Genomic DNA, 56759 nt, shown 5'->3' with positions numbered 1-56759 from the left:
GCCCCAGATGCGGTCGTAGATGGTGGAGTGGTCCAGCACGATCCCGGCGTTGCGGACCAGGAGTTCGAGCAGGTCGAACTCGGTCTTGGACAGCTCGACCTCGCGGTCGCCGCGCCAGACCCGGCGTGAGGGCGGGTCCAGGGAGAGCTCGCCGACGCGCAGCGGGCCCTGCTCGGCGGTCTCCTCGGGAAAGGGCGCGGCCCGGCGCAGCAGGGCGCGCAGCCGGGCGAGGAGCTCCTCCAGCTCGAAGGGCTTGGCGAGGTAGTCGTCGGCCCCCGCGTCGAGCCCCGCCACCCGGTCCGGCGTCTCCACGCGCGCGGTGAGCATGAGGATGGGCGTGCGGTCGCGCTCGGCGCGCAGCACGCGGGCCACCCCGAGCCCGTCCACCCCCGGCATCATCACGTCGAGGACGAGCAGGTCGACCGGGTCGGAGTGCACGGCGGCGAGGGCCTGGACCCCGTCCGGTACCGTCCTGACCCTGTAGCCCTCCAGTTGGAGCGCGCGTTCCAGTGAGTCCCTGATCGCGCGGTCGTCGTCGGCGACCAGGACCGTGGCGGTGGCTTCCATGGCGTCCATGGTTCCGTATGAGGGTGAGAGCGCGGTAAGAGCGGGGTGGGGCGCGTGTCAGACTCCGCACCGGTCAGGCCCGTGCGGGCCCCGCCCCGGCCCGCCCCGGCCCGCGACGGCTCCCGCCGGGTCCGCACGCGGTCCAGCCGGGCTCCACAGGCCCGCTTCGGTCCCCCGCCGGAGTCCGGCCCCGGGGTTCGGGCCTCCGGGGTTCGGGCCCCCGGGGTTCAGGTCCCCGGGTCGAACGCGCGGGTCCGGCTCATCCCGGCCGCGCGCCCCTTGCCCGCGATCACGAGCGCCATCTTGCGGGAGGCCTCGTCGAGCATCTCCTCGCCGAGCATGACGGCGCCGCGCCGGTCCACGGTGGTGGCGTGGGCGTAGGCGTCCAGGATCAGCTCGGCGTGGTCGTAGTCCTCCTGGGAGGGCGCGAACACCTCGTTGGCGGCCTCCACCTGGAGCGGGTGCAGGACCCACTTGCCGTCGAAGCCGAGGGCGGCCGTGCGCCCGGCGGAACGGCGGAACGCCTCCACGTCCCGGACCTGGAGGTAGGGGCCGTCGACGGCCTGGAGTCCGTGGGCGCGGGCGGCCATGAGGATGCGCATGAGCACGTAGTGGTAGGCGTCGCCGGTGTCGTAGCCGGGCGGCTGCTCGCCGACGACCAGGCTCCTCATGTTGATGGAGGCCATGAAGTCGGCGGGCCCGTAGACGAGGCTCTCCAGGCGGGGCGAGGCGGCGGCGATCTCGTCCACGGCGACCAGGCCGCGGGCGTCCTCGATCTGCGCCTCGATGCCGATCCGGCCGACCTCCAGGCCGACGGCGCGCTCGATCTGGGTGAGGAGGGTGTCGAGCCACTGGACGTCGCGGGCCGCGGTGACCTTGGGCAGGACCAGGGCGTCGAGCGCGGCCCCGGCCCCCTCGACGACGGTGATGACGTCGCGGTAGGCCCACCCGGTGGTGACGTCGTTCACGCGGACGGAACGCACCTTGCCGTCCCAGCCGCCGTCGTTGAGCGCCCGGACGACGGTGTGGCGGGCGGAGTCCTTCTCCAGGGGCGCGACCGCGTCCTCCAGGTCGAGGAAGAAGGCGTCCACGTCCAGTCCCCGCGCCTTGTCCACGAACCGGGGGTTGGACCCCGGAACCGCGAGTACCGACCGCCGCGACCTGAGTTCGCCCATCGCCGTTCGTCCCCCTGCTCCACTCGTCCGCGTGCGCGGTCGGCACCGGTCGGCCGCGCACGAGCGCGGTCGCGGCACCGGCCGTGCGGCCGGCCCGTCCGGCCTGTGCGGTCCGGTCGTCGGACCGGGTCGGCCGCCCCTCCGGGCGTGACCGCGCCGCCCATCATCGCACTGTGAGGTGCATAGAGTGAGTTCCGGGCCCCCGGTGGGGCCCAAGGGGATTCCAGGGGGGAAACGAGCATGTCCGGCACGTCGTCGTATCCGACCAGCGCCCACTGGGGCAGTTACCGGGTGGTCGTCGAGGACGGCCGGGTGGTCGAGGCCCTCCCGGACCCGGACGACCCGGCGCCGTCCCCGGTGATCGCCAACACCCCCGTCGCCCAGCACCACGCCTCACGGGTGGCGCGTCCGGCGGTGCGGCGGCGCTGGTTGGAGAACGGTCCCGGCCCGGACCCGCTCCGGGGCGACCCGGACGACGCCTACGTCGAGGTGGAGTGGTCCACGGCGCTGGACCTGCTCGCCGGTGAACTGGACCGGGTGCGCGGCGCGTACGGGAACGCGGCGATCTACGGCGGTTCGTACGGCTGGGGCAGCGCGGGTCGGATCCACCACGCGCAGAGCCAGCTGCACCGGTTCCTCAACGCGATCGGCGGGTACACGCGCTCGCGCACCACCTACAGCCACGGCGCGGTGGAGGTGCTCTTCCCGCGGATCATCGGCGTCCCCGCGGCCAACCGGCTGCTGCACCGGGCCCCGTCGTGGACGCGGATCCGCGAGCACACCGAACTGCTGGTGAGCTTCGGCGGGCTGCGGGTGTCCAACACGTGGACCTCCTCGGGCGGGCGCGCCGCCCAGACCGCCGGTCCGGCGATGCGCGACGCGTCCGGGGCCGGGGTGGAGTTCGTGTCGGTGTCGCCGCTCCTGGACGACACCCCCGAGGACGTCAAGGCCGAGTGGGTCCCGCTCAACCCGGGGACCGACACGGCGGTGATGCTGGCGCTGATGCACGTGCTGTTCACCGAGGGCCTGGCCGACACCGCCTTCCTGGACCGCTACACCGTGGGCGCGGACGTGCTTCGCGCGTACGTGCTGGGCGAGCGCGACGAACGGGGCGGGCCGGGCGGGACCGCGCGGACGCCGGAGTGGGCCGAGCGGATCAGCGGGGTCGCGGCCGAAGGGCTGCGGTCGCTGGCGCGGCGCATGGCGGCGCGGCGCACGCTGGTCAACGTGGGGTGGTCGGTGCAGCGGGCGCGGTACGGCGAGCAGCCGTTGTGGGCCGGGCTGGCGCTGGCGTGCTGCCTGGGGCAGGTGGGGCTGCCGGGTGGCGGTTTCGCGTCCGGGTACGGGTCCATGGGCAACTACGGGGGCGGTTCGACGCCGCTGGGGCTGCCGAGGATGCCGCAGGGCAACAACCCGGTGGACTCGTTCATCCCGGTGGCGCGGGTGGCCGACATGCTGCTGGAGCCGGGCGGGCGCTACGACCACGACGGCGAGGAGCGGCGTTACCCGGACGTCCGGCTGGTGTACTGGGCCGGCGGCAACCCCTTCCACCACCACCAGGACCTGAGGCGGTTGACCGAGGCGTTCGGGCGGCCGGAGACGGTGGTGGTGAACGAGACGCACTGGACGGCGACGGCGCGGCACGCCGACATCGTGCTCCCGGCCACGACGGTGCTGGAGCGCGACGACATGGCCGCCAGCCAGGGCGACCTGAGCGTGCGTGCGATGCCGCGCGCGGTGGCGCCGCACGGGCAGGCGCGGGACGAGTACGACACCTACGCCGACCTGGCCGAGAGGCTGGGGGTGCGCGAGGAGTTCACCGAGGGGCGCACGAGCGGTGAGTGGATGCGGGTGGTGTACGGGCGCTGGCGGTCGCTGGTGGCGCGGCGGGGCCTGGAGGTGCCGGAGTTCGAGGAGTTCTGGAGGCGCGGTCGGGTGGAGATGCCCGGCCGGGTGGAGGACGAGGCGCTGTTGGGGGAGTTCCGCGCCGATCCGGAAGGCCAGGCCCTGCGCACGCCGAGCGGGCGGATCGAGCTGTTCTCGGAGACGATCGCGTCGTTCGGATACGAGGACTGCCCGGGACATCCGGTGTGGCTGGCGGGACCGGTGGTGACCGGTTCCGGGCCCGAGACCAGGGCGGGGGGACCGGTGCTGACCGGTTCCGGTCCTGGAGCTGGGGACCCGGCGGCGACCGGCTCCGCTACCCGTGCCGGAACCGGGCGGTTCCCCCTGGTGCTGATCGCGAACCAGCCCAGCGGCAGGTTGCACAGCCAGCAGGACATGGGCGCGCACAGCATGTCGCAGAAGGTGCGCGGGAGGGCGCCGCTGCGGATGCGTCCGGAGGAGGCGCGGGCGTGCGGTGTGGCAGACGGGGACGTGGTGCGGGTGTCCAGTGCCACGGGCTCGTGCCTGGCGGGCGTGGTGGTGAGCGACGCGCTGCGGCCGGGGGTCGTGCAGCTGTCCACGGGGGCCTGGTACGACCCCTCAGCGGAGGGTGTGACGTGCGCGCACGGGAACCCGAACGCGCTGACGGAGGACGTGGGAACGTCCTCGTTGAGCCAGGGGTGCACGGGTCAGCTGGTGCGTGTACGTGTCGAACCGTTCACCGGACAGGTACCGCCCGTGCGCGCCTTCGAGCCGCCGAAGGGCGTCACCACGGCCTGACCGCGGCGGCCCCGAGCGCTCCGTGACGCGTGCCCGGCTCCGCGGGGTCGGGCTCCCCGTCCCCGCCCCGCGCGGCTCCCGCGGCTCCGGGCCGATCCGCCCGAGCACCCGGGCGGTGCCGACGCGGCCTTCCGGCGCCCTGCCCCTTCCGGAACCTCCTGGCCCGGAGGTCCCGGCGGGGCGGGCACACCTGACCGGCACGGCCAGGAGCAGGAGAACGGCCTCGGGGTGAGCGCGGCGTCCCGGGACCGGGTCCGTCACCGTACGAGGAACCGGTTCACACGTCGGGGCAGCAGCAGCCCCGCCCAGCCCAGGAGCGCGTACCCCACCTGGCCGGGCGCGAGCATGCCGAGGATCGCCCCGGTGTTCGCGGTCGGCGCGCGCAGGAACTCGCGCATCCGCGGATGCGCGTGCGGCACCCCGTTCCCGGACAGCAGCAGTGTGAGCACCGCGACCAGCACCACGGCCGCCCAGAGTACGTCGGCACCGGCCAGGTCGCCCAGCCACCCCTGGATCCGGTCGAGGGCCACGAACGCGTAGGCGGGCGCACCGGTCGCGACCGGGTCGGACACGGTGACGGCGGTGAACACCGCCGCCGCGCCCATCGCCGCCATCGCCCCGGTGACCCCTCCGGTAGCCGCCAGCCCCAGCCGCATCGCCAGTTCGCGCGCCTGCCGGGTCAGTTCCTCCTGTGCGGGATAGTGGCGCCAGGGCCGCCCCGCCGACCGGGCCTCGCCCATGGCGTTCGCCCGCCGCCAGCGCAGGAACCGCCAGGTGTCGCAGAGCACCGAGGGGCCGCGCCGCGCCGCGATGGCCGCGACGGCCAGCTCGTGGGCGATCGTGGACACCGTGGTGGCCAGGGTGATCGGCAGGTCCACCCATGACAGCGCCGTCCGGCGGAACAGCGGCGCGATGTCGGCGGGCACGCGGACCCGCATGGCCACCGAACGCCCCCGCGCCCGACGGCGCAGGCGGGCCAGCGGCGGCTGCCCGGGCAGCGGCGGCGTGGACTCGGCCGCGGTCGCGATCATCCGGTAGTCCATGGCCACCGCGCACAGCAACAGCAGCACCAGCAGCCACGGAGTGAGCACCCCGCCGCCGAGGAGGCCGTGCACGAGGTCGGAGGCCGGGTGCAGCTGGGCGTTGGCCAGCCGCGCGTTCAGGTTCAGGTGCTCCAGGAACGCCAGGGTCAGCGCGACCGGCGGCAGCAGCCACAGCCAGGCCCCGTAGCGGCGGCCGACGACCGCCAGGCCGAGCGCGGCGCCGACCAGGCCGGTGGTGACGGCGTGCCCGGAGAAGACCGCGAGCACGGTGCCCGCCGGATCGGTGACGGTACTGCCGCCGGGCAGGAGCAACCCGGTGTCCGCGGGCAGGCCCGCCCCTCCGAGGGCCACCTGCGTGAGCAGGCGCTCGGCCAGCTGGAACCCGGCCCCGGAGGCCGCGGCCAGCAGCAGGAAGTCCACGGCGGCCAGGCGGCGCAGCCGTCGGCGGGCCGCCAGGGCCAGGAACAGCAGGGGGAGGAGCTTGCCGACCTCCTCCACGGTCACGGCGACGTAGGTGTAGCCGAGGACGCCGTAGGGGTCGCCGCCCAGCAGCCCGACGACGGCGGACTCGGCCAGCGCCAGGGGCCACAGCAGCAGCGCGCCGAACGCGGCCACCCGCAGCAGCGAGGCGAAGGAGACCGTGCGGGAACGGGCCAGCAGGGCCAGCTGGAACAGCAGGACGAAGACGGCGACCAGCGCCGGGAACGCGGCGCCCAGGCCGGGGACGGCCAGGGGGGCCGCGAGCAGCGCCACCACCATGAGCCACCCCCAGGCCCCGCGCAGGGCCCGCAGGGAGCGGACCGCCCGCGGTGAGCGCCGCCGCGCGCGCTCGGCGCTGCGGGCCAGGAGTTCGGCCGGGTCCGGACCGGGCCCGCGCGGGCCGCGGGCGTGGCGCGCGCCGGTCTCGGCGCAGTGGTAGAGCTGGGCGGCGCGGGCGAGGACCGGGCCGCCCTCCCTGCGGGCGCGCGAGGCGAAGTGGCTGCGGGCCTGGGGGATGTCGGCGCCGACGAGTTCGCGGACGAAGTCGGCGGGACCGGCCGCGACGGTGAGTTCGTCCGCGGTGACCAGGACGGCGGCGGAGAAGTCCTCGACGCAGACCAGGAAGTCGGTGGGCGCGGGCCCCCAGCCGCGGATGAGGTCGATGAGGGTGTCGGTGTCGAGGGGGACCTCGGTGACGGGGTCGTAGGAGAACTCGGGCCGGGTCCGGCACACCAGGAGCCGGTCCACGCCCATGGCGCGGCCCGCGGCGACGATCGCGCGGATGAGGTTGCGGTCCCGGGGGACCAGGAAGGGGGTGGTGACCTTGCCGTCGGCCCGGATCCAGTGGGGGTCGAACTCGGTCGCTCCGGCACAGACGCGCAGCACGAGGTCACGCGCGAGCATGGCCTGTTCTTCCATGGGTCACCTCGTGCCTGGGGGCTTCACTCGGGGGTGGAGACGACGGGGCCGCTTCCGCCGCCTTCCGGACGGATCGGCCCGACCGAGCATAACGGTGGGCCGTCCGCCCGGGGGAGGGCGCCGTGGGGCCCGCGGGCCGCGGTGGAGGTCGGCGGCGGAACCGCCGACCGGGGTCCGCGCCCGCCCCGCACCCGCGCGCCGCGCGGGGCCTCCCCACCGCCCGGAGAGCGCACGCACCTCACACCCGCGTACCGCGACCGGGTGCCTCCCCGCCACGGGGAGCGCTCGCCTCCTCCGCGCCCTCCCGCTCGTCGAGGGGTTCGCGTGAGGGCCGCGGACCGGCCCCGAAGGCGTCCGCGCACAGCTGCGCGAAGTGCCGCACCCCCGGCAGGTCGAGCGCCCAGCCCGCGAGCGCCCACCCCAGGTGCAGGTGTTCCAGCGCCCGGGCCAGCGCCGACACCCCGCTCCAGCGCAGGCCCTCGGGGTTCTCGTAGGTGAGGCGGTACAGCACCTCGGGGTGCTCCGCCGCCGGTCGCGGCTCCAGCGCCACCGGCGCGCGGGCGGCCAGCCAGCCGCCCAGGCCCCGGCACATGGCGCAGTCCGCGGCCACGTACAGCGTGCCCGGCGCGCGGCCGGGCCACGGGCGCCACCGGGGCAGCCAGGCGCGCACGCCCGCCCGGTAGTCCTCCCAGTCCCTCCCGAACGCCGCCCGCAGCTGGCCCCCCTCGTGCCAGGCGGCGAACCCCGCGCCGTAGGCGAAGGCGGCGAGCGCGCCGAACAGCAGCCACGGGGCGCCGGTCACCGGAGTCAGGACCAGGTACACCCCGGCGACGGTGGTCTGCATCGGGTTACGCAGGTAGGCGTAGGGGCCGCTGGTGACCAGCCGCGACGGCGGGTCGAAGGGCAGCGGGGTGCCGCCGCCCACCCGTGCGAACTCGCGGGCCGCCGCCAGTCCCGGCAGGCACACCAGGGCCAGGAGCTGGGCGGCGGTGAAGGCCGAGCCCGGGTCGCCGGGCAGGGCGTCCAGCGCGGCCAGCGGCAGGACCACCATGACCCCGAACGCCAGGAGCGCCTGCGCCCACATCCGGGCGTGCACCAACTGGCCGGTGCGCGTCCAGTAGGCCAGCATCAGCGCGGGGATCAGGCACAGCGCCGAGCCGACGAACTCGCCGAGCAGCCAGAGGGGGCCCAGCACCACGACGGGTTCGGCGAGCGGCATGACGATGACGTCCACCCACACGAGCAGGCCGCTGAGCAGCGGGACCGGCAGCAGGCGCAGCAGCAGCGCGGGCAGCGCGCCCCACAGCACCGCCCAGGCCAGCAGCAGGTCCACGGGCATGCCGAGCCACACCGCGCCCTCGGCGTGGAAGGACCACCAGCCCGCGCGCAGCGCGTACAGGTTGAGCGGGACGAGCGTGAACAGGGCCCACGCCCCGGCCACCAGCATCGCCGCGACCTCGCGCGGACGGGGCGCGCGCCACAGGCACAGTCCGGCCAGCAGGAGCAGGGGGGCGAACAGGCCGACGCCGCGGACCAGCACCGCGGGCAGTTCCGGGATCATCGGGAGCCCTCCAGGGCTGCGGTGCCGAAGGTGGCGGCGAGGTACCCGGCGGCCAGGTCGGTCGCGTAGGACTGGATCGGCCCGAAGTACCAGGAGGGCTCGTAGGTGCGCTCGTAGTCGATGGACCAGGCCAGACGGGTTCCGTCCCCCTCGGTGTGCCACACGGCCTCGGCGGCGCGCATGTCCATCCAGTTCGCGAACGCGGTGTCCTCGACCACATCGAACACCACGCGCCCGCCGTCCTCGCGGACCTCGCTCTCGGTGATCCGGAGCTCCATGTGGCGCGGCGTGGGCTCGGCGCCGAACTCCAGCGTGCGGCGCGGGGTGAAGCGGACGAGCCGGGTGTCACCGACATCCAGGCCCTCACCGGAGGCCGAGACGGGTTCGGGGAAGGGGACCACCCGCAGGAAGAGCGCGTCGGGGGCGGCGTAGGAGGGCGGGGCGGCCAGGGCCGCGGCGACGTCGTGCGCGGTGGCGGGGACCAGGGCGTGGCCCTCGCCGCGGCCCTCCCGCGGCAGCAGGGAGGTTCCGGCGACGCCCTCCAGCGCGAGCACGAACAGCAGCGGCACCGCGAGCAGCGCGTGCCGTGAGCGGTCCCTCCAGGCGACGAGCGCCCCGGCCGTCCAGGTGACCACGGCGACGACCCCGTAGACCAGCGGAGCGGCGATGAGCAGGCAGACCATGCCCTCACCGAGCAGGGGGCCGGCCAGGGCCAGGCAGAGGGTGGTGGCGGCCATGGTGACGCCCATGGCGCTGCGGGCCCGCACGGTGAGCACCACGAGCAGGGCGATCGTCGCGGGCAGGCCGACGTAGAACAGGGCGGTCTGGTCCAGGCGGCCCCAGTGGTGGATCCGGAGTGCCAGCAGGGCGGCGAAGGCGGCCAGGACCAGGGCGGCGAGCAGCAGGCGCGCCCTGGACGGCGGGGGATAGTCGCTTCGAGGCACGGGGGAGCTCCTTCAGCATGCGATTAAATCGCTTGGTTTAATCACTCGATTAAACCGTATGCTGAACACCTCCCCGAGAGCAAGGAGGGCCATGGCCAAGGGCAGCGGAGGACGGCGCGCGAGCGAGGAGACCAGGGAACGTCTCCTGGCGGCCGCCAGCGAGACCGTGAGCGAGGAGGGCTACGCCGGGGCGTCGGCGCGCGCCATCGCCGCGCGCGCGGAGGCCAACTCGGCGCTGGTCTTCTACCACTTCGGCGGGGTCGACCAGCTGCTGCTGGCGGCGCTGGACCGCTCCAGCGCCGAGCGCATGGCGATGTACCGGGAGATCACGGCGCGGGCCAACACCCTGGAGGAACTGGTGGAGGCGGCGATGCTCATCTACCGGACCGACCTGGAGCGCGGCTACATCACCGAGTTCTCCGAGCTGGTGGCCGCCGCCGTCACCAAACCGGAGCTGCGCACGCAGATCCGGGACCGCGCGGAACCGTGGATCGCCTTCATCGAGCAGGAGTGGAACCGGGTCCTGGGCGGATCCGCCCTCGGCAAACTGCTGCCCGCCCGCGAGGTGGCCTACGGGGCGATCACGTTCTACCTGGGGGTGAACCTGTTCTCGGTGCTCGACGAGGACCACTCGCGCACCGAGGCGGTGTTCGACCTGGCCCGCGGGCTGGCCCCCCGGGCCAAGCTCCTGACGCTGCGCCTGCCCCGCCGGGGCCGGGACGTAGGCTTGCCCGCGGACGAGGAGGACGAGGACGCATGAGCACAGGCATCACGGTGGCCCCCGGGATCGAGTTCCCCGACACCGCCGACGGCCGGACCCACGTGGCGGCCGCGGTGATCGCCGACGACCGGGGAAGGGTCTTCGCGCAGCGCCGGTCGCCCACGCGCAAGGTGTTCCCGCACTGCTGGGACATCGTGGGCGGGCACGTCGAGCAGGGCGAGAGCATGCTGGAGGGGCTGGCGCGCGAGGTCGAGGAGGAGACCGGCTGGCGGCTGACCGGGGTGCTGGCGGAACTGTTCCGGCTGGACTGGGACCCCGGGGACGGCGTGACCCGGCACGAGGTGGACTACCTGGTACGGGTGGAGGGCGACCTGGACGCGCCCCGCCTGGAGCCGGGCAAGCACACCGAGTTCCTGTGGGTGGACGACTCCCTGGTGCACCGGCTGCGCGACGACCGCGACCCGGGCGACTACTTCATCACCGACATCGTGAGGCTCGGCATCGACGCCGCCCGCGCGCTCTGACGGGCGGGCGCGGGAGCGGGGTCAGTGCACCAGAGACTCGGTGACGTGGAGGGCGAGGGCCAGCCACAGCGCGCCCGCGCCCCAGGCTCCCCCGGGACTCACCAGCACCTGGCGACGCACCTCCTGGGGGAGGTTCCGCGGCATCTCGGGCACGTCGGGACGAACCCGGTCCACGTAGCGGACAACGCGCTCCGCACGGCGTCGGTCGGCCTCGCCGTTGGTCCACCTGCCGCTCCGGGAGCCGAACAGGGAGAAGGCCGGGTACGCCCCGCCGTCGTCGGTGTGGATCAGCAGACCGCGCTCGGCGCTGACCCCGGTGATCCGCTCCACCGGAATGACCACGAGGTCCCCTCCTCCGCGTGTGACGACGTGGGTGCCGTCCAGGCGCACGTACACGAACAGGCTGCGGCCGAGCAGCCAGCCGCCGACCGCGGGCAGCGCGATGACCGCCGCGAGGACTCCCAGCATGAGCAGCAGCGGTTGAAAGAACCCCTCATCCGGGAGCCGCACCCGGCCGAACTGGAGGGTGAGCACGAGCAACGGCAGCGCCAGGAGCACGCCGCCGAGCATGCCCCACCAACTGCGCAGGACCACCGGTCGCGAACGGGGACGGCCCTCCCCGCGGGGGTCCGACCTGCCGTCGGGCCCCAGACCGCGCCGGTGGTAGTCCAGAGAGCGCTTGGAGCGGTACGCCCCGACGATCCCCATCATGGTGGGGGCCATCCACGCCCCGGTCTCCGCGAACGCCAGAGACACCACCAGCACCACGCCCAGACCAACCCAGAAACGGACCAGCGACCAGGGCATGACCGAGGCGGTGAGGGTGTCGCGCACCAGTGCGGACAGGTTCGCCCACACGCCGATCCTGCGCTTGCGCGCGATCAGCCAGAGCTCGCTGCCGAAGGCGACGGCGCATCCGGCCAGGGCGACGGACAGGGAGACGACCGCGGCAGTACTCATACGGCACCGGCCGGGTGCGCGGAGGCGGGGAACATGGGGGATGCCCGTCTGTCCGGGGGGAGGGAACCCCAGCATCCCACGGCGGCCCGACACCCCTCCGCCCGCCCCGCACGCGAACGGCTGGCAGGTCGGGCTCGGCCCGCACTCTTCGGCCCCGCCCCGCACGGCAACCGCGCCGGAGCGAACCCGTGAGGGAGCGACCACGTCACTCCCCGGGGACGGCGCCCCGGGGCCGGGCGGCCCGCCCGGCCCCGCCCCGGCTCAGCCTCAGGCCCCGGCTCAGCCTCAGGCCGCCCGGCGGACCTCCGCGACCGCGAGCGGCAGCGCCTCCAGCAGGTCGGACGCGCTGATCGGTGCGCCGTCCCGGGCCAGCGAGGCGGCACGTCCGTGCAGGTAGGCACCGCACATCGCCGCCTCCCTGGCGGGCAGCCCGGCGGCCAGGAGCGCGCCGACAGCCCCCGACAGCACGTCTCCGGTCCCCGCCGTGGCCAGCAGCGGCGTTCCGGTCGGGTTGACGACCACCGGGGCGCCCGGATGCGCGATCACCGTGGTCGACCCCTTGAGCAGGACCGTGCACCCGAAGCGGTCACGGGCACGGGCCGCGTGCTCCAGACGGCGCGCCTCGACGTCCTCCCGCTCGGCGCCCAGCATCCGGGCCAGCTCCCCGGCGTGCGGCGTCAGCAGCGTGTGCGCCTCCCGCTCCCGGAGCAGCTCGCACAGCGGTTCACCCCAGTCCCCGGTGAGCAGGGTGAGCCCGTCCGCGTCCACCAGCACCGGGACGTCGCTGTCCAGGACCGCGCGGAGCTCGTCGGCGTTGGCCGGGTGCGTCCCCCTGCCGGAGCCGACGACGAGGGCGGACACCCGTCCGGGCGACAGGTCGGTGCTGTTCTGCGGGTCGAGGAGGCTGGCGACGGTCTCCGGCCAGCGGGCGAGCACCTGGTCGACCACGGCCGGGCCGCCCCCGTAGCGCACCATGCCGACCCCGGTGCGCAGCGCTCCGCCCACGCACAGGACGGCGGCGCCCCGGTAGCGGTCGGAGCCCGCGCGGACGGCGAGGACGCCCCGCCGGTACTTGTCCGACTCCGCCCCCGCGACCGGCAGGAGCGAGGCGATGTCCACAGCCTGTGGACAGACCAGTCCGGGACCGGGCAGCTCGGGGGACAGTCCGATGTCCACGAGGTGGACCCGACCCGCGCGTTCGGCGCCCGGATCGACGAACAGGCCCGGCTTGTGGGTGCCGAAGGTGACCGTGACGTCGGCGCGGACGGCGTGCCCGGCCACCTCGCCGGTGTCGGCGTCCACCCCGCTGGGCAGGTCCACTGCGACCACGGGGGCGGGCGCGTTGGCCGCGAGCAGGGCCAGGGTGGAGTGCGGCCTGCGCAGGCCGCCGCTGCCGCCGATGCCCACGAGCCCGTCCACGACGAGGTCGGCGTCGAACAGGTCGCCCTCGTCGGCCAGGGCGTCGGTGAACCAGCGGACCCGCCCGCCCGCCGACCGCAGGGCGGCGACCCCGCCCTCGTGGACGCGCCGCCCGGCGACCAGGGCGCGCACGGCCGCGCCCCGGGCGGCCAGCGCGGCGCCCGCGTACAGCGCGTCGCCCCCGTTGTCGCCGCCGCCGACCATGAGGACGACCCTCGCCCCGTACACGCGGGGCAGGAGCCGCGCGCACTCGGCGGCGAGCCCGGCCGCCGCCCTGCGCATGAGGGCCCCCTCGGGGAGGCGCGCCATGAGCGCGCGCTCGGCCTCGCGGACGGTGTCGGCGGTGTGTGCGGAGCGCACGGGTTACCTCCCAGGTTCGGGTCGGCCACCATCGTGCCGCAGAGGACTGCGGGTACGGGGGCTCCGCCACACCAGGTGGCCGACAACAAGGAATTTTCTACACAAAGTGATCACCCCTCTACCCTTCGGAGTGTCGACTTGACACAATGGGGGGCATGCCTCGACCGAGCAAATACGTCTCTCGGTCCGATCTGGGATGGGGTTCCTCGCCCGCGACCCGGGCCAATCCCCGATCCGGACTGGTCATCCACTACGACAGCACCGACCAGGGGCTGGCCGGAAAGAACCACTCGGCCTGCCTCCAGTACTGGCGCGACACCCGCTCCTTCCACACCGGCTCCTCCCGAGGGTGGGCCGACATCGGATATTCCTTCATGTCCTGTTCGCACGGTTATGTCCTGGAAGGCCGGGGGCTGTACAAGACCCAGGCCGCACAGCCGGGCGGCAACACCTCCCACTACTCGGTGACCCTGGCCACCGGCCCCGACGACACCATCACCCCGGAGCAGATCAACGCGGTGCGCGCGCTCCGCCAGTGGCTGATGGAACCGGACACCTCGATCGCCGGAACGGTGCTCGGGCACCGCGACTTCATCTCCACCTCGTGCCCGGGCGACAAGGCCTACGCCCTCGTCCGCGACGGAACGTTCGAAAAGCCCCCCGGGGAGATCACGGAGGTAAACGACATGCTCGGACTCGCGATCGGCAGTACGGGGGACGCGGTCAAGCTCCTCCAGCTCAAGGTCACCCGGGCGGGCTTCGGCGACACCCTGGGTGCGGGCGGGGTCGACGGCGACTACGGGGAGGCCACCGCCGAGGCCGTGCGACTGACCCGCAAGTACGTCGGCAGCCGCGCTCTGCCCGGGTACGGCGACAAGATGACCGCCCACGCCGTCGACCAGGTGGAGGCCGCCGTCATCAAGCGTGCGCTGGCGGGGAGCGCCACGAAGGCGGAGGCCTCCGCCGAGGAGGCGTCCCCGGCGTAGGGAGGGCACCGACGGGTCGGGGCGCTCCGCGCTCCGACCCGGTCCGACGCCACCACCGGAGCCGCTCCCGGGCCGGACCCCCGTCATTCGCAGGCGACGCCGTCGCCGTCGCGGTCCAGGTGGGATCCGTAGCCCGGGTCGCCACGGTGCACGGGCGCCGCGCCCGCGGCGCGCGCCGCGTCGCAGTTCTCGTAGTAGGCCGGGGCGCCGTCCCCGCCACCGGAGCCGCCGGTGTCCCCTCCACCGCCCCCTCCGCCGCCGCCGTCCGGGCGTTCGGTCACCGTCTCCGTGACGGTCTCCGTGGCGGTGACCGTCACCTCCACCTCGACCTCCTCGGTCTCGGTGGCGGTCGGCTCCACCGTCTCGGACACGGTCGCGGTCACCGTCGCGGCCGGGGGCGGCGGCCCCGCCTGGTCGGAGCCGCCTCCGGCCAGTGCGCTGGCGCAGGAGCCGATGACCGCGGTGAGGATCAGGGCGCCGAAGCACCCCAGGCATCCGAGGCCGATCTTGCCGCCGGTGGACACGCTGGCGGCAGGAGGCCGCGGGGGCGGAGGTAGGGACATGGCGAGGCTCCGGGGGATGCGCAGGGAGCGGTGGAGCGGGAACCGCGCTGGACGGGCGCGTGCGGGCGGGGGCGCGCGCGTGCGCCGACGATATCCGAGCCAGCCGCGGAAAAGGACCCCTTCTGCGGTAGAAAGCGGCTTTCGCCGTACCCGGCCCTTCCGTCGCCGCAGCCGGACGCTCCACCGGGCACCCCCGGACACAGCGGTGCACCGCCCGACAGCCGCGGACTACTGGACCGTCGTGACGATCGGGTCCTCCATGCCGAAACTCGGGTCGTAGCGGACCTCGGTCACCACGACCTCGCCGACCACGGCGATCTGCCCCGAGACGGAGGAGCCGGGCGCGAGGGTGCCGACCTCGATGTGCTGGATGTCGGCGAAGAGCGCGTCGGCCCAGTCGGTGCGCTCGGTTCCGTCGGAGAGCACCGTCGTGAAGTACAGCGGGTTGATGTCGAGCGGCTCGTCGCCGTTGTTGGTGAGCTCGACGTCGAGCACCGTGTAGACGGTGTCGTCGATGGTGTCACCGGCGGTGCCCGCGGCGGTGGCCGTCAGGGTGACGCCCTGCTCGCCGACGGGCTCCTCGGCCGCGCCGCCCTCCGGCTCCGGCGTGCTCTCCTGCTGGGTGGGGGCCGAGGAGGTGGAGGTCGACCCGCTGTCGTCGCCGCCCGCCATCGAGGCGATGATCACGATGACGACGACCACGAGGACCACCAGGCCGAGGCAGCCGCCGCCGATGCCGAGGCCGACCTTGGCGCCGGTGGACATGCCCTTCTTCGGGGGCTGGGCGCCGGGCGGCGGGCCGTAGGGGTCCCCGGGAGGGCCGGGGGGCATGCCGCCGTAGGGGGGCTGGCCGGGAGGCGGGCCGCCCGGGCCTCCGTAGGGCGGCTGACCGCCGGACGGATCGCCGTAGCCGGGCTGGCCCCCGCCGGGAGCGCCGTAGCCGGGAGCACCGTAGCCGGGCTGGCCGCCGTAGGGCTGCTGGCCGCCGGTGCCGTCACCGTGGGGCGGCTGCTGGGGGCCGGAAGGGTACTGGGGATAGGACAAAGGGGTGCTCCGGTCTCGTACACGATGCCTGAGGGGACGTGCCGCGGGCCTGAGCCGTGTACCGGCTGGAACACATGCGGCTTCGAGGACCATATCCGACGCGGGTGCGCCGCCGTCTCGTAAGCCCCATGTCGGAGCTGTCCGGAACCGGACGTGCCCGCTGGTGGGCGGACCCGGGCGCAGCCGCCGACGGGGGGACGCGGTGCGATGCGGTGGCCCTGACGTACTACGCTGTGTCGTAGAAGCCCGCTGACATGGCATGGGGACGACGAGCGGAGGCGGCGTGGTCGACTGGCTGACCATGACGATTCAGATGGTGTCACTGGCGTTGGCCGGGTGGTGCCTCGTCTCGGCCTTCCGCGACCAGCCCATGGTGGTCCCGCACCTGGTCGGCATGGCGGTCCTGTGGCTGCTCGTGCTCGGACAGGTGACCGCCACCGTCGTCACCCTGGTCGGCGGCGAGCGGCCCGCGGAGATGGCCATGTTCGTGTCCTACCTGGCCACGGTCGCGCTGCTGCCGCCCGCGTGCGCCGTGTGGGGCTTCATGGAGCGGAGCAGGTGGGGCCCGGCGGTGATCGCCTTCGCGTGCCTGATCCTGCCCGTCCTGTTCGTCCGCCTCGAACAGCTCTGGAGCCCCGTTGTCTGAGTCCGCCGCGACCCGCGACAGAACCCTGCGCACCGGCCCCGGGCGGCTGCTCGTCGCCGTGTACGGGGTGTTCGCGCTCGCCGCGACCGCGCGCGGGGGCTACCAGCTGGCCACGAGGTTCGACGAGGCGCCGCTGGCCTACGGGCTCTCGCTGCTCGCCGGGGTGGTCTACCTGGTGGCGGCGGTCGGCCTGGCCCGGGCCGGGCGGACCTCGCGCGGGGTCGCGCTGGTCTCGTGCAGCGTCGAACTGGTCGGCGTGCTGGCGGTGGGCGCGGTCAGCCTGTTCCTACCGGGGGTGTTCCCCGACGACACGGTGTGGTCGAACTTCGGGGCCGGGTACCTGTTCATCCCGCTGGTGCTGCCGGTGCTGGGCCTGTGGTGGATCCTGCGCGTCCACCGCATGGACCGGGACCGCGGGGGCCCCGGCGCCTGAACAGCGCCCTGCGGGCCCCTCCCGGTCCGCGTCCCGACGCCCGCCCTCCCCCGGGCCGGCCCTCCCGGAACGGACACCGGGCACACCCCCTCCCACCTGCCGGGACGGAACGCCTAGGGTGGTGCCCATGTCCGAACTCCTGACCCTGCCGGTGGCCGTGTCGGCCGACTGGCTCCGCGAACACCGCGACCAGGTCGTCCTCGTCGACTCCCGGTGGTACCTCGACGGGCGCTCCGGCCGCGACGCCCACCGCGCCGGACACCTGCCCGGCGCCGTCTTCACCGACCTGGACACCGACCTGGCCGCACCGGCCGGTCCCGAGGGCGGCCGCCACCCGCTGCCCTCCGCGGCCGACTTCGCCGACGCGCTCGGCCGCCTCGGCATCGGCGACGACTCCTCCGTGGTGGTCTACGACGACGCCGGCGGTTCCGTGGCCGCCCGCCTGGTGTGGATGCTGCGCGTGCTGGGGACCCCGGCGGCCTTCCTCGACGGAGGCGTCCAGGCGTGGACCGGCGAGCTGGAGGAGGGCGACGTCACCCCCCGGCCGGTGCACCGCACCCCGCTGCACTGGCCCACCGACCGCGTCGTGCACACCGACACCGTCCGCGCCGAGACGGGCGATCCGGCGCACCTGCTGGTCGACGCCCGCGCCCGTGACCGCTACACCGGTGAGCGGCCCGCGCCCGTCGACGCCCGGCCGGGGCACGTGCCGGGCGCCCGCAGCGCCGAGTGGACGGGCAATCTGGGCGATGACGGGCTCCTGGCCGCCCCGGGAATCCTGCGTGAACGCTTCGCCGCCCTCGGCGCCGACTCCGCCGACACCATCACCGCCTACTGCGGGTCCGGGGTCACCGCCTGCCACGACCTGCTCGCCCTGGAGCACGCCGGGTACTCCGGTGCCCGCCTGTACCCGGGGTCATGGAGCCGTTGGGGAGGCGACGACAGCCTTCCGGTGGAGACCGGCGACCCCCGGGCCTGAAACCCCCACGCCGCGGGGGCCGGACGCGTCGGCCCGCGCCGACCGGACACGGGGCTCCGGCGCCCCGGAGCGGTCCCGGGAGCGCGTCCCCGGAGCACTCCCGCACACGGGTCCGTTACCAACGATCACCTTCGGTGAGAGGTTCCCGGATGGAATGACCTTCGTGTCCTGATCTGGTCACATATGGAACCGACCCCTCGCCCGCGGCGTCAGAGCGTCAGTAGGATTGCCCGGCTCCCGGGGAACAACGCAGGCAGGGGACGTACACGGCCTCGCTTCCCCCATGCCCCACCGCGAAACGAGGAACATTGGCCATCGAACTCCTGCTGCTGCTCATCCTGGTCGGCGTCGCCGTCGTGATCGGCGTCCTGGTCTACGCGCAGCGCGCCAAGAAACCGAAAACGGCCTCCGAGCCCCCCGCCCCGCCTCGGGACCCCTTCGCCGACACGGGCGACAGCACCGCGGGCGACCCGCGCGCCATCAAGGCGGGCGACATGATCGACTGGGGCACCGAGCGGACCTGGATCCGCGGCACCCTGCGCCTGTCCGAGGGCGGATTCACCTGGTCGGAGCACTTCCTGGAGGTCGAGGGCGGCAAGCGCTGGCTCTCGGTGGAGGAGGACCCCGACGTGGAGCTGGCCCTGTGGACCGGCCGCCCCGACCTGGACATCATCCCCCAGGGCAAGAGCATCGAGCTGGAGGGCACCGTCTACCGGCTCCAGGAGAAGGGCACCGGCTCCTACCGTTCCGAGGGCACCACCGGGCTCAAGGCCTCCGGGGGCCTGGACTACGCCGACTACGAGTCCGACGACGGCAGGCTGCTGTCCTTCGAGCGCTTCGACCACGGGCGCTGGGAGGCCAGCACGGGGGACAAGGTCGCCCCGGGAACCTTCACCATCTACCCGGGGAGCTGACCCGAACGTGCGCGCGAGCATTAGCGCCCCCTTCGTCGACACCAGCGCCGACGACCTGGTCTGGACCCTGCACCACCCGCTGGTCGACCCCCTGGCAGTCCGCACCGTCCGGGTGCCGGGAGCCCGGGTCGAGCTGCGGGTGCTCGGCGCCTCCCACCAGGTGGTCGTCACGCCGGAGCCGTCGCCCGGGGCACTGGTGGCCGATGAACCGCTGGTGGAGACGGTGGCCTGCCTGCCCGGTCTCCCCGGCGGCCTGCCCGGCAGCGCAGACCGCCCCGACCTGGGCGGCTACCGTTTCGGCTCGCGCGTGGAGTCCCTGTCCCGCACCGAGCTGGCCCGCAGGGTGGAGGGGATCCACCGGGAGGTGGCCGACTCCCCCGGCGGCCTGCTCGTCGCCTTCCCCGGCGACCCGTTGGCGGTCACCGCGCTGCACCTGGTCCCCGGCGGACCGCTCGACTGGCGCACCTGGCACGCCTACCCCCAGAGCGGCGAGCTGGTGACGACCACCTCGACCGTGACCCTTCCCCCCACTTCCGGGAGAACCGCACCATGAAGGCATACGAGGAGCCCGCGGACAACGGCAACAGGAACGTCATCATCACGGTGTTCGTCGTGATCGGCGTCATTCTGCTGATCCTGATCCTGCTCAGCGCCTGCTCCAACAACAGCAACAACTACTGCCCCGACGACGACGTGGTCCAGATCGAGGGCTACGACGACGACGACTGCGACGGGTCCTCGGGATCCTCGGGGTCCTCGGGCGGAGGGTTCTTCTTCTTCGGCGGGGGCACCGGCGGCAGCAGCTACCGGGACAACAACAGCAGCTACAGCGGCGGAAGCAGCAGCAACGGCAGCGGCAGCAACTACCGCGGCGGCGGCAGCGGCTTCGGCAAGTAGTCTCCCCCCACACGTTCCGAACATGTCGATCGAAATCCCCTACCTGCGAACAGGACCATGAACGAGATCCTCTTCAACGCGCTCGGAGCCCTCGCCTACGGCGGAGTGGGCATCGTCATCCTCGTGCTGGGCTACCTGCTCACCGACCTCCTCACCCCCGGCAAGCTGCACGTGCTGATCTGGGAGAACCGCAACCGCAACGCGGTCCTGCTCGTTTCCGCGAACACCCTGGGTTCGGCCATCGTCGTCACCTCGGCGATCCTCTCCAGCGAATCCGAGACCGGCCTCGGGGCCGGTCTGATCTCGACCGCCGTCTACGGCCTGATCGGCCTGGGCGTGATGGCGCTGGCGTTCGTACTGATCGACCTCCTCGTCCCCGCCAAGATCGCCCAGATGATCAGCAGCGACGAGCCGCACCCGGCCACCTGGGTGAGCGCCTCCGCGCACGTGGCGATCGCGGTCGTCATCGCCGCGGCCCTGACCTGACGCCCCTTCCCCCCACCGGCCCCCTGCCCCGGGCAACCGCACCACCGCACCACCACACGAAGGCAGTTCCGTTGACTGAGACCACCGTCCGCACGCGGTCCCGACTGCCGGTATCCGCCAGGGCGGCCCGGTTCCTCGTGTTGCTGGCGGTGTTCGTCTGCGCCGCCTGCGGCCTGGTGTACGAGCTCGCGCTGGTCGCCATCGGCAGCTACCTGCTGGGCGACAGCATCACCCAGGCCTCCGTGGTCCTGTCGGTGATGGTGTTCGCGATGGGCGTGGGCTCCCTGTTGTCCAAGCGCTTCCAGGCGTACCCCGCAGCGGCCTTCGCCGTGATCGAGGGCCTGCTCTCGCTGGTCGGCGGGCTGTCCGTGCTGCTGTTGTACGGGGCGTTCGCCTGGTTCTCCGCCTACCAGCCCGCCCTGGTGGTGCTGGCGTTCGTCATCGGTCTCCTCATCGGCATGGAGATCCCGCTGCTGATGACGCTGATCCAGCGCATCCGCAGACAGGACGCCTCCGACGCGGTCGCCGACCTGTTCGCCGCCGACTACGTGGGCGGCCTGATCGGAGGCCTGGCCTTCCCGTTCCTTCTGCTTCCGCTGCTGGGCCTGCCCAAGGGCGCGCTGATGGTGGGCGCGCTCAACGCCGTCGTCGGCGTGGCGGTGGTGCTGTGGCTGTTCCGCGCCGAGCTGACCCGACGCGCCTACGTGGGCCTGAGCGTGGGCCTGGCCTTCATCATCGCGGTGCTCGGCCTGGCCTACGCCTACGCCGACCAGTTCGAGGTGGACGCGCGCCAGGCGCTGTACCGCGACCCGATCGTGCACGCCGAGCGCTCCGAGTACCAGGAGATCGTGCTCACCCGGTCCCTGGACGGCGATGACGTGCGCCTGTTCCTCAACGGGAGCCTGCAGTTCTCCAGCCTGGACGAGTACCGCTACCACGAGTCGCTGGTGCACCCGGCGATGGCGGGACCGCACGAGGACGTGCTGGTGCTGGGCGGCGGCGACGGCCTGGCCCTGCGTGAGATCCTGGCCTACGACGACGTGGCCTCGGCCACCCTCGTGGACCTGGACCCGGCCGTGGTCGAACTGGCCTCGACCGATCCGGTGATCAGCGACCTCAACGGGGACTCCTTCGAGGACCCGCGCGTGGACGTGGTCAACGCCGACGCCTTCCAGTGGCTGCGCGAGAACCGCGAGGAGTTCGACGTCGTCATCGCCGACCTCCCGGACGGGGACTCCGTGGGCACCGCCAAGCTCTACTCGGTGGAGTTCTACGCCCTCCTGCGCCACGCCCTGTCCGAGGAGGGCCGCATGGTCGTGCAGGCGGGTTCCCCCTTCTTCGCTCCGGAGGCCTACTGGGGCGTGGGCGACTCCCTGGAGGCGGCGGACCTGGCGGCCACGCCCTACAACGTGGACGTGCCGAGCTTCGGCAACTGGGGCTTCTACCTCACCTCCCCCGGGTCCGCGCCCGAGCTGCGCGTCCCCGAGGACGCGCCGCCGCTGAGCTTCCTCGACCCGGCCCTGATGGAGGCCGCGCAGGTCTTCCCCAAGGACCGCCGCGAGGAGGACGTGGAGGAGTCGACCCTCATGCACCCGCGGATCATCGGGTACCACCAGGGGGCCTGGCGGGGCTACTGACGCCGGTCCGCCGCGGACCGGCGCCGCCTCGGCGAGAAAACACCGCGCGGCCTGAGGACTTGGGCCAGTGGGCGGCCACGCGGTGTGTCTGGGGAGGGGCTGGTCGGGTCCCGGGCCCGCCCGGGGACGGCGGTCGCGGGTGGAGAGGCGGACGGAAGGTCTGCGGCGCCGGACGGGGCAAGGGTGCGCTTCCCCGCGTTCCCCGACGACCTGGGCCCATCCTGACCTGCCGGTCGAAGGCGGCGAAACCGCCACGCCGCATCCGACACCGGACCAGCCAACCCCTTACCCAGACTTTCCCGCCCTTTTCCGGCTTCCCGGCCGCTCGCCCGCCCCCGTGGCAGCGGGTCCGCGGAGCCGTCCGCGCACCGTGCGACCCGCGCTTCGGGGCCCCTGGCCCGCAGCCCGTGGCCCCGGTTCCCGTGGCGGGACCGCTCAGGAGCGCTCCAGGGCGGCGAGGGCGGTGACAGCGCCCAGCTCCCAGCAGGCCTCGCGGTCCGGTGCCCCCGGTCGGCCCGTCACGGTGACCGGCGGGCGGTGACGGCGCCACCCCATGCCCTTGGCGATCGACTCGACCGCCCGGACCGCGCCGGAGGTGTCGCTGTCCCCGTGCACGTACAGCGCGTAGGGCAGCCCCTCGGTCGATCCCTGGGCGGGGTAGAAGACCGTGTCGAAGAAGACCTTGAGGGCGCCCGACATGTACCCGATGTTGGCCGGGGTCCCCAGGATGACGGCGTCGGCGCCGAGCAGGTCGCTGGCCGTGGCCGACAGCGCCGCCTCCGCCCGCACCTCGACCCCCTCGACGTCGTCGTCGCGGGCGCCCTCCAGGACCGCGCCCAGCAGTTCCTGGGTCGCGGGCGAGACCGTGTGGTGAACGATGAGCAGTCGTGCCATGTCCCCCACACTAGGAGGCGGCGGCGCGCCACCGCCGCCTCCCGCACGGCGCCACCCGGCACCGGCGCGCAGCCGCCGCCCGCAGCAGAAAGCCAGGCCCCGCCATGAGCCAGCCCCCGCACGGCCCCGGTGACGGATCCGCGAACCGCGACCAGCCGCCCATGGGCCCGCCGCCCGGAGGCATGCCGCCCACCGGATGGCAGCCCCCAGCGGGCCCGCCGCCCTCTCCCGGGTTCGGCCGCTCGGGCCCTCCCCCGCCGGGGGAGCCCGGGGGTGCCGAGGAGCGCTCCCCCTGGCTGTTCCTGGGCCTGGGCTGCGGCGGCCTGTTCCTCATCGGGGTCGTCCTGGTCCTGCTCATCGTCCTCGTCTTCGACGACCGCGCCGAGCGCAGCGAGGGCGCGGGCGGACCCCTCGGGCACGGCGGCGCGTCCGTCACCGGGGACCGCCTCGCCGCCTGACCGCGCGACGGCCGGGAAGGGTGTGTGTCCTCATCCGAAATTCAGCGGGAAAAGGCCGGGAAACATGTCCTTTTCTCCGAGATTATCCGTGTCACAGAAAGGACATCGCGCCCCGTAAGGGCACGAGCGCGCGATTCCTTCACCCGGGCGCGCGCGGAGAACGCGGATGTCGGACATTGACCGGCCATTCGACGTTACCTAAGGTGCGACGGCACGAGCACCACCCGCTCGCACCACCGTGCCAGCAGGGCATACGCGGACGCGACCCACCGTTCTCGCCCGCCCCGGCGGCGCACACGCAGGAACGAGGAACACATGCCGCACAACGTCCGTGCCGCACTCGTCCAGACCGAATGGACGGGCGACACCGAATCCATGCTCGCCGTCCACGAGAAACACGCACGCGACGCCGCCGAACAGGGCGCGCGGGTGATCGGTTTCCAGGAGGTGTTCAACGCCCCCTACTTCTGCCAGGTGCAGAACACCGAGCACCACCGCTGGGCCGAGGCCGTCCCCGACGGACCCACCATCACCCGGTTCAGCGCCCTGGCCCGCGAACTGGGCATCGTCATGGTCCTGCCGGTCTTCGAGGTGGAGTCCCCCGGCTTCTACTACAACACCGCCGCGGTCGTCGACGCCGACGGCAGCTACCTCGGCAAGTACCGCAAGCACCACATCCCGCAGGTCCACGGCTTCTGGGAGAAGTACTACTTCCGCCCCGGCAACCTCGGCTGGCCGGTCTTCGACACCGCCGCCGGGCGCATCGGCGTCTACATCTGCTACGACCGCCACTTCCCCGAGGGCTGGCGGGCCCTGGGACTGGCCGGGGCCCAGCTGGTGTACAACCCGTCCGCGACCAGCCGCGGCCTGTCAGCCCACCTGTGGAAGCTGGAGCAGACCGCGGCGGCCGTGGCCAACGCGTACTTCGTCGCCGCGATCAACCGCGTGGGCGTGGAGGAGTACGGCGACAACGACTTCTACGGCACCAGCTACTTCGCGGACCCGCGCGGACAGTTCGTCGGCGACGTCGCCTCCGACACCTCCGCCGAGCTGGTCGTGCGCGACCTGGACCTGGGCCTGGTCGACGAGGTCCGCCGGCAGTGGGCCTTCTACCGCGACCGCAGGCCCGACGCCTACGGCCCGCTGGTCCAGGGCTGAGGGGCGGGGGCACGACATGGCACGACGCACCGTCATCCGCGGCGGCCTGGTCGTCACCGCGGCCGAGGAGACCGAGGCCGACGTCCTCGTGGAGGGCGGGAGGGTGGCCGCGCTCGCGCTGCGCGGCAGCGACGCCGCCCGCTCCTGGGCCGACAGCGGCGCCGAGGTCATCGACGCCGCCGGACACTACGTGGTCCCCGGCGGGGTGGACGGCCACACCCACATGGAGATGCCGTTCGGCGGCACCTCCTCCTCCGACACCTTCGAGACCGGCACCCGGGCCGCCGCCTGGGGCGGCACCACCACCATCGTCGACTTCGCCATCCAGCGGCCCGGGGAGTCGGTGCGCGCGGGCGTGGACGCGTGGATGGCCAAGGCCGAGGGCAACTGCGCGGTGGACTACGCCTTCCACGCCATCCTCTCCGACGTCCAGGCCTCCTCGCTCAGGGAGATGGACGCCCTCGTCGACGAGGGCGTGACCTCGTTCAAGCTGTTCATGGCCTACCCGGGCGTGTTCTACAGCGACGACGGCCAGATCCTGCGGGCCATGCAGCGCGGCGCCGCCAACGGCGCGCTGACCATGGTGCACGCCGAGAACGGCATCGCCATCGACGTGCTGGTCGAGCAGGCCCTGGCCGAGGGCCGGACCGACCCGAGGTACCACGGCGAGGTCCGCAGGGCCCTGCTGGAGTCGGAGGCCACCCACCGCGCCGTCCAGCTCGCCCGCGTGGCGGGCGCGCCGCTGTACGTGGTGCACGTCTCGGCCCGGGAGGCGGTGGAGGAGCTGGCCCGGGCACGCGGGATGGGGCTCAACGTGTTCGGCGAGACCTGTCCCCAGTACCTGTTCCTGTCCGCCGACAACCTCGCCGAGCCCGGTTTCGAGGGCGCCAAGTACGTGTGCTCCACACCGCTGCGGCCCCGGGAGCACCAGGAGCACCTGTGGCGGGCGCTGCGCACCAACGACCTGTCCGTGGTCTCCACCGACCACTGCCCGTTCTGCTTCACCGGGCAGAAGGACCTGGGCCGGGGCGACTTCTCCAGGATCCCCAACGGCGTGCCCGGGGTCGAGCACCGTATGGACCTGCTGCACCAGGCCGTGGTGGAGGGCCGCATCGGCAGGCGCCGGTGGATCGAGATCGCCTGCGCCACCCCGGCCCGCATGTTCGGCCTGTACCCGGCCAAGGGCACGATCTGCCCGGGCTCGGACGCCGACATCGTGGTCTACGACCCCGGCGCCGAGCAGGTCCTGTCGGCCGGGACGCACCACATGAACGTGGACTACTCGGCCTACGAGGGCAGGCGGATCACCGGCCGGGCCCGCACCGTGCTCTCGCGCGGCCGGGTCGTGGTGGACCGCGGCGCCTACCTGGGCGAGGCCGGGCACGGCCGGTACGTGCCCCGCTCCACCTGCCAGTACCTGGTCTGAACGAGAGGGCAGCACATGGACATCGGACTCGTCCTCCAGACCGACCCGCCCGCCGACCTGCTGGTCGAGCGGATGGTCCGCGCGGAGGGGTACGGCTTCACCCACGGGTGGACCTTCGACTCGGTCGTGCTCTGGCAGGAGCCCTTCGTCGTCTACAGCCGCGTCCTGGAGCGCACCCGCGACCTGGTCGTGGGGCCCATGGTGACCAACCCGGGCACGCGCGCCTGGGAGGTGACCGCCTCTCTGTTCGCCACCCTGAACGACATGTTCGGCAACCGGACGGTGTGCGGGATCGGCCGGGGCGACTCGGCCATGCGCGTGGCGGGCCGCCGACCCGCCACCCTGGAACGCCTCTCCCGGGCGATGCGCGCGATCAAGGACCTGGCCGAGGGCCGGGAGGCCGACGTGGACGGCGCGACCGTGCGCCTGCCGTGGGTGCGGGACGGCGCCCTGCCCGTGTGGATGGGCGCCTACGGGCCCCGGGCCCTGGAGCTGGCGGGCCGCCAGGCGGACGGCTTCATCCTCCAGTTGGCCGACCCCTACCTGACCGAGTGGATGGTCAGGGCGGTGCGCACGGCCGCGGCCGACGCCGGGCGCGACCCCGACGAGGTGGCGGTGTGCGTGGCGGCGCCCGCCTACGTCACCGACGGCTCCGCGCGGGGGCTGGCCCACGCGCGGGAGCAGTGCCGCTGGTTCGGCGGGATGGTGGGCAACCACGTGGCCGACCTGGTCGCCCGCTACGGCGACTCCTCCGACGCGGTCCCGCAGGAGCTGACCGACTACGTCAGGGCCCGGCGGGGCTACGACTACAGCCACCACGGCCGGGCGGACAACCCCGACACCGCGTTCGTCCCGGACGGCATCGTCGACCGGTTCTGCCTGGTGGGACCGGTGGAGGAGCACCTGGAGAGGTTGGAGCGGCTCCGGGAGGCGGGCGTGGACCAGTTCGCGGTGTACGCGATGCACGACGACGTGGACGGGGTCATCGACGCCTACGGGCGCCACGTCGTCCCGGCCGTGTCCTGATCCGCGCCGCGGGGCCGGGACGGGCGGGCGCGTCACGACGGCCCCGCCCGTGGCACCTGTGCGCCTTGTGACGTGCGAGGATATTCGGCGGTCCGGAACATCTCCGGACTTCTCGCCGCCCCCACGGGTCCCGCCCAGGCGGGCCCGGCAGCGCTGTGTACCCCGCCCCTCCCCGCCCACCGAGACCAGGTGACCCGTGACCCACACCCCGACCCCGCCGGAACCCGCCGCCGTCACCCACCCCGACGGCCGGGTCTCCCTGGCGGAGGGGGCCTCCCTGCCCGAGGGCCCCTACGTCAACGCCGACCTCCAGCCCGTCCCGATGTCCCGTCGCACCTGGGGCACCGGCAGCTTCGGCGCCCTGTGGGTGAGCATGTCGGTGAGCATCCCGGCCTGGACGCTGGCCAGCGGCCTGATCGCGGCGGGCCTGGACTGGCGCCAGGCCATGCTCGCCGTGGTCCTGGGCAACCTCGTCGTCCTGCTGCCCATGGTGCTGACCGGCCACGCGGGCGCCAGGTACGGCATCCCCTTCCCCGTGTTCGCGCGCGCCTCCTTCGGCCTGCGCGGCGCCAACCTGCCCGCGCTGCTGCGCGGCGCCGTCGCCTGCGGCTGGTACGGCATCCAGACCTGGGTCGGCGGCCAGGGGGTGTACGTCCTCGTCGGACGCCTGCTCGGCGACGGGTGGACGGGGGCGGCGGCGCTGGGCGGTCAGCCGTGGACGCTGTGGCTGTCCTTCGGCCTGTTCTGGGTCGCCCAGCTCGCGATCATCCTGTGGGGCATGGAGGGCGTGCGCCGGATCCAGGTGTGGGCCGCGCCGCTGATGATCCTCGGCGGCGTCGCGCTGCTGGCCTGGATGGCCGTGGAGGCCGGGGGCCTGGGCACGATGCTGTCCCTGGACTCCGGCGAGCCCCTGGACTGGGGGCCCTCCTTCTGGGCGCTGTTCTTCCCGTCTCTGATGGGCGTGATCGGCTACTGGGCGACCCTGACCCTCAACATCAGCGACTTCACCCGCTTCTCGTCCTCCCAGCGCGCCCAGGTGGTGGGCCAGTCGCTGGGCCTGCCCACCACGATGACGCTGTTCTCTCTGCTGGCCGTCATGGTCACGGCGGGCACCGCGGCCGTCTACGGCGAGCCCCTGTGGAACCCGATCGACGTCGTCGCGCGGATGGACAGCGGGATCGGTCTGCTCTTCGCGGTCTTCGTCGTGCTGCTGGCCACCGTCTCCACCAACATCGCGGCCAACCTGGTCGGCCCGGCCTACGACCTGTCCAACCTCAGGCCGCGGCTGATCAGCTTCCGCACCGGAGCGATCGTCACCTGCGTGCTCAGCGTGCTGATCATGCCGTGGCGGCTGCTGGAGAACGAGAACGTCTACATCTTCACCTGGCTGGGCACGGTGGGCGGCCTCCTGGGCACCGTGGCGGGCATCCTGCTCGCCGACTACTGGCTGCTGCGCCGTACCCGGATGAACCTGCCCGCGCTGTACGAGCGCGGCTCGGAGTACTGGTACCGGCACGGGTGGAACTGGCGCGCCCTGGTGGCCTTCGGCGTCGGCTCGCTGCTGGCCGTGGGCGGTTCGCACTCCCCCGAGGGTTCGGGGCCCTTCCCGACCGAGGGCCTGGTCCCGTTCCTCGCCCCGCTGGCGGACTACGGGTGGCTCGTGGGGCTCGTCAGCGGCCTGCTGCTGCACTGGGGCCTGGGTGTGCTCCTGCCCGACCGGGGCGCCGCGGAGCGGGCTTCGAGGAGGGCGGAGAGGGCCGCCGCCGGCTGAGCGGGGTTCCGGTGGCGGGTTCTCCGGGGTCAGTCCCGCCGGGTCCACTCCTCGTGGGCGGACCCGGCCGTCAGCGGGAGCCCGACACCGAAAGTGCCCTCATCGTCGTAGAAGTGCTCTTCGCCTTCTTCGTACTCTTCGTCCCACTCGTGTTCCATGCCCGGCTTTGCCCTTCTTTTGGCATCGTCTCATCGACGCTTGGCGCTTCAAGAAGGTTGTCCCCGGTAGCAGGGCGCACCGGCGGCCCGGGAGCGCGGAGGACGGCGCCGCTCCGCGCTCCCCGGGGTCACCTGTAGCCGTCGGGGTTGGCCGACTGCCAACGCCAGGCGTCGGCGCAGGCCTCGGCCACCGTGTGCTCTGCCCGCCAGCCCAGTTCGCGGTTGGCCAGCCCCGGGTCGGCGAAGCAGGTGGCGATGTCCCCGTCGCGGCGCGGCCCGACCCGGAAGGGGATGGCGTGGCCGCAGGCCGCCTCGAAGGCGCGGATCGCCTCCATGACGGAGGTGCCCCTCCCCGTCCCCAGGTTGAAGGACCTGAGCCCCTTCTGCGAGGCCAGGTGGTCGAGCGCCGCGACGTGTCCCCGGGCCAGGTCCACCACGTGCAGGTAGTCCCGGACCCCCGTCCCGTCCGCGGTGTCGTAGTCGTCGCCGAACACCGTGAGCTCGGGCAGCCTCCCCGCGGCGACCTTGGAGATGTAGGGGAAGAGGTTGTTGGGGATGTCGTTGGGATCCTCCCCGATCAGGCCGCTGGGGTGTGCGCCGACCGGGTTGAAGTACCGCAGCACGGTGATGCGCCAGTCGGGGGCGCTCACCGCGAGGTCCTCCAGGATCCTCTCGCCGAACAGCTTGGTCGCGCCGTAGGGGTTGGTCACCCGCAGCGCGCTGCCCTCGGCGATCGGCACCGTATCCGGGTCGCCGTAGACGGTGGCCGAGGAGCTGAACACCAGGTCGCGCACTCCGACGCGGTCCATCGCCTCGGCGAGCGTGAGCAGGGCGTCCAGGTTGTTGCGGTAGTACCGCAGCGGCTGGCTGACGGACTCCCCCACCGCCTTGAGCCCGGCGAAGTGCACCACGGCCTCGATGCCGTGCTCCACCAGGAGGCGCTCGACGACGCCGTGCTCGGTGCAGTCGCCCCGCACGAACGGGATCTGCGCGCCGGTGATCTTCTCGACCCGGCGCACGGCCTCCTCGCTGCTGTTGACCAGGTTGTCCAGGACGACCACCCGGTGCCCGCGCGCGACCAGCTCGACCGCGGTGTGGGAGCCGATGTACCCGGCTCCTCCGGTCAGCAGAATCCGCACTCTACTCATCCCCTCCGGTGTGGAAGCACTTCCGCGCGTGCCTCAGCTCTGCTCAGCGCTTGCTCAGGAGCAGGTCGACCGCCCTGGCGGCCGACTTCCCGTCCTCGTACGGGCAGAAGAGCTCACGGAACGTCTCGTACTGCTTCTTGGACTTCTCCCGGTGGCCTTCCAGGTCGACCAGCGCCTCGACGATCTCCTCGGTGTCCCTCAGGATCGGTCCGGGACCGTACTCCTCCAGGTCGAAGGAGAGGCCGCGGGTGTGGTCCCGGTACTGCTCGTAGTCGTAGCCGTAGACGAGTATGGGACGGCCCGTCCCCGCGTAGTCGAACATCAGCGAGGAGTAGTCACTGATCAGGACGTCGGAGGCCAGGCACAGGTCGTTGACGTCCGGGTAGCTGGAGACGTCCTTGACGAACTCGTCCTCCCGGGTCACGTGGTGCCGGTTGATCAGGTGGTGCAGTCGCAACAGGACGACGTGGTCGTCGCCGAGCTTCTCGCGCATGCGCTCGACGTCCAGCCGCAGGTCGAACTGGTAGGTGCCGCTCGCCGTGTTGCCCTCGTCCCGCCAGGTCGGCGCGTACAGGACGACCCGCTTGTCCGGGGCGATGCCCAGGGCCTCACGGACCCGCTTCGCACGCTCATCGGCGTCGGGAGCGTGCAGGGCGTCGTTGCGCGGGTAGCCGATCTCGGCGACCTCTCCTTCGTAGGCCATGGCCCGCCGCATGATCGGCGTGGTGAAGGCGCTCTGCGAGAGCAGGACGTCCCACTTCTGCGCGTCATCGGCCAGTCTGCGCAGCCGCTCCTGCGCACGGTCGAAGGAGGCGTTGGAGACGTCCAGCCCCACCTTCTTCAGAGGGCTTCCGTGCCAGGTCTGAAGGTAGACCTGGCCCTCGCGCTTGACGTACCAGTGCTGGATACCGCAGTTGCTGACGATGAACCGGGCCTGGGCCAGCGCCTCCAGGTGCTCCGCGCTGCCGATCAGGACGGTGCGGCCGCCGTCGGGGATGCGGAGACTGCCGTCATCGGTCGCCCAGACCAGTTCCATCTCCGTGTTCCGGGCCCGCAGCTCCTCGTAGACGGCCTTCGGGTTGCACGAGAACTGCTTGCCGAAGTAGCTCTCGAACAGCACCATGTCGCGCAGGGGCTCTTCGCGCAGCCGCGGGTAGAGCTCCTCGCGCAGGCGGAGGCGTCCGAAGCCGCTGCCCTCCTCGCCGGTGTAGTCCGCCTGGACTCTGAGCGACATCTCGTAGAGGCGGCGCGGCAGGATCGTGAAGCGCTGTCTGTGATGGCGGTGGTCGTCGTGCTCCGTCCCGCCCAGATGACGGTTGAGCATGACAGGATTCTCGGTGCCGTCCTGGCGGTGCACGACCAGGTCCCACCTCCCGCGGGGGAGCCCCCGCTCCTCGCCCCAGGCGCTCGTCCTCCCCGGCTCGATCTTGACGGTGAAGGTGTTGTCGACCCAGGTGACGGGGAAGGAGTGCACCAGGTGGGACAGGCGTTTACGCAGCTGGAGGCTGGTCGGTCTCTCCTCCGGGTCGCCGTTGTAGTCCCCGATCATGTGCAGGGTGCCGGTGTCCGTCCACCTGTACCGCTGGATCACCATGCGGGGCAGGCGGTCGACCAGGAGCAGGGCGCCGTGCTTGCTCCGGGTGACCACAAGCTCGCTGCGCCCCACCCGGGCGCGGTGCTCCTCGAAGTCGGCGGAGACGACCAGGTTGAACTGCTCCGAGCGCTTGGCCTTGGGTACCACACGCAGTTCCCAGTCCAGCTCCTCGGACCACACGGACCCGGACTCGTCCTCCGACGCGCCCTCGGCCGCGTCGGGGAAGGAGACCAGGGTCTCCAGGGGGACGGACGCGCCGAGGTACCTGCGCCCGTCCGCGTCCTCATGGAGCGTCATCGGGTAGGAGTGGCGCAACGAGCCCACGCGTCGGACGACCTCCAGGACCGGCTCGTCGATCGTGCCGCCGCGGGGAAGCTCGCACTCGACGTGCCAGTGGCCGTCCTCGATCCAGTCCCTGCGGTGCAGGGCGTACTTCTTCTCCACCCGGACCATGAAGCGTCCGCCCGCCTCGAAGGTGGGCAGGACCCGGGTGCTGTCTCCGACGAAGTAGGCTCCGGCGGGCCGGAGGACCCCGTCCTTCTTGGCCTCGCCGAGCGGCCCCTCGCGGGTGACTCCCTGGCCCTGGACCTGGACCGTGACCTCCCACGTGCCGCGGACCAGCATCCCGGCGACCCGGAGCCGACTCAGGTCGATCGTGGTCTCGAAGGCCGACCACTCCACGCTCCTGGACTGGCCGATGCGGTTGTTGGCGGCCGGGTCCGCGAACTGACGGACCGGCAGGGTCTTGGTCAGTCCGAGGCGTGTGTGTTTGAGGCGGAGGGTGATCCGGTTCGCCTCCCGGGAGGGAGCGCCGATGTGGTTGATGGCGGCGTAACCGCTCAGGTGGAGGCGGTCCGCGCGCCAGTACAGCTCGGTGACCACGGTGCGGAGGGTGAGCTCCTGGTCCAGCTGGTAGACGCCGTCGGGAACTCCGACCTCGGGATCCTGGAAATAGGGGTAGTTCCCGTACCAGTGGCCGCCGTGTCGCACGGCCTCCCGCACTCCGCGACCGTAGCCGATCACGGCCATGAGCTCTTCCATCCGGCCGTGGCGCAGCAGCCAGTACTGGAGCCGGCTCGAGGCGGGGAGCTCATCCAGGATCCCGGGGTCGATCTTGTCCACGTAGGCGATGACCAGTTCGGCGAACTCCTGGCGGAACTCCTCGGTGACGAGGGGCAGGAGCCGCATGAAGATCCAGAAGTCGTCCACCAGCACGCGGCTGTCGTAGGCGCGGCGGAGCGCATGGTGACCGGCGCTGCCGAGCGACTGGCTGGCGCTGGTGACCGACAGGACACGGGCCCGCATGTTGGCCGGGTCGGTCCGCTGCTGGGTGATGGAGGCGTTGCCGCCCTCCCTGGCCCGGTAGTGGTAGACGGTGTGGCGCAGGATGTCCACACTGCGCGCCTGGGCGTGCGCCGGCACGATGACCGGCACGTCCTCGTACCGGCCCGGGGGGAACTCGAAGCCCTCCGCCCGCCAGAAGGAGGTCCGGAACACCTTGTTACAGGCGATCCGGTCCCGGAGCAGGGCGTTCTCCTTGGACACGTGTGTCTTGAGCCGGGTGTTCCGGAAGAGACCCTGGTGCATGTCCGAGGGATAGGTCCCCCGACTGTTGAAGCGCACGACGTTACCGCTGGCGAAGTCCGAACCGGTCTTCTCCAGGGAGGAGACGAGCAGTTCGTAGGCGTTGACCGGCAGCACGTCGTCGCTGTCGAGGAAGGCCAGGTACTCGCCCTGGGCGTGACGCGCACCGGTGTTCCGGGCAGGGCCCAGGCCCTGGTTCTCCTGCCGGACCACACGGAACCGCTCGTCCCTGGCCGCCCACCTCTCGGCGATGGCCAGGCTCTGGTCCGGCGATCCGTCGTCGACCATCACGACCTCGAGGTCCCCCAACGTCTGCCGCGCCACCGAGGCGAGGCACGCGTCGAAGTACTCCTCCACGTTGTAGAACGGGACAACGACACTGAGTTTGGGACTCATCCATCCACTCCATGAGTACGGCAGGAACGGCGAAGGGAAACGCGGTACGGCGGAACGCCCGGTCTCCGAGCCTTTCCATGTGAGTGCGGGTACGGGACGGTCCCGCGGCGACGGGCGTCCCGACCAGGCGTATCTACCATCCGGTAACTTCCAGGATCGCCGGTTCCAGGAGCCAGGACAGCGATCGGGAGAACGAATACGTGAAATGGCTGTTGTCGTAGTAGGCCAGCTGGTTGCCGATGACGGCCGCACAGGTCCCCTGCGGGCACAGCTGCTCCGTCAGGTCGATGGAGTGCACGTTGTCGGGCACGCCGGCGAGGCTGTCGACGGGTGACTCCTCGGCGAGCCCGTAGCCGACCTCCGTCACGCACTCCGACCCTCCGTGTTTGTCCACGCAGTCCGGGGCGATGAAGTCCAGTCGCGGGGTGTCACGGACGGCGATCACCTCGATGCCCAGCTCGTCCATCTCCTGCCAGCGCTCCAGGTACCCGTCGGGCACGTACTCCTCGTCCGGGGCCGCCTGGGAGCGCGTAGCGGTGGTGAAGACAGCGTCCGGACGCAGTTCGCGGAGCTGTTCCATCTGCTCGGTCTTCCACTCCTCGCACTCGGAGTAGACCGCGCCCTCGCGCATCTCGACGGCGGCGCTGAACTGGCAGACGTCCTTGGTGAAGGTGACCAGACGCCATCCCCGGGCCTCGGTCACCTCGCGCAGCCCCTCCATCCAGTGGATGGCGTGCGAACTGCCCACCAGCGCGATGGTCCGCTCCGCGTCCTCGGGGCCGAACTCACAACTGACCATCTCGGTCTGCGGAATGCGTGCGTGGCACTCATAGATCCGGTCGAGGGAGAGGGCACGTGCGTCGGCCGTGTCGGGGTAGACCGGCAGGTCCGTGAGCTGCTCGGCGGATCCCTCGTCCACGAGGACCCGTGCTCCCGGGTAGCTGTCCACGTCGGAGGCCAGGGTCTCACGGAGCTCACGGTCGTGCTGGATGCGCACCTCCCACGCCCCCGCGGCGATCAGGACCGGAACGAGGAAGAGCGCGCCCACCGCGAGGGAGGCCCTGCGGCTGGGACGCAGTGCCGCCAGCCGATCGGCGTTTCCCTCGACCAGTCGCTTGGTCGCGAAGGCCAGCACGAGGGAGGTGCCCAGGACGTAGAAGCCTCCGATCAGGCTGGGGCTGTTCCGCTCCGTGACCTCCAGGTAGAAGAGGAGCACCGGCCAGTGCCACAGGAAGAGCGCGTAGGAGAGGCTGCCGAAGTAGACCAGGGGGCGCCAGGTCAGGAAGCGGTCGGCCGCCACCGGGCTCCCCGTGGTCCCCGCCAGGATGACCAGGATGGCCGCGCCGGTGGGCCACAGGGCGACGAACCCGGGGAAGGAGAGGGAGGACGGGACCAGCAGCCCGCACAGGACCAACGCGAACAGGCCGACCCAGCCGAAGACCACGCGCAGCGCGCGTGGCAGGCGGATCCGGGACACCGTCAGCGCCAGGACCCCGCCCAGGGCCAGTTCCCACACACGGGCGGCGCCGTCGAAGTAGGCCCAGGACGGGTCGGAGTGGGTGATGAACAGCGAGTAGGAGAACGAGGCGACGAAGACCGCCGCCACGGCGGCGGTGGCGGCCTTGCGCACGCTCCACCCGATCCGGGGGGCGATCAGGCCGGCGGCGGCCAGGAGGACGGGCCACACCAGGTAGAACTGCCCCTGGATGGCCAGTGACCAGAAGTGCTGGAGCGGGCTGGCCCCGTCGTGCTCCGCCAGGTAGTCGACCGCGCCGAAGGCCAGGTGCCAGTTCTGGTAGTACAGAGCGGACGCGAAGACGTCGGAGATGATGTCCGACCAGCGAGAACGCGGCATCCACAGGAAGGTCGCGACCAGCACGCCGGCCATGACGACGGCGGCGGCCGGAAAGAGCCGCTTGACGAGCCTCGCCCAGAAGGCCCGGAAGGCCACGCCCGTCCCGCGTTCCATCGCGCGTACCAGCGATCCGGTGATGAGGAAGCCGGTGAGCAGCAGGAACACGTCGACGCCGCCGGAGACCGTCCCGAACCAGATGTGGTAGACGGCCACCAGCGACACTGCGACGGCACGCAGCCCTTCGATCTCGGGCCGGTACTCCCGTTTCGCCGTCGACCGGGAAGGGCTGGGAGCAGGTGTCCCATGGCTCGCGTCGACGACGTTCACAGAAGGTGCAGACACAGAGAAGTCCACCACCTCGGGTCAGGAAAATTCGGAGGGGAACATGGCCAGACCGCAGCGCGAGGCTTCTCGGAGCGGGGCGAGGGGTCCTGGCCGAGCCATCGAAGGCGTCGTCCTGGCCACAGCCAGGCTACGTGATGTTTCCTCCCATTTTGCCGCCAGGTGAACACTGACTAACGCCCGCACCGGCCCCGTCCGCCGTGAACGCACACGACGGAAGCCGCCCGCACCGGAGGCCCGAGACAGCGGCCACCGCGCCCCGACCCGCCAGCACACCCACGCCCCGGGGGCCCGACACCGCACCGGACTCGGACTACGCCAAGGTGACGGGGAATCCGCCGAACCCGTGCCGGGGAGCCCTCGTGGCACCAGAGGCCGTCGACGACGCCCTTCGAGACCGGGGGACACGCGCCGGGCCCTGCTCACCGACGGGGAACGGAACCGTTCTCCTCCCCGCGGCTGCAAGGGGAATCACACTCCACCGGGAACGGAACACGAAAGGCCCGGGAAAGGAGGAGGATTTCTGTTATGGATTCGATCCCGACACGTGACAGGTAAAAGTGATGCGCGTCACTTTACCCTTCGGAGAGGTTCACATCCTTCCGTCGGACGACACGAAACCGTTCACAGAAGGTGGCCGAAGACCCGGTCGACGACTCGTGTGGCGGCCTTTCCGTCGTCCAGCGGACAGAACTGCTCGACGAAGGCCTCGTAGCGGTCCTTGTGCCGTTCGCTCACCTCGTCGGCCCCGCGAATCGCCTCGATCACCTCGTCCGAGGTACGCAGCAGGGGGCCGGGAGCGGTCTCCTCGAAGTCGAAGTAGAAGCCGCGCAGGTGGTCCCGGTACTCCTCCAGGTCGTAGGTGAAGAACAGCATCGGACGGCCGGTGTTGGCGAAGTCGAACATCAGCGACGAGTAGTCCGTCACCAGGACGTCCGTCACCAGGAACAGCTCCTGGACCTCCGGATACGCCGACACGTCGTAGACGAAGTCCTCACCCACCACCGGCACACGGTCGACGATGTTGGGGTGGCACCGCACCAACAGCACGTGGTCGTCGCCCAGCGCCTCGTACATGCGGGCCAGGTCGAGTTGCAGGTCCAGCTTGTACTTGCCCGCCGAGTAGAACCTGTTGTCGCGCCAGGTCGGCGCGTAGAGCACGACACGCTTGCCGGCGGGAAGGCCCAACCGCTGACGCACCCTCTCCTTGACGGCCTCCCGATCGGGGGCGTGGAAAAGGTCGTTTCGCGGGTATCCGGTCTCCAGGATCTCCCCCTCGTACCGGAACGCGCTGCGCAGGATCGGTGTGGCCCACGGGCTGGGAGAGATCAGGTAGTCCCACTGGTGGGTCTCCCGGAGCAGGCGCTCGTGGTAGTCGCGGTTACCGAACCGGACGTCCTCGATGTCGAAGCCGATGCGCTTGAGCATGGAACCGTGCCAGGTCTGCACCACCTTCTGCCCCGGGCGCTTGTCGAACCAGGTCGGCAGGTGGGCGTTGGAGACGATGTACTCCGAGCGGGCGAACGCCTCGAAGTACTCCCTGCTCGACACGTGGACCTCGCCCAGTCCTTCGGGCAGTCTGACCTGGCGGTCCTTGACCAGCCAGGACATCGGCGTCTCGACGCCCCGGCGCCCCAGTTCCTCGCAGATGCCCCGGGGGCTGTCGGAGTACTGCTTGCCCGAGTAGGCGTCGAAGAGCAGGCCCGGAGCCACGGGCTTCTTCCGGAAGGCCGGGTAGTTCTTCTCCCGCAGGAGCTGCTGCGCGTAGGATCCCTGCTCATCCGCGCGGAGGGCGCCGTTGACCCTCAGCCAGGGCCGGCCCTCGCTGTCCGCTTCCAGGCTGGCCGCCGGCCCGTCCTCGTCGAAGGTCGAGGGAAGCGACCGCAGCAGGGCGGCGTCCATCCCCATCAGGGCGTCGCGCTGATCGCTCCCGTCATCGCGCCTCAGGAGGAACCTGTAGGCGCCAGAGGCCAGGGGGAGGGTCTGGCCGAAGAACGGCATGGCCGTGGGAGCGAAGCGGATGTGGAAGGTCGACCCCTCGAACCTCATCGGGAAGATCCGCTCGTCCATCCGCTCCTTGGCGGACAGCAGGAAGGAGAGACCCGCAGGGTCTTCCCCGTGGTACTCACCGGACAGAAGCAGTTCCCTGCCCTCCCAGCGCACCGACGTGATGACGGCGGACTGCCGCTCCACGCGAAGACTGAGACGCTGGGAGAAGTCAGTGCTCACCAGGACGGCCAGTCCCGCGAAATCGTGACGCGCCGGTTCCACGCGTCGTGCGCTGGTGACGTCCTTGGTGCCTGACGGCGTCTCCAGCTCCACACGCCAGTCCTCGTGCTCGCGGGCCCCCGTCACGCCCACCCGTTCCGTGTAGCCCGCGACGAGTTCGTCAAGACGGACCCGCGCACGGAACGTGCGGCCCTCCGCGACGACGGGAACCGTGATCTCCGTGTCCCCGGGTTCCCTCCTGAACCGCAGCCCCATGGGCTGCTCGACCGCGTCCTCGGGAAGTTCGCCGATGAGCACGACCTCGTCCCCCTGGAGTTCGTGACCGGTGAGGAGCACCGGTCCACAGTCCACGGAGAGACGCAGCTCGTGGGCGTCGGGCCAGTGGGGACGGACCCACACGCCGGGGGCCACCTCCGCGGGGCCGACGCGCCGCACCCTGCTCTCACCGGGCCTCGCGAGCCGGGCGGTTCTGCGAAAGCCCCGGTTGAGCACCCCGAGTTCGATGTACCACTCGGAGTCCTGCCACGTGTTGTCGGTCTGCAGTGACCGCGGGTCCACGGTGATCTCATATCCTCCCCAGTCCTTGCGGGAGGTGACCACGTTGGAGGCGAAGCGGAACTCGTTCGCCTGGTGCACGGAGACTGGGATCCGCACCTTCTTCCCGGTACGTCCGTTGACCGCCCAGGCGCTCAGGTGCTGCTGGATGCGCTTGTTGGGTCGGAGGAACTTGAGGCAGACCCTCCCCCGAACCACCAGCTTGCCGTCACGCCAGGTCGTCTCCTCGACCTTCTGGCGCAGTTCGAGTTCGGTGTCGAGTCGGTAGACCCGGCGGGGGATCCCCATCTCGGGGTCATCCTTGAAGGGATAGTCACCGTAGAACCGGAGCCCGTGCCGCACGACCTTCGCCTGCCGCGCCTGGACACCCTTGCTGAAGGCGACGACCTGCTGGACCTGGGCTCCCCGGCGCCCCCCGATCAGGTGCCACTTGAGGCGTTCGATCGCGGGCATCCCACGGTGGGCACGTGAGTCGACCGTCTCGAGATAGGTCGCGGCCAGATCCAGGAACCGCTCCAGGAAGTCGTCGTCGGCCTGGTCGAGTACCTGGACGAAGGCGCGCAGATCCTGGCCGAGCGCGACCTGGTCCCACTTCCGCTTGTCCTCCGGTCTCTGGCTCCTCACGATGAAGTCGCTGACCGAGGTCACCGCCTGGAAGCGGTCCTCCAGGGCGCGGGGGCGGAACCGGTCCTGGGTGATGGAGCGGTCGTCGCTGGGCCTTTGCCGCCACAGGTAGACGGGCTCGGACAGAACGTCCACGGACCCCGCCAGGAAGTGGAGCGGAATCACCACGGCCTCGTCCTCGTAGAGGACACCGACGGGGAAGGACATCCCCTGCTTGTCCCAGAAGGACTTCCGCCACACCTTGTTGGTGGCGAGCCTGTCCACGAGCAGCCTGTCGTCCCGGGTGATATGCGTCCCCGGCCGCGTGGTCAGAAAGATCTCCCTGTGCATGGGGGACTGCCAGACCCTCAACTCGTTGAGCAGGTGAACGTTCCCGCTGGAGAAGTCCGACCCTGTCCGGCGCAGGCTGCTGAGGTGGTAGCCGAAGGCATGGGACGGGATGACGTCGTCGCTGTCGACGAAGGTGAGGAACTCGCCTCTCGCGTGGCGGGCCCCGGTGTTGCGCGCCGCGCCCAGGCCCCCGTTCTCCTGCCTGATGAGCCTGAATCTCTGGTCCTGCTCCGCGAAGCGTGCGGCGATGTCGGAACTGCCGTCCTTGGAACCGTCATCCACCATGACGACCTCGAAATCGGTCCACGTCTGGACACGCAGCGAACGCAGGCATTCGTCGAGGTATCTCTCAACGTTGTAGATGGGGACGACAACACTGAGTGCGACCACGGTTACTCCAAGGTTCCACGTATCCGGACACGCCCGTCTCACAGCGCAGGTCGCGGTGACGCGAACCCGTTACCGCTGAGTGAGTGATGGGGGATCAGGATGCCTGCCTGCCAGTTCACAGATGCACAACAACTGACAAGTCATGACAAGGTGGGCAAAGTAAACCCTAGGCTAGCCCATGGCTTCGGAATCCTGGACATCGCGGTACCGACCGTCGCGCCTCCGCCGGAGACACCTGCGGCGGCCCTCCCCAACGGGGAGGACCGCCGCACGGCGTCCGGGGCCTGCTCGCCCCGTCCGGGGTCTACTCGCCCCTCCACACGGGGGCCCGCTTCTCGGCGAAGGCCGCCGCGCCCTCCATGGCGTCCTGGCTGACGAACACCGGGCCCGTCAGCTCGTTCTGCTTCTCCCACATCCGCTCGGTGGACCAGTCGCCGGAGGAGGTGATGACCTCCTTGGACACCCGCACCGCCAGCGGACCGTTGGCGGTGATGCGGGCAGCCAGCTCACGGGCGCCCGCCAGGGCCCCGCCGGTGGCGGTGACCCGGTTGACCAGCCCGAGCTCGGCCAGGCGCGGGGCCTCGACGAAGTCGCCGGTCAGGGCGAACTCCATCGCGATGTTGCGCGGGATGCGGTGCTGGAGGCGCAGCAGGCCGCCCGCACCGGCGACCAGGCCGCGCTTGACCTCGGGGATGCCGAACCTGGCGTCCTCCGCGGCCACGACCAGGTCGCAGGCCAGCACGGCCTCGAACCCGCCCGCGAGGGCGTACCCCTCCACGGCGGCGATCAGCGGCTTGCGCGGCGGGCGCTCGGCGAAGCCGCCGAACCCGCGCCCCTCCACCAGCGGGACCTCGCCCCGCATGAAGGCCTTGAGGTCCATCCCGGCGCAGAAGGTGCCGCCCGCGCCGGTGATGACGCCGACGCTCAGGTCCTTGCGCGCGTCCAGGTCGTCGAGTGCCTCGGCGACGCGGGCGGCGACCGCGGCGTTGACCGCGTTCCTGGCCTGGGGCCGGTTGATGGTGATGACGGCGACGCCGTCCTCGGCGGTGTAGAGAACCTCGTCGGACACGGTGTCCCCCTACTTCGGCGGCATGCGCAGCGCGCCGTCGATGCGGACGACCTCGCCGTTGACGTAGCTGATCTCCAGCAGGGCCCGGGCGAGCCTGCCGAACTCCTCGGCGGTGCCCAGGCGCTTGGGGAAGGGCACCGGCGCGGCCAGGCGCTGCTTGAACTCCTCGGCGCCCTCGCCCTCGCCGTAGATGGGCGTCTCCAGGATGCCGGGGGCGATCGTGTTGACCGTGATGCCGACGGCCGCGAGGTCGCGGGCGGCCGGGAGGGTCATGCCGATGACGCCGCCCTTGGAGGAGGAGTAGGCGATCTGACCGATCTGGCCCTCGATGCCCGCGAGGGAGGCGGTGTTGACGATGGAGCCGCGCTCGCCGTCCTCGTTGACCGGCTCGGTCTTCGCGATCTCGGCCGCGGCCAGGCGCAGCACGTTGAAGGTGCCGATGAGGTTGACCTGGATGACCTTCTGGTAGCTGTCCAGGTCGTGGGGGTTGCCGTGGCGGTCGACGGTGCGGGTCGCCCAGCCGATGCCCGCGCAGGACACGGCCACCCGGAAGGGTTTGCCGGTGTCGACGGCGGCCTGGACCGCGGCCTTGACCTGGTCCTCCTGGGAGACGTCGGTGCGCACGAAGACACCGCCGATCTCCTTGGCGACCGCCTCCCCGCGCTCGGCGTTGAGGTCGGCGACGACGACGGTCGCGCCCGCGGAGGCGAGCTCCCTGGCGGTGGCCTCACCCAGGCCACTCGCGCCGCCCGAGACGAGGGCGGAGATTGCGTTGAGATCCATGGCGGCACTCTACAGAGGATGTGACCTGCGCACTAGAACCGGGTTCGGTTAATTGTGGGTAGCCCTTCCGAACAGGCCTTTCGTTCGAAATCCGAGGTTCTTCGCGGAACTTGCGCGCACCGTCGTCACGGAGCGCTACGGTCCTGTCATGGCGATGACGTCCGCATTAACATGGGCTCAGGAATCGACCCCGGAGGCTTCGATGACCGCTGAGCCGCTCCCCGACTGGTTCATGCCCCCGCCCGGCGGCTGGACCGCCGACGACATGGACAACCTCCCCCCGGGAGCGCCCCGGATGGAACTCATCGACGGAGCCCTCGTCTTGCTTTCCCCCCAGACCCGATTCCACGCCAAGGTCATGATCCGCCTCGCGGCCCGTCTGGAGGAAGCGGCGCCTCCCAACGTCGACGTCCTCTCGGAAATGACCATGAAGCTCGGCAAGCGCCAACGCCCGGAGCCCGATCTCGTCGTCTACGAGTTCGAGGAGGGGGCCGAGGAGCACCTCGGCTGGTACCAGGCCACCCACGTCCCTCCCGAGGACGTACTCATCACTGTGGAGATCGTGTCCAAGGAGTCCCAGGACCGGGATCGCTCCACCAAGCCGCTCAAGTACGCGCAGGCGGGCATCCCGCATTTCTGGCGGATCGAGCACGAGGAGAACGGACCCGCCGTCTACGTCTATGAGTTGGACGGCACGAAGGAGCCCCGCTACATCCCTGTCACCGTCGCTCGGGAACGCCTCAAACTGGAGCTCCCGTTCCCGATCGACATCGACGTGAGGGCGCTGTCCCGCTAGGTCCCGCGCAACGCGGCGCGCGGCCCGCTCCGGCCGCGTGCCGCCGCTCCCGACGGGGCCACCGGACCTAGTGCTGCGACCACAAAGGTTCACCGAGGTCGCCCCCTCCGCCGTGATCTTGTACTTATAGCGAGGTTCGACCGCCCAACCTCGCTATAAGTACAAGATCAACGCAGGTCAGGGCTCTTGTGACACACCAGCAACGGTTCTGGTCAGTCCACTAACTCCTGCCGAAACGCCCCAGACGGCGCTGTCGGCGCCGCTGGTGCCACCGGGGCAACGCCTCTCTGGCCAGGTCCGCGGCGCCGATGAGGCCCGCTTCGTTGCCCAGTTCGGCCGCCGCCACCCGGGCCTCCGGGCGGTATCCGCGCCCGGTGAGGCTGCGTCCGAACGCCTCCCTCGCGGGCTCCAGCAGCAGCTCCCCCGCCTCGGACACGCCGCCGCCCACGATGAACAGCTCCGGGTCGAACGCCGCGGCCAGGTTGGCCAGACCCGAGCCCAGCCATCCCCCCGCCTCCCGCATCAGCTCCACGCACGCGCGGTCCCCCTTGCGCGCCAGCTCGCTGACCAGCGGCCCGGTGATCTGGGCGGCGTCGCCGCCCACAGCCTGGTGCAGGGCCTCCGCCACCGGCGACTGCGAGGCCACCAGCTCCCGCGCCTCCCGGGTCAGCGCGTTGCCGCTGGCGTACTGCTCCCAGCAGCCCCGGTTCCCGCACTCGCAGCGGTGGCCGCCCGACACCACCGTCATGTGCCCGAACTCCCCGGCCAGCCCATACCGGCCCCGGTGCAGGTTCCCGTCGAGCACGACCGCTCCGCCGATACCCGTGCCCAGGTTGACCACCACGACGTTGTCCACGCCCCGGCCCGCCCCTGCGCGCACCTCGGCCCAGGCGGAGGCGTTCGCGTCGTTCTCCACCACCACGGGCAGCCCCAGCCGCAGCGCCAGGGCGTCGCGCAGCGGCTCCCGGCGCCAGGACAGGTGCGGGGCGAACAGCACGTTGGCCCGCCGCTCGTCGACGAAACCGGCGGCGCCCACCCCCACGGCGCGCACCCGGAACTCCCGGCGCAGCTCCCGCACCACCGAGACGATCGTGTCCTCCACGACCGCCGGGCTCTTGCTGCGCTCGGGGGTCTCCGTGCGCAGCCGGGCCAGGATGCGCCCGCCGGGCGTCACCACACCGGCGGCCACCTTCGTCCCGCCGATGTCCACCCCGATCGTCAGGGCGTGCCCGTACCGCGTGTCCGCCACCGTGACCAACTCCACCGCCTCGGACCCGCACTCCGCGGGTCAGCCACACATGAGAACGCGCACCCGGCCGCCTCGGTGCCCGGGTGCGCGTGGAAGGGGTTCCTTCAACCGAGCGCGGAGCGCACCACGGCGGCGAGCCGCTCGGCCACCGCGGTGGCCTGCTCCTGCTCCGGCGCCTCGACCATGACCCTGACCTTGGGCTCGGTTCCGCTGGGCCGGATCAGCACCCGGCCGGTCTCGCCCAGCTCCTCCTCGGCCGCGCGCACGGCCGCCGCGAGCTCAGCGGAGTCCTTGGCACGGGCCTTGTCCACGTCGGGCACGTTGACGAGCACCTGCGGCAGGCGGGTCATCACCTTGGCCAGTTCCGCCAGGCCCTGCTCGCGGTGGGCCATCGCGGCCAGCAGGTGCAGGCCGGTCAGGACACCGTCGCCGGTGGTGGCGTGCTCCAGCAGGATCACGTGCCCCGACTGCTCGCCGCCCAGGCCGAACCCGCCGCGCTTCATCTCCTCCAGCACGTAGCGGTCGCCCACCGCGGTCTCCGCCACGGTGATGCCCTCCCGCTCCATCGCCAGCTTCAGGCCCAGGTTGGACATGACCGTGACCACGAGCGTGTCCTGGGCGAGCTTGCCCGCCTCCTTGGCCTCGGTGGCCAGGATCGCCAGGATCTGGTCGCCGTCCACCACGCGTCCCCCGGCGTCCACGGCCAGGCAGCGGTCGGCGTCGCCGTCGTTGGCGATACCGGCGTCCGCGCCGTGCAGGCGGACCGCCTCCTGGAGCACCTCCAGGTGGGTGGAGCCGCACCCCTCGTTGATGTTGTGGCCGTCCGGCTGGTCACCGATCGCCACGACCTCCGCGCCCGCGCGGCGCAGCGCCTCGGGCGCGACCAGGGCGGAGGCGCCGTTGGCGCAGTCCACCACGACCTTGAGGCCCTTGAGGCTGTGGGGCACCGAGGCCAGCACGTGCTCGACGTAGCGCTCGGCGCCGTCGTGGGCGTCGGTGACCCGGCCGACGAGGTCGCCCACGGCGGGGGTGGAGGGCACGCCGAGCATGCCCTCGATCTCCTCCTCCAGGGCGTCCTCCAGCTTCTGGCCGCCCCGCGCGAAGAACTTGATGCCGTTGTCGGGGGCCGGGTTGTGGCTGGCGGAGAGCATCACGCCGAAGTCGGCGCCGAGCGCGCCGGTCAGGTAGGCCACGGCCGGGGTGGGCAGCACGCCCACGCGCACCACGTCCACACCTGTGCTGGCCAGGCCCGCGACGACGGCGGCCTCAAGGAACTCGCCGGAGGCACGCGGATCCCGGCCCACCACGGCCTTGGGCCGCGCCCCGTCGCCGCCGCGGGTCAGCACCCGCGCCGCCGCGACGGACAGCTCCAGCGCGAGGGCGGCGGTCAGGTCCCGACCGGCGACACCGCGTACACCATCTGTTCCGAACAGCCGAGCCACAGGAGGACAGCCCCTTTCGAAGACGGCACCGAATCGCGGCGCCGGTGGAGTAGCGAGGGTGGCCCAGACAAGCCACCGGGAAAACCGAAGGCCCGCACGCCGCCCCCGGTGGTGGGAACGGCGTACGGGCCGAAGCTCAGCCGAGCGGTTGCCGGCGCATGAGCACTAGCGCTTGGAGAACTGGGGAGCCTTGCGCGCCTTCTTGAGACCGGCCTTCTTGCGCTCCACCTCACGGGCGTCGCGGGTCAGGAAACCGGCCTTCTTGAGGGTCGGGCGGTTGTTCTCCGGGTCCAGGGACGCCAGCGCGCGGGCGATGCCGTGGCGCAGGGCGCCGGCCTGGCCGCTGGTGCCGCCGCCGTCGAGACGGGCGAAGACGTCGTAGGCGCCGTCGAACCCGAGGGAGACGAACGGCTCCTTGATGGTCTGCTGGTGGACCTTGTCCGGGAAGTACGCCTCAAGCGACTTGCCGTTGACCTTCCACTCGCCCGCGCCGGGGGCGATGCGGACACGGGCGACGGCCTGCTTGCGGCGACCGGTGCCGGCGCTGGGGCCGGACGCGGTGGGGACGTAGGCGGCGGCGTTCTCGTCGGACTCGCTGGTGTACTCGGAGGGGAACTCCTCCGGGTTCTCCACGTACTCCTGCTCGACGTCTTCGATGCCGGTGGGCTCGACCACGGTTCTCCTCGTGCTCTCTGTAAAAGTCTGCGAACGCCTAGGCGGGCTGCTCGATCTTGGTGATTTCGAACGCAACCGGCTGCTGGGCCTGGTGCGGGTGCTCCGGACCGGCGTACACCTTGAGCTTCTTGGCCATCTGGCGGCCCAGGGAGCCGTTGGGGAGCATGCCCTTGATGGCCTTCTCGATAGCCCGCTCGGGGTTCTTCTCCAGCAGGTCGGCGTAGGAGACGGAGCGCAGGCCGCCCGGGTAGCCGGAGTGCCGGTAGGCGCGCTTCTGCTCCAGCTTCTTGCCGGTCAGGGCGACCTTGTCGGCGTTCACGACGATCACGAAGTCGCCGGTGTCGATGTGGGGCGCGTAGTACGGCTTGTGCTTGCCCCGAAGCAGCGTGGCAACCTGGCTCGCCATACGCCCGAGCACGAGATCGGTAGCGTCGACAACGTGCCACTGACGCTGGACATCGTTTGGTTTGGGGCTGTATGTGCGCACGATCGTTTGCCTTCGCTCTTCAGTCGGCTGCCCCATCCCGTGCGGGGATGGGGGACTCGTATACACACCCGCGGTTGCGGGGGCGTCTGGCCGGATATCCCGTGCCATGTCACAGGACTCTCCGAGTGGTGAGTGCGCAGACGATGGTGCGTGGATCGGCGCCCGATGCTCGGGGCCCACGGCAACTCAACGCACAACGACGGAATATCCTACCTGGCCACCGCCGCGCAGGTCAAAGCCAGCGGCGGGGCGGACCGGCCGGACCGCGCTCGGCGGGAAAAACACCGGCACGGGGTCACATCCGTGACCTCTCCGTCTTTTATTATGCCCGTTGCCGGGAGTGCTTCGTCCTGTTCCCGCCCCCGCGTTGGTTACGCTTGCACCGAAAGGCCGGTCTGCTCCCGTGATGACGGGCACCGACGCGACCTTGGAGACGCCCGTCACGGTCGCCGGCACCACGGGAACCCGGAACGGACGGCACCGCGCGGCCCAGGCACACGTGCCGGTGGACCGCGGCCCAGTCCCACCCCCAGAGCCCTCGGAGACTCCCATCAGTACCCATCCGAACCAGCCACAGTACGGTCCCGACGGGCGACCCGTCGGACCGGAGGCCGGTGAAGGCCAGGACCTGCTCGGGTCAGCGCCCTCCCACACCGAGGGCCAGCATCCCACATCGGGGCCACAGCAGACACATGCCGCGCCCCCGCCCGACCAGTATCCCCCGCACCCACAGCACCACCCCTCCCCCGCGCAGCCCAGCGCCCCCCAGACCCCGCCGTACGACCAGGTCGGCCCGCAGCAGGGCTACCCCGGCGGCGCCCGTCAGGCCCGCCCCGGCGGCCAGGGCGGACCGAGCGGACCGCAGGCTCCGCCCCAGCCCCCGAACGGCCCGCAGAACCCGCGCTACGGCCAGGGCGGGCAGCCCCAGGGCGTGCCCGGCTCCCCCGGCGGCCCGGTGGGCGCGCCCACCGGCGGGCAGGCCCCCATGCGTCCGGGGCAGCCGCCGCAGGGCACCGGCGGCCAGTTCCCGCCGCACGGGGCCCCCACCGGCGGCCAGCCGCCGATGCAGGCTCCTCCGGGCGGGCGTCCCCCGTACCAGGCGCCCACGGGCGGACACCCGTCACACCAGGGCCCCGGGCACCAGGCTCCCACCGGCGGCCACCCGGGCATGGGGCAGGCTTCGGGCCCGCACGTGCCCCCCGGGCAGAACGCCGCCCCGGGCCAGCCCGCCCAGCCCGGACAGCTTCCCCCCGGTGCGCTCCCACCCGGCGCCCCCGTACCGCCGCACGCCCCCGGGCACACCGGCCACCGGCCCGGACCCCAGGGCCCCGTCCCCGGGCTCCCCCCCGGCGCGCAGGGCGTGCCGCAGGGCCGTCCCGGGTACCCCGGAGCGCCCGTCGGCCCTCCCCCGGGCATGCCCCCCGGGTCGGCGCCCCCGAACGCCCAGCAGGCCTACCAGGCGCCGCCCCAGCCCCCCGCCGCCGCGCCCCCGGCGCCCGTCCGGGAGGAGCCCGTGTTCCCCCCGGACGCGATGGGCGCCACACAGCACATCAGCGCGGTTCCCCCCTCCCCCGGCGGCCGCCCGCTGTTCCGGGACGAGGTCCCCGACGACGCCGGTGTGGACACCGCGCAGTTCGACGCCCAGGGGGTCAACGACTACGACGAGTACGACGGCTACGACGACGACTACCAGTACGGCGACGGCGGCACTGACACGCGCGCCCGCAAGCGCCGGATCATGATGATCGCCGGTTTCGCCGTACTGCTGGTCCTCGCGGGCGGCGGGACGTTCCTCCTCGCCACCAGCATGGGCTCGGGCGGCGCGAACGCCGCGACCGTCGCCGACGAGGCCGACGACCCGGGCGCGCTCGACGCGGAGGCCCTCTTCCCCGAGAGCATGGAGGTCGAGGGCCAGGGCACGTTCACCCGCGTGGCCGTCGAGGACACCGAGGACTGCGCCGCCGGGGCCCACGGCGACTACGGCCAGGTGCTCGCCGACAACGAGTGCCGCCAGATGGTGCGCGCCTCCTACCTCAGCGAGGACGAGGGCCACGCCGTGACCGTCGGCGTGGCCGCCATGCCCACCGGCGAGGAGGCGGCCGCCGCGATGGAGGCCCAGGACCTCGTGGCCACGCAGTGGTTCGCCGGCCTGCCCGGCGAGGAGGGCAGCCCCGCCGAGCGCCTGGGCCACTCCGGCGGCCACGGCAGCAGCGGCCAGTGGGGCCGCTACCTGCTCTTCTCCCTGGCGGCCAACAGCGACGGCACCGAGGAGGGCGGCGAGGGCGAGTCCGCCACCGAACTGCGCGCCATCAGCGAGGGCTTCCTCCAGGAGGCCCACACCAGCCTCAGCGACAACCGCGGCTGAGCGGTCGCGGGCGACCGCGAGGGGCACCCGGAGAACGGGTGCCCCTTCTTCTTCCCGTCCACAGGCGGGTTCCACCGGCGTCCGCGGCGGGCAGGAGTCCCGGCGGACCGGTCCGCGAGCACTGGGGGAGATCGCGACGATGACAGAACCCGCCGAACGGATCCGGCGCATCGCGATGGAACTCACCGCGCAGTCGGAGTCGGGACTGGCGTACTGCACCAACGGGTTCGATATCGAGCGGTTCCACCGCGTCGGAGCCCTGGCCCGCGACCTGATGCAGATGGTGGCCGCCGGGGAGCTCCCCGGGTACGAGCGGGGCGTGGCCGCGGCCGCCGGTTACACCACCCCCAAGCTCGACGTGCGCGGCGGCGTCTTCGACCCCTCCGGCCGAGTGCTGCTCGTCCGGGAGATCTCGGACGGCCACCGCTGGACCCTGCCCGGCGGGTGGTGCGACGTCCTGGAGAGCCCGAGGCAGGCGATCGAACGCGAGGTCCGCGAGGAGGCCGGGCTGCCCGTGCGGGCGGTCCACCTCGCCGGGGTCCTCGACCGCCACCTGTGGCCCCACGTGCCGGCCTATGACCGCCACATCTACAAGCTCCTCTTCGTGTGCGCGCCGCTGGCCGCCCCCGACCCCGCCTTCAGCAGCGACGAGACCAGCGCGGTCGGGTGGTTCGACGTGGACGGCCTGCCCGAGCTGTCGGTGTCGCGGGTACTGCCCGAGCAGATCGCACTGCTGCACCGGCACTGGGCGGACCCGGGGCCGGCTCACGTCGACTGAGAACACGGGGGGCACCCGGCGAACGGGTGCCCCTTCCTCCTGGCCACGGGCACTTGTCCACAGGCGTGTCTCCGCGCTTTCCCGCGACCCGGCGCGACTCTGACCTTGATAAGGGGGTTCCCACCCCGCCGCCTCGTGCTGCCCGCGCTCCCGAAGCCGCCGGCCCCTCGGGCCGGACCCCGGGGCCGAAGCCACCGGCCACCTCAGACCGAGTGGCCCCGGCAGGGCAGCTCCCGCACTCGGCGGGTCGCCGAGGCGCGCACGGCCAGCTCCTCGTCGGCCGGGTAGCGCACCTCCTCCAGGCTGAGCCCCTGCGGCCCCACCACGTGCACCGACGAGTCCCGCGTACCGGCACCGAGCACCTTCCCCGGCCAGTCCACGTCCCGGCGGCCGTCGCCCACCGCCAGGAGCGCGCCCACGAGCGCGCGCACCATGTTGTGGCAGAACGCGTCCGCCTGGATCGTCCCGTGCAGCAGGTGCTCGTCCACCCGGGTCCACTCCAGGCGCAGCAGCTCCCGGATGGTCGTCGCGCCCTCGCGCTTCTTGCAGAACGCCGCGAAGTCGTGCTCACCCACCAGGCGCTCCGCCGCAGCGTTCATCCGGTCGGCGTCCAGCGGGCTGCGGTGCCACAGCACGTCCCGCCGCAGCAGCGGGTCCACCCCGTAGGGGGCGTCGCTCACCCGGTACAGGTACCGCCGGAACAGCGGCGAGAACCGGGCGTCGAACCCGGGCGGCGCCAGCCGCGCCGCGCGCACCCGCACGTCCCTGGGCAGCACCCCGGCCAGGCGCCGGAGCACGCGCTCCCCCTCGCTCTCCCACGTCCGCGCGGGGATGTCGGCCTGCGCCACCTGCCCCCGAGCGTGCACACCGGCGTCCGTGCGCCCCGCACACGTCAGCGACACCTCCGGCAGGCGCAGCACCCGCGCCATCGCCGCCTCCAGCTCGCCCTGCACCGTGCGCCGGCCCGGCTGCGCGGCCCACCCGGAGAAGTCCGTGCCGTCGTAGGCCACGTCCAACCGCACCCGAACCGTCGTCTCGTCCATAACCCGACCCTCTCCGCGTCCACGAAAAAGACGAGTGCCCGACCCCCGCGGGGATCGGGCACTCGCCGAACGGTGCGTGCGCGGTACGCGTTCGCGCGCCCGCGCCCCGCACGCTACTTGTCGTCAGCCGGGCCCTCCGCCTGGGCCGTCTCGTCGGCCTTGGCGGTCTGGTCGGAGGTGGTGTCCTCCGCCGGCTGGTCGCCGGCCTCGTCCGCCGCGGCGGTCGCGTCGGCCTTGGGCTCCTCGGCCTTGGGCTCCTCGGCCGCGGGCTTGGCGGCCGGGGCGGCGGCCTGGGCGCTCAGCGCCTCGACCAGCTCGATCACGGCCATCGGGGCGTTGTCACCCTTGCGCGGACCGATCTTGGTGATCCGGGTGTAGCCACCGGGACGGTTCTCGTAGCGCGGGCCGATCTCGGTGAACAGCTCGTGCACGACGGCCTTGTCCGTGATCTTGGTCAGGACCTGGCGGCGGGCGTGCAGGTCACCGCGCTTGCCGAGGGTGATCAGCTTCTCCGCGTACGGGCGCAGGCGCTTGGCCTTGGCCTCGGTGGTGCGGATGCGGCCGTGCTGGAACAGCGAGGTGGCGAGGTTCGCCAGGATGTGCCGCTCGTGAGCGGGCCCGGAACCCAGACGGGCGCCCTTGGTAGGCGTGGGCATGGTGTCGTTCTCCTAGTGATGCGGTCCGCGGCCGCACTCGGCCGGGGACCATGTGGGCGACGAAGGTCGGTTAGTACTGCTCCGTCTCGACGAAGGACTCGCCCTCGTCGTCCTCGGAGCTGTAGGAGTCGGCCGCCGAGCTGGGGTCGAATCCGGGCGGGGAGTCCTTCAGCGACAGGCCCATGTCGACGAGCTTCTGCTTGACCTCGTCGATGGACTTGGCACCGAAGTTGCGGATGTCCAACAGGTCCTGCTCGGAGCGGGCAACCAGCTCACCGACGCTGTGGATGCCCTCACGCTTGAGGCAGTTGTAGGACCGGACCGTGAGGTTGAGGTCCTCGATCGGCAGCGCCAGGTCCGCCGCCAGGGCGGCGTCCGTGGGCGACGGGCCCATGTCGATGCCCTCGGCGTCGACGTTGAGCTCACGCGCCAGACCGAACAGCTCGACCAGGGTCTTGCCCGCGCTGGCGACCGCGTCCCGGGGACGGATGGCCGGCTTGGTCTCGATGTCGACGATCAGGCGGTCGAAGTCGGTGCGCTGCTCGACACGGGTGGCCTCGACCTTGTAGGTCACACGCAGGACCGGGGAGTAGATGGAGTCGATCGGGATCCGGCCGATCTCCTGTCCCGCCTGCTTGTTCTGCGTCGCCGAGACGTAGCCGCGGCCGCGCTCGACCGTCAGCTCCATCTCCAGCTTGCCCTTGCCGTTGAGCGTGGCGATGTGCAGGTCGGGGTTGTGCACCTCGACACCGGCCGGCGGAGCGATGTCCGCGGCGGTCACCACACCGGGGCCCTGCTTGCGCAGGTACATCAGCACCGGCTCGTCGTGCTCGGAGCTGACGACCAGGCCCTTGAGGTTGAGGATCATCTCGGTGACGTCCTCCTTGACACCGGGCACGGTGGTGAACTCGTGCTCGACGCCCTCGATGCGGATGCTCGTGACAGCCGCGCCGGGGATGGAGGACAGCAGGGTGCGCCGAAGCGAGTTGCCGATGGTGTAGCCGAAGCCCGGCTCCAGCGGCTCGATGACGAACTTCGAGCGCAGGTCCGAGGCGACTTCCTCGGTGAGCGTGGGACGCTGTGCGATCAACATGGTCCGTGTCTTCCCTTCCACATGGCCGCCCGCTATTTGACGGCCACCCGGCGGACACCACCTCGGTGTCCGCTACTCGGATTCCTACCCCGTCCGCGCGGGCTCCCACAGGGGAGCGCGCGGAACCAGGCGCGGCGCCCGCGCGGGTAGGTGCGCGGGCGCCGATGCGGGATCAGACCCGGCGGCGCTTGGGCGGACGGCAGCCGTTGTGCGGAACCGGCGTCACGTCCTGGATGGAGCCGACCTCCAGCCCGGTCGCCTGGAGCGAGCGGATGGCGGTCTCCCGGCCCGAGCCCGGGCCCTTCACGAAGACGTCCACCTTGCGGACGCCGTGCTCCTGGGCGCGGCGGGCAGCGGCCTCGGCGGCCATCTGCGCGGCGTAGGGGGTCGACTTGCGCGAACCCTTGAAGCCCACCTGGCCGGAGCTGGCCCACGAGATCACGGCACCGGTCGGGTCGGTGATGCTCACGATCGTGTTGTTGAACGTGCTCTTGATGTGAGCGTGCCCGTGGACAATGTTCTTCTTTTCCTTGCGGCGCACCTTGCGCGCGGCACCCTGACGGCCCTTAGGCGGCATGAGCGAAACTCCCAGAGATCATCGGTCCGTTGTCGTTCCCGGACGCGTGCTTACAGTCCAGTCCGAGCGGACTACTTCTTACCGGCCTTCTTCTTACCGGCCACGGTCTTCTTCTTGCCCTTGCGGGTGCGCGCGTTGGTCTGCGTGCGCTGACCGCGGACGGGGAGTCCACGGCGGTGGCGGATGCCCTGGTAGCTACCGATCTCCATCTTGCGGCGGATGTCGCCCTGCACCTCACGGCGCAGGTCACCCTCGACCTGGTAGTTCGAGCCGATCCACTCGCGCAGCTTGACGAGGTCTTCCTCGGACAGCTCGTAGACGCGCGTGTTGCCGTCGACGCCGGTGCTCTTCAGGGTCTCCAGGGCGCGCGTGCGCCCGATCCCGAAGATGTACGTGAGAGCGATCTCCACCCGCTTGTCGCGGGGAAGGTCAACACCTTCGATACGTGCCATGTGGGCGAAACTCCTCGTTGCCCTATGCGGAGGTCTGGCCCGTTCCACCCTCTCGTCGCCCAATCGACGAGGCCCCGGCCTCCGACCGGGGGTGCCTCCCGCACCGCACTGGCGTCGGGAGTCGGAACAGGTTTTCGTTGTGTCGTGCGCCCGGTGCGGTGCTGACGCACCGGCCGGGCCGATCGCGGTGTGTGAAGCCGCGGCGAGCGGAGCGGGGGTGACTAACCCTGGCGCTGCTTGTGCCGCGGGTCCGAGCAAATGACCATGATCCGGCCGTTACGGCGGATCACGCGGCACTTCGCGCAGATCTTCTTCACGCTCGGCTTGACCTTCATGGTGACTCCGAACTCATACTCTCCCGGGCCGCGAGGCCCGTGAGGGGCTACTTGTAGCGGTAAACGATGCGCCCGCGCGTGAGGTCGTACGGGCTCAGCTCCACGACGACACGGTCGTCGGGGAGAATACGGATGTAGTTCATCCGCATCTTGCCGCTGATGTGGGCAAGGACCTGGTGCCCGTTGTCGAGCTCTACCTTGAACATAGCGTTGGGTAGGGACTCGACAACGGAACCCTCGATCTCGATGGCGCCGTCTTTCTTGGCCATGTCCTTCCACGCCTCGCTCATCGTTTGGTTGATCAGGACAACCCGACGCGACCCCAGTGGCCCCGCATGACGCTACGGCCCCGGCAACGGCGGATGGCCGTCACCGACGCCGAGGGACACTGGAAGTTCAGGCCAACTGCAAAGGCGAACGTCGGTTGGAGGACGTGGCGCAAAGAAGGCAGACTGACCCAACAGCCCGCGTATGGGCAAGGACAGTCTATCCCCTTCCGGCAAGTACTTCCGCCCGCCGAACGGAGCACCCTACCGCACCGGGACGCGGGCGGGCACGGGGCCCGGGTCAGGGCGTCCCGTCGCCGTCGGTGTGGTGCTTCTGTCCGGCCAGGACCCCCACGGTCACGATACCCATCACGATGCCCCACGGTCCCATGACCCACAGGAACCACGGGTAGTCGTAGTCGGTGGTGAGGAACAGGATCAGCCAGATGACGAAGCACAGGATGTTGACCCCGCCGTAGAGGGCCCACGGCACCATCAGCGCCGGATCGCGCATGCTGATCCGGGGGGCCACCGCGAACTCCTCGTCCCCGGGGGCGGCCCCGCGGATGTCGGCGAGGTCGCGCTCGGGGAGGTCCTGGGTGACCGTGGCGAGCTCGCCCGTGGTCCTGGCCTTGTAGACGCGGCCGAGGCGGTCGGTGAACTCCTCGTGGTCCAGTCGCCCCTGGGCGAAGTGCTCCTGGAGGAGCTGGGCGACGCGGTCGCGTTCCGCGTCGGACGTTCGTATCGACGGCACCGGGTCGGACACTGCGCGCACCTCGCATCTTCACCCGGAAGCGGCCCCGCGCTCCGCGCGGGACGAAACCCCTACCAGGTTGGCTGGACGAACCCCATGTCGGCGATTTTATCGCGGTTGGACTCGCGCGCGGTCAGCACGACGGGCCCGTCCGCGGTCACCGCGACCGTGTGCTCGAAGTGTGCGGCGCGACCGCCGTCGCGCGTCACCACGGTCCACCCGTCGTCGAGCTGCACCACGTCGTGGCGGCCCAGGGTGGTCATCGGCTCGATCGCCAGGCACATGCCCTCGACCAGTCTCATGCCCTTGCCGCGCTTGCCGTAGTTGAGCACGTGCGGATCCATGTGCATCTCGGTGCCGATGCCGTGGCCGCCGTACTCGCGGACGTTGCCGTAGCCGCCGTTGCGGGAGATGTGGCCGCCGATCGCGTGGCCGATGTCGCCCAGGCGCCTGCCCGGACGCAGCTCGGCGATCCCCTGCCACATGGACTCCTCGCAGACCTCCATCATGCGCAGGTCCTCGGGGCGGCCCTCGCCGACCGCGACGGTGATCGCCGAGTCGCCGTGCCAGCCCTCCAGGATGGCCCCGCAGTCGATGGAGATGATGTCGCCCTCGGCCAGCACCCGCTGAGCGCTGGGGATGCCGTGGACGACCTCCTCGTTCACAGAGGCGCAGATGGAGCCCGGGAAACCGTGGTAGCCCTTGAAGGAGGGGACGGCGCCCGCGTCGCGGATGACCTTCTCCGCGAGGGAGTCCAGCTCCAGGGTCGACACCCCGGGCCGCACCGCGGCCCGGAGGGTGTCCAGGGCGCGGGCCACGACCTGGCCCGCCGCCCTCATCCTGGCGATCTGCTCCGGAGTCTTGATCTGCACGTCCGGATCGGTGTTGCGAAACATCAGGAGCCGGCCCCGACCTTCTCGATGGCGGCCTTGGCGCGGGCCGTCACCTCGTCCACGGTCCCCGTCGCGGCGATGGTGGCCAGCAGGCCCCGGGCCTCGTAGAACTCCACCAGCGGAGCGGTCTGCTCGCGGTAGACCTTGAGGCGGTGCCTGATGGTCTCCTCGCGGTCGTCCTCGCGCTGGTACAGCTCGGCGCCCTCGTTGTCGCACCTGCCCGCGGTCTCGGGGGCGTCGTACTCCACGTGGTACACCCGGCCGCACTCGGGGCACGAGCGGCGTCCCGACAGGCGCCTGACCACCTCGTCCTCGTCCACCCTCAGCTCCAGGACGACGTCCAGGCGGGTGTCGAGGTCGGCCAGCATGCCTTCGAGCGTCTCGGCCTGCGGGACGTTGCGCGGGAAGCCGTCGAGCAGGAAGCCCGCCGCGGCGTCGTCCTGCGCCAGCCGGTCCTTGACCATGGCGTTCGTGACCTCGTCGGGGACGAGGTCACCGCGGTCCATGTACTCCTTGGCCTTCTTGCCGAGGTCGGTCTTACCGCTGACGTTGGCCCGGAAGATGTCCCCCGTGGACACCTTCGGGATCGACAGTTCGGACGCGAGGATCTGGGCCTGGGTGCCTTTGCCGGCCCCAGGCGGCCCCACCAATACTGCTCGCATTTATCGCAGAAAACCTTCGTAGTTCCTCTGCTGGAGGTGACTCTCGATCTGCTTCACCGTGTCCAGCCCGACACCGACCATGATCAGGATGCTCGTCCCTCCGAAGGGGAAGTTCGCGCTTGCGCCGGTGGCGCCGAGGGCGACCATCGGCAGGAGAGCGATCACACCCAGGTACAGGGATCCGGGGGTCGTCAGCCTCGTCAACACGTAGTCGAGGTACTCGGCGGTCGGACGCCCTGGTCGGATACCCGGGATGAACCCACCGTACTTCTTCATGTTGTCGGCGACCTCAGCGGGGTTGAAGGTAATCGCCACGTAGAAGAACGCGAAGCCGATGATCATGACGAAGAACGTCGCCATGTACACGGGGTGGGTGCCGGTGAGGAAGTAGTCCTGCACGAAGGTCGCCACGGGATGGGTGGAGTCCTGTCCCATGAGGCCCACGAGCAACTGCGGCAGGTAGAGCAGCGAGGAGGCGAAGATCACGGGGATGATGCCCGCCTGGTTCACCTTCAGCGGGATGTA

General features: G+C 71.7%; 54 protein-coding genes (2 of these 54 only partly in view). 20 read left to right on the top strand and 34 right to left on the bottom strand.

Going from position 1 to position 56759, the window contains the following annotated elements:
• Both HGB44_RS11925 and HGB44_RS11920 read right to left on the bottom strand, forming a co-directional pair.
• Positions 1-567, bottom strand: partial view of a response regulator transcription factor gene (locus HGB44_RS11925; RefSeq protein ID WP_061079649.1) — the 5' portion only. It extends 132 nt beyond the left edge of the window; 567 of the gene's 699 nt are visible here — the first part of the coding sequence; the start codon lies at positions 565-567; the stop codon falls past the left edge of the window.
• Positions 568-794: 227 nt separating this feature from the next.
• Positions 795-1742, bottom strand: coding sequence for an HpcH/HpaI aldolase/citrate lyase family protein (locus tag HGB44_RS11920; protein WP_061079642.1), 948 nt, complete (start codon positions 1740-1742; stop codon positions 795-797).
• Positions 1743-1982: 240 nt separating this feature from the next.
• On the opposite strand from HGB44_RS11920, the gene HGB44_RS11915 reads away from it, so the two are divergent.
• Complete coding sequence (locus HGB44_RS11915; RefSeq protein WP_061079641.1) at positions 1983-4406, top strand: molybdopterin-dependent oxidoreductase; 2424 nt, start codon at positions 1983-1985, stop codon at positions 4404-4406.
• 257 nt (positions 4407-4663) lie between these two features.
• On the opposite strand, the gene HGB44_RS11910 is transcribed toward HGB44_RS11915, so the two are convergent.
• From HGB44_RS11910 to HGB44_RS11900, 3 genes are all read right to left on the bottom strand, one after another.
• Positions 4664-6847 (bottom strand): peptidase, encoded by a 2184-nt coding sequence (locus HGB44_RS11910; protein WP_061079640.1) that lies wholly within the window; start codon positions 6845-6847, stop codon positions 4664-4666.
• 238 nt (positions 6848-7085) lie between these two features.
• On the bottom strand, positions 7086-8408 hold the full coding sequence (locus tag HGB44_RS11905) for a methyltransferase family protein (RefSeq protein WP_061079639.1): 1323 nt from the start codon (positions 8406-8408) through the stop codon (positions 7086-7088).
• Positions 8405-9352, bottom strand: coding sequence for a hypothetical protein (locus tag HGB44_RS11900; protein WP_061079638.1), 948 nt, complete (start codon positions 9350-9352; stop codon positions 8405-8407). Before HGB44_RS11900 ends, HGB44_RS11905 begins: the two co-directional genes overlap by 4 nt.
• 91 nt (positions 9353-9443) lie before the next feature.
• Here HGB44_RS11900 and HGB44_RS11895 point away from each other — a divergent pair, with 91 nt between their 5' ends.
• Both HGB44_RS11895 and HGB44_RS11890 read left to right on the top strand, forming a co-directional pair.
• Entirely contained in the window at positions 9444-10112 is a 669-nt protein-coding gene (locus HGB44_RS11895; protein WP_061079637.1) for a TetR/AcrR family transcriptional regulator, read from the top strand.
• On the top strand, positions 10109-10597 hold the full coding sequence (locus HGB44_RS11890) for an NUDIX hydrolase (RefSeq protein ID WP_061079636.1): 489 nt from the start codon (positions 10109-10111) through the stop codon (positions 10595-10597). Before HGB44_RS11895 ends, HGB44_RS11890 begins: the two co-directional genes overlap by 4 nt.
• 21 nt (positions 10598-10618) lie before the next feature.
• On the opposite strand, the gene HGB44_RS11885 is transcribed toward HGB44_RS11890, so the two are convergent.
• Both HGB44_RS11885 and HGB44_RS11880 read right to left on the bottom strand, forming a co-directional pair.
• Positions 10619-11557, bottom strand: coding sequence for a hypothetical protein (locus HGB44_RS11885; RefSeq protein ID WP_061079635.1), 939 nt, complete (start codon positions 11555-11557; stop codon positions 10619-10621).
• A gap of 285 nt (positions 11558-11842) precedes the next feature.
• Positions 11843-13336: an NAD(P)H-hydrate dehydratase gene (locus HGB44_RS11880; RefSeq protein WP_061079634.1), complete on the bottom strand. Its 1494-nt coding sequence runs from the start codon at positions 13334-13336 to the stop codon at positions 11843-11845.
• A gap of 155 nt (positions 13337-13491) precedes the next feature.
• Between HGB44_RS11880 and HGB44_RS11875 the strand changes: the two genes are divergently transcribed.
• Entirely contained in the window at positions 13492-14322 is an 831-nt protein-coding gene (locus tag HGB44_RS11875) for a peptidoglycan recognition protein family protein (protein ID WP_061079648.1), read from the top strand.
• Positions 14323-14405: 83 nt separating this feature from the next.
• Here the strand turns inward: HGB44_RS11875 and HGB44_RS11870 are convergent, their stop codons facing one another.
• Positions 14406-14885, bottom strand: a complete 480-nt coding sequence (locus HGB44_RS11870; RefSeq protein WP_061079633.1) for an excalibur calcium-binding domain-containing protein — start codon at positions 14883-14885, stop codon at positions 14406-14408.
• Positions 14886-15113: 228 nt separating this feature from the next.
• Positions 15114-15929, bottom strand: coding sequence for a DUF4352 domain-containing protein (locus tag HGB44_RS32450; RefSeq protein ID WP_061079632.1), 816 nt, complete (start codon positions 15927-15929; stop codon positions 15114-15116).
• A 283-nt stretch (positions 15930-16212) separates the two neighbouring features.
• Between HGB44_RS32450 and HGB44_RS11860 the strand changes: the two genes are divergently transcribed.
• From HGB44_RS11860 to HGB44_RS11825, 8 genes are all read left to right on the top strand, one after another.
• A complete protein-coding gene (locus HGB44_RS11860) occupies positions 16213-16575 on the top strand; it encodes a cyclin family protein (RefSeq protein WP_061079631.1) in 363 nt (120 codons plus the stop codon).
• Positions 16568-17008 (top strand): hypothetical protein, encoded by a 441-nt coding sequence (locus tag HGB44_RS11855; protein ID WP_061079630.1) that lies wholly within the window; start codon positions 16568-16570, stop codon positions 17006-17008. Before HGB44_RS11860 ends, HGB44_RS11855 begins: the two co-directional genes overlap by 8 nt.
• Positions 17009-17135: 127 nt before the next feature.
• Entirely contained in the window at positions 17136-17987 is an 852-nt protein-coding gene (locus HGB44_RS11850) for a sulfurtransferase (RefSeq protein WP_061079647.1), read from the top strand.
• 308 nt (positions 17988-18295) lie between these two features.
• Entirely contained in the window at positions 18296-18901 is a 606-nt protein-coding gene (locus HGB44_RS11845; RefSeq protein WP_061079629.1) for a DUF4178 domain-containing protein, read from the top strand.
• A 7-nt stretch (positions 18902-18908) separates the two neighbouring features.
• On the top strand, positions 18909-19454 hold the full coding sequence (locus tag HGB44_RS11840) for a DUF2617 family protein (RefSeq protein ID WP_061079628.1): 546 nt from the start codon (positions 18909-18911) through the stop codon (positions 19452-19454).
• Positions 19451-19798 carry a hypothetical protein gene (locus tag HGB44_RS11835; RefSeq protein WP_061079627.1) on the top strand — a complete coding sequence of 116 codons (348 nt, stop codon included), beginning with the start codon at positions 19451-19453 and terminating at the stop codon, positions 19796-19798. The genes HGB44_RS11840 and HGB44_RS11835 overlap by 4 nt, the downstream gene beginning before the upstream one ends.
• Positions 19799-19855: 57 nt before the next feature.
• Positions 19856-20284 carry a DUF350 domain-containing protein gene (locus HGB44_RS11830; protein WP_061079626.1) on the top strand — a complete coding sequence of 143 codons (429 nt, stop codon included), beginning with the start codon at positions 19856-19858 and terminating at the stop codon, positions 20282-20284.
• A 71-nt stretch (positions 20285-20355) separates the two neighbouring features.
• Positions 20356-21921, top strand: coding sequence for a polyamine aminopropyltransferase (locus HGB44_RS11825; protein ID WP_061079625.1), 1566 nt, complete (start codon positions 20356-20358; stop codon positions 21919-21921).
• Between the two features lie 435 nt (positions 21922-22356).
• On the opposite strand, the gene HGB44_RS11820 is transcribed toward HGB44_RS11825, so the two are convergent.
• Complete coding sequence (locus HGB44_RS11820) at positions 22357-22815, bottom strand: flavodoxin family protein (protein WP_061079646.1); 459 nt, start codon at positions 22813-22815, stop codon at positions 22357-22359.
• A gap of 104 nt (positions 22816-22919) precedes the next feature.
• On the opposite strand from HGB44_RS11820, the gene HGB44_RS32445 reads away from it, so the two are divergent.
• From HGB44_RS32445 to HGB44_RS11795, 5 genes are all read left to right on the top strand, one after another.
• Positions 22920-23273: a hypothetical protein gene (locus HGB44_RS32445; protein WP_267909079.1), complete on the top strand. Its 354-nt coding sequence runs from the start codon at positions 22920-22922 to the stop codon at positions 23271-23273.
• A gap of 315 nt (positions 23274-23588) precedes the next feature.
• The gene (locus HGB44_RS11810) at positions 23589-24431 is read left to right on the top strand and encodes a nitrilase-related carbon-nitrogen hydrolase (protein ID WP_061079624.1); all 843 of its coding nucleotides are present in this window, start codon (positions 23589-23591) and stop codon (positions 24429-24431) included.
• 16 nt (positions 24432-24447) lie between these two features.
• Entirely contained in the window at positions 24448-25857 is a 1410-nt protein-coding gene (hydA, locus tag HGB44_RS11805; protein ID WP_061079623.1) for a dihydropyrimidinase, read from the top strand.
• A 15-nt stretch (positions 25858-25872) separates the two neighbouring features.
• The gene (locus HGB44_RS11800) at positions 25873-26883 is read left to right on the top strand and encodes a TIGR03842 family LLM class F420-dependent oxidoreductase (protein WP_061079622.1); all 1011 of its coding nucleotides are present in this window, start codon (positions 25873-25875) and stop codon (positions 26881-26883) included.
• Positions 26884-27079: 196 nt separating this feature from the next.
• The gene (locus HGB44_RS11795; RefSeq protein ID WP_061079621.1) at positions 27080-28654 is read left to right on the top strand and encodes an NCS1 family nucleobase:cation symporter-1; all 1575 of its coding nucleotides are present in this window, start codon (positions 27080-27082) and stop codon (positions 28652-28654) included.
• Positions 28655-28683: 29 nt separating this feature from the next.
• Here HGB44_RS11795 and HGB44_RS32440 read toward each other — a convergent pair whose 3' ends face one another.
• The 7 genes from HGB44_RS32440 to HGB44_RS11765 form a co-directional block, all read right to left on the bottom strand.
• A complete protein-coding gene (locus HGB44_RS32440) occupies positions 28684-28812 on the bottom strand; it encodes a hypothetical protein (protein ID WP_267909078.1) in 129 nt (42 codons plus the stop codon).
• Positions 28813-28940: 128 nt separating this feature from the next.
• Complete coding sequence (gene galE, locus HGB44_RS11790; protein ID WP_061079620.1) at positions 28941-29951, bottom strand: UDP-glucose 4-epimerase GalE; 1011 nt, start codon at positions 29949-29951, stop codon at positions 28941-28943.
• Between the two features lie 52 nt (positions 29952-30003).
• Positions 30004-33534, bottom strand: a complete 3531-nt coding sequence (locus HGB44_RS11785; protein ID WP_061079619.1) for a bifunctional glycosyltransferase/CDP-glycerol:glycerophosphate glycerophosphotransferase — start codon at positions 33532-33534, stop codon at positions 30004-30006.
• 133 nt (positions 33535-33667) lie between these two features.
• Entirely contained in the window at positions 33668-35731 is a 2064-nt protein-coding gene (locus HGB44_RS32705; protein WP_168444010.1) for an acyltransferase family protein, read from the bottom strand.
• Positions 35732-36355: 624 nt separating this feature from the next.
• Positions 36356-39859: a bifunctional glycosyltransferase/CDP-glycerol:glycerophosphate glycerophosphotransferase gene (locus HGB44_RS32700; protein ID WP_061079618.1), complete on the bottom strand. Its 3504-nt coding sequence runs from the start codon at positions 39857-39859 to the stop codon at positions 36356-36358.
• A 304-nt stretch (positions 39860-40163) separates the two neighbouring features.
• Positions 40164-40928, bottom strand: a complete 765-nt coding sequence (locus tag HGB44_RS11770; protein ID WP_061079617.1) for a crotonase/enoyl-CoA hydratase family protein — start codon at positions 40926-40928, stop codon at positions 40164-40166.
• Between the two features lie 9 nt (positions 40929-40937).
• Positions 40938-41711 (bottom strand): SDR family NAD(P)-dependent oxidoreductase, encoded by a 774-nt coding sequence (locus HGB44_RS11765; RefSeq protein WP_061079616.1) that lies wholly within the window; start codon positions 41709-41711, stop codon positions 40938-40940.
• A 202-nt stretch (positions 41712-41913) separates the two neighbouring features.
• On the opposite strand from HGB44_RS11765, the gene HGB44_RS11760 reads away from it, so the two are divergent.
• Positions 41914-42507, top strand: a complete 594-nt coding sequence (locus HGB44_RS11760; RefSeq protein ID WP_061079615.1) for a Uma2 family endonuclease — start codon at positions 41914-41916, stop codon at positions 42505-42507.
• Between the two features lie 220 nt (positions 42508-42727).
• Here HGB44_RS11760 and HGB44_RS11755 read toward each other — a convergent pair whose 3' ends face one another.
• From HGB44_RS11755 to HGB44_RS11730, 6 genes are all read right to left on the bottom strand, one after another.
• Entirely contained in the window at positions 42728-43756 is a 1029-nt protein-coding gene (locus tag HGB44_RS11755; protein ID WP_231972356.1) for an ROK family glucokinase, read from the bottom strand.
• A 104-nt stretch (positions 43757-43860) separates the two neighbouring features.
• On the bottom strand, positions 43861-45198 hold the full coding sequence (gene glmM / locus HGB44_RS11750; RefSeq protein WP_061079613.1) for a phosphoglucosamine mutase: 1338 nt from the start codon (positions 45196-45198) through the stop codon (positions 43861-43863).
• Positions 45199-45363: 165 nt separating this feature from the next.
• Positions 45364-45873, bottom strand: coding sequence for a 30S ribosomal protein S9 (gene rpsI, locus HGB44_RS11745; protein ID WP_017567323.1), 510 nt, complete (start codon positions 45871-45873; stop codon positions 45364-45366).
• A 37-nt stretch (positions 45874-45910) separates the two neighbouring features.
• Positions 45911-46360: a 50S ribosomal protein L13 gene (gene rplM / locus HGB44_RS11740; RefSeq protein ID WP_082768264.1), complete on the bottom strand. Its 450-nt coding sequence runs from the start codon at positions 46358-46360 to the stop codon at positions 45911-45913.
• A 637-nt stretch (positions 46361-46997) separates the two neighbouring features.
• A complete protein-coding gene (locus HGB44_RS11735; RefSeq protein ID WP_061079611.1) occupies positions 46998-47396 on the bottom strand; it encodes a hypothetical protein in 399 nt (132 codons plus the stop codon).
• Positions 47397-47480: 84 nt separating this feature from the next.
• Positions 47481-47669, bottom strand: coding sequence for a hypothetical protein (locus HGB44_RS11730; protein ID WP_061079610.1), 189 nt, complete (start codon positions 47667-47669; stop codon positions 47481-47483).
• Positions 47670-47774: 105 nt separating this feature from the next.
• Here HGB44_RS11730 and HGB44_RS11725 point away from each other — a divergent pair, with 105 nt between their 5' ends.
• Positions 47775-48725 carry a hypothetical protein gene (locus HGB44_RS11725; RefSeq protein WP_061079609.1) on the top strand — a complete coding sequence of 317 codons (951 nt, stop codon included), beginning with the start codon at positions 47775-47777 and terminating at the stop codon, positions 48723-48725.
• Between the two features lie 139 nt (positions 48726-48864).
• Positions 48865-49503 (top strand): NUDIX hydrolase N-terminal domain-containing protein, encoded by a 639-nt coding sequence (locus tag HGB44_RS11720; protein ID WP_061079608.1) that lies wholly within the window; start codon positions 48865-48867, stop codon positions 49501-49503.
• A gap of 203 nt (positions 49504-49706) precedes the next feature.
• Here HGB44_RS11720 and truA read toward each other — a convergent pair whose 3' ends face one another.
• The 11 genes from truA to secY form a co-directional block, all read right to left on the bottom strand.
• Positions 49707-50546 (bottom strand): tRNA pseudouridine(38-40) synthase TruA, encoded by an 840-nt coding sequence (gene truA / locus HGB44_RS11715; protein ID WP_061079607.1) that lies wholly within the window; start codon positions 50544-50546, stop codon positions 49707-49709.
• A 113-nt stretch (positions 50547-50659) separates the two neighbouring features.
• Positions 50660-51202 carry a 50S ribosomal protein L17 gene (gene rplQ / locus HGB44_RS11710; RefSeq protein WP_061079606.1) on the bottom strand — a complete coding sequence of 181 codons (543 nt, stop codon included), beginning with the start codon at positions 51200-51202 and terminating at the stop codon, positions 50660-50662.
• Between the two features lie 70 nt (positions 51203-51272).
• Positions 51273-52295: a DNA-directed RNA polymerase subunit alpha gene (locus HGB44_RS11705; RefSeq protein ID WP_061079605.1), complete on the bottom strand. Its 1023-nt coding sequence runs from the start codon at positions 52293-52295 to the stop codon at positions 51273-51275.
• 172 nt (positions 52296-52467) lie between these two features.
• The gene (gene rpsK, locus HGB44_RS11700; RefSeq protein WP_013156138.1) at positions 52468-52872 is read right to left on the bottom strand and encodes a 30S ribosomal protein S11; all 405 of its coding nucleotides are present in this window, start codon (positions 52870-52872) and stop codon (positions 52468-52470) included.
• 71 nt (positions 52873-52943) lie between these two features.
• The gene (rpsM, locus tag HGB44_RS11695) at positions 52944-53324 is read right to left on the bottom strand and encodes a 30S ribosomal protein S13 (protein ID WP_047869971.1); all 381 of its coding nucleotides are present in this window, start codon (positions 53322-53324) and stop codon (positions 52944-52946) included.
• A 221-nt stretch (positions 53325-53545) separates the two neighbouring features.
• Positions 53546-53659: a 50S ribosomal protein L36 gene (gene rpmJ / locus HGB44_RS11690; protein WP_013156136.1), complete on the bottom strand. Its 114-nt coding sequence runs from the start codon at positions 53657-53659 to the stop codon at positions 53546-53548.
• Between the two features lie 47 nt (positions 53660-53706).
• Positions 53707-53928, bottom strand: a complete 222-nt coding sequence (gene infA / locus HGB44_RS11685) for a translation initiation factor IF-1 (protein WP_013156135.1) — start codon at positions 53926-53928, stop codon at positions 53707-53709.
• A 298-nt stretch (positions 53929-54226) separates the two neighbouring features.
• Complete coding sequence (locus HGB44_RS11680) at positions 54227-54691, bottom strand: DUF1707 domain-containing protein (RefSeq protein WP_061079604.1); 465 nt, start codon at positions 54689-54691, stop codon at positions 54227-54229.
• A 59-nt stretch (positions 54692-54750) separates the two neighbouring features.
• Positions 54751-55575 carry a type I methionyl aminopeptidase gene (map, locus tag HGB44_RS11675; RefSeq protein ID WP_061079603.1) on the bottom strand — a complete coding sequence of 275 codons (825 nt, stop codon included), beginning with the start codon at positions 55573-55575 and terminating at the stop codon, positions 54751-54753.
• Complete coding sequence (locus HGB44_RS11670; protein WP_210751497.1) at positions 55575-56234, bottom strand: adenylate kinase; 660 nt, start codon at positions 56232-56234, stop codon at positions 55575-55577. The genes map and HGB44_RS11670 overlap by 1 nt, the downstream gene beginning before the upstream one ends.
• A protein-coding gene (gene secY / locus HGB44_RS11665) for a preprotein translocase subunit SecY (protein ID WP_061079601.1) crosses the window boundary here: on the bottom strand, positions 56235-56759 show its 3' portion. Its footprint extends 789 nt past the window's final position; the window shows 525 of its 1314 coding nt (coding positions 790-1314); its start codon lies off the right edge, out of view; its stop codon occupies positions 56235-56237.

The sequence above is a fragment of the Nocardiopsis alborubida genome (genome assembly GCF_012396365.1).
Taxonomy (GTDB): Bacteria; Actinomycetota; Actinomycetes; order Streptosporangiales; family Streptosporangiaceae; genus Nocardiopsis; species Nocardiopsis alborubida.
The sequence above is the reverse complement of the archived record's forward strand: the minus strand, read 5'-3'. Positions and strand labels throughout refer to the sequence as shown.

What these genes read in the sequence shown, in the direction of transcription:
- infA (WP_013156135.1), bottom strand. Translation starts at nt 53,928, where the DNA reads ATGGCCAAGAAAGACGGCGCCATCGAGATCGAGGGTTCCGTTGTCGAG.
- HGB44_RS11890 (WP_061079636.1), top strand. Translation starts at nt 10,109, where the DNA reads ATGAGCACAGGCATCACGGTGGCCCCCGGGATCGAGTTCCCCGACACC.
- HGB44_RS32440 (WP_267909078.1), bottom strand. Translation starts at nt 28,812, where the DNA reads ATGGAACACGAGTGGGACGAAGAGTACGAAGAAGGCGAAGAGCACTTC.
- HGB44_RS32445 (WP_267909079.1), top strand. Translation starts at nt 22,920, where the DNA reads ATGAGCCAGCCCCCGCACGGCCCCGGTGACGGATCCGCGAACCGCGAC.
- HGB44_RS11830 (WP_061079626.1), top strand. Translation starts at nt 19,856, where the DNA reads ATGAACGAGATCCTCTTCAACGCGCTCGGAGCCCTCGCCTACGGCGGA.
- HGB44_RS11810 (WP_061079624.1), top strand. Translation starts at nt 23,589, where the DNA reads ATGCCGCACAACGTCCGTGCCGCACTCGTCCAGACCGAATGGACGGGC.
- rpsM (WP_047869971.1), bottom strand. Translation starts at nt 53,324, where the DNA reads ATGGCACGTATCGAAGGTGTTGACCTTCCCCGCGACAAGCGGGTGGAG.
- HGB44_RS11875 (WP_061079648.1), top strand. Translation starts at nt 13,492, where the DNA reads ATGCCTCGACCGAGCAAATACGTCTCTCGGTCCGATCTGGGATGGGGT.
- HGB44_RS11820 (WP_061079646.1), bottom strand. Translation starts at nt 22,815, where the DNA reads ATGGCACGACTGCTCATCGTTCACCACACGGTCTCGCCCGCGACCCAG.
- truA (WP_061079607.1), bottom strand. Translation starts at nt 50,546, where the DNA reads ATGGACGAGACGACGGTTCGGGTGCGGTTGGACGTGGCCTACGACGGC.
- HGB44_RS11895 (WP_061079637.1), top strand. Translation starts at nt 9,444, where the DNA reads ATGGCCAAGGGCAGCGGAGGACGGCGCGCGAGCGAGGAGACCAGGGAA.
- rpsK (WP_013156138.1), bottom strand. Translation starts at nt 52,872, where the DNA reads ATGCCGCCTAAGGGCCGTCAGGGTGCCGCGCGCAAGGTGCGCCGCAAG.
- HGB44_RS11870 (WP_061079633.1), bottom strand. Translation starts at nt 14,885, where the DNA reads ATGTCCCTACCTCCGCCCCCGCGGCCTCCTGCCGCCAGCGTGTCCACC.
- map (WP_061079603.1), bottom strand. Translation starts at nt 55,575, where the DNA reads ATGTTTCGCAACACCGATCCGGACGTGCAGATCAAGACTCCGGAGCAG.
- HGB44_RS11920 (WP_061079642.1), bottom strand. Translation starts at nt 1,742, where the DNA reads ATGGGCGAACTCAGGTCGCGGCGGTCGGTACTCGCGGTTCCGGGGTCC.
- hydA (WP_061079623.1), top strand. Translation starts at nt 24,448, where the DNA reads ATGGCACGACGCACCGTCATCCGCGGCGGCCTGGTCGTCACCGCGGCC.
- HGB44_RS11765 (WP_061079616.1), bottom strand. Translation starts at nt 41,711, where the DNA reads ATGGATCTCAACGCAATCTCCGCCCTCGTCTCGGGCGGCGCGAGTGGC.
- HGB44_RS11885 (WP_061079635.1), bottom strand. Translation starts at nt 11,557, where the DNA reads ATGAGTACTGCCGCGGTCGTCTCCCTGTCCGTCGCCCTGGCCGGATGC.
- HGB44_RS11905 (WP_061079639.1), bottom strand. Translation starts at nt 8,408, where the DNA reads ATGATCCCGGAACTGCCCGCGGTGCTGGTCCGCGGCGTCGGCCTGTTC.
- rplQ (WP_061079606.1), bottom strand. Translation starts at nt 51,202, where the DNA reads ATGCCCACGCCTACCAAGGGCGCCCGTCTGGGTTCCGGGCCCGCTCAC.
- HGB44_RS11800 (WP_061079622.1), top strand. Translation starts at nt 25,873, where the DNA reads ATGGACATCGGACTCGTCCTCCAGACCGACCCGCCCGCCGACCTGCTG.
- HGB44_RS11705 (WP_061079605.1), bottom strand. Translation starts at nt 52,295, where the DNA reads ATGTTGATCGCACAGCGTCCCACGCTCACCGAGGAAGTCGCCTCGGAC.
- HGB44_RS11725 (WP_061079609.1), top strand. Translation starts at nt 47,775, where the DNA reads ATGCCCCCCGGGTCGGCGCCCCCGAACGCCCAGCAGGCCTACCAGGCG.
- HGB44_RS11760 (WP_061079615.1), top strand. Translation starts at nt 41,914, where the DNA reads ATGACCGCTGAGCCGCTCCCCGACTGGTTCATGCCCCCGCCCGGCGGC.
- HGB44_RS11850 (WP_061079647.1), top strand. Translation starts at nt 17,136, where the DNA reads ATGTCCGAACTCCTGACCCTGCCGGTGGCCGTGTCGGCCGACTGGCTC.
- HGB44_RS11835 (WP_061079627.1), top strand. Translation starts at nt 19,451, where the DNA reads ATGAAGGCATACGAGGAGCCCGCGGACAACGGCAACAGGAACGTCATC.
- HGB44_RS11670 (WP_210751497.1), bottom strand. Translation starts at nt 56,234, where the DNA reads ATGCGAGCAGTATTGGTGGGGCCGCCTGGGGCCGGCAAAGGCACCCAG.
- HGB44_RS11720 (WP_061079608.1), top strand. Translation starts at nt 48,865, where the DNA reads ATGACAGAACCCGCCGAACGGATCCGGCGCATCGCGATGGAACTCACC.
- HGB44_RS11910 (WP_061079640.1), bottom strand. Translation starts at nt 6,847, where the DNA reads ATGGAAGAACAGGCCATGCTCGCGCGTGACCTCGTGCTGCGCGTCTGT.
- HGB44_RS11785 (WP_061079619.1), bottom strand. Translation starts at nt 33,534, where the DNA reads ATGAGTCCCAAACTCAGTGTCGTTGTCCCGTTCTACAACGTGGAGGAG.
- rpmJ (WP_013156136.1), bottom strand. Translation starts at nt 53,659, where the DNA reads ATGAAGGTCAAGCCGAGCGTGAAGAAGATCTGCGCGAAGTGCCGCGTG.
- HGB44_RS11915 (WP_061079641.1), top strand. Translation starts at nt 1,983, where the DNA reads ATGTCCGGCACGTCGTCGTATCCGACCAGCGCCCACTGGGGCAGTTAC.